The following is a 45,368-nucleotide window of genomic DNA, read 5'->3' as shown; positions in this document are numbered from 1 at the left end:
CTTCAGCCACGTCCCGCTGATCGACACCGCGCTGCGGCTGACCGCCTGCGGCGGGGCCTACCTGTCCGCCCAGCCGGACGCCGCGGCCGTCGACCCGGACCGGAACGCGGTCCGGCTGCCCGGCCAGCGCCGCCACACCGACACCACAGCGCCGGCGGCCCGGCCGTGACCGCGCTCCTTGGCCGGAGCCGGCCGGTGGCGGTGCTGTGCGGCTCCCCTGACGCCGTCCCGGCCCCGGCGGCCGCCGTCCTCGCGTCCGCGTTGGCCCGACCGCTGCCGGCCGGACGCCATCTCGCGGTGTGTCAGCCGACCAGTCAGGACCCCCCACCTGGCCCGGCAGGTCGACGTGGCGATGGGCGAGGTTCTCGACGGAGGGTGGGGCCGGCCGCGCGCCCCCCGTTCCAGTCCGCATCCCTGCCGCGCGGCGCCGAACCCGTCGGGGGACCGGGCGTCGTCAGAGCGCCTCGCCGCGACCGGTCCTCGGACCGGCCCGTCGGCCCGCCCCGCGGCGCGGTGTTCGACGCGATCGCCCGTCACCGCCCCTACGGCGCGAACCACACGACCGGCACCCGCACCACCCCGGTCGGCGCCGACGCCCCGCCCGGCCCGCCCGGTCCGGTGGCCCGGAGGCAACCGTGACCTTGACCGCCCACACCACCGTGGCCCCCGCCGCCTTCTCCCTCCCGCCGACACCCTTGCTCGATGCTTCGGGCCTGGCCGTGCTGCGATTCGCGCTGCTACCCGGCACACGCGCGGACCGCCTGCGCCGCACCGGCCTGGCCGCGTCGGACGTGGTCGGCGCGGTGGATCGGGCGTGCTGCCTCCTCGGCGCGTCCACCCTCGCCCAGGCCGGCGCGCTCACCGCCCTGCACCGTCTGCTGACCGCCGAGCAGATCGGCCTCGCGGCCCCGGTGCCGGCGACCCTGACCGCCCGCCGCCGCCAGGCACTCGCCCTCATGGTCGGGGGCCTGTCGACGGAGTGGATCGCCGACCGGCTCGGTATCCACGAGGCGTCCGCGATCGGCCTGTGCCGCGAGACGGCCCGCGCCCTGGGCGTCACCACCGCGGCCCACGCCGGCTACGCCGCCGTCACCACCGGGGCCGTCCCCCTCAGCGCGATCCGACCTCACCTCCCCGCCCTGACCACCCCCGTACACCACGACGCCCGGAGAGCCAGCGTGTCCAGCAGCCCCCTCGCCCCGTCCGCCCCGGCTTCCCGGCCCCCGGCGGCCACCGACACCACCAGAGCCGCCCGCGCGGAAGTGCTGCTGACCGACGGCCACGGCCGCGTCCTGATCACCGCGGGCTCGGGACCGGGCGATTCCCAGCTGCCGGGCGGCCCGCTCATGCCCCACGAGACGCCACCCGCCGCCGCCCGGCGCCACGCCGAGACCGCGACCGCGCTCACGCTCCTGACCCCGGGACGCCTCCTCGCCGTCGACTGGGCACCCGGCACCGGACCGACCTACACCTACGACCACCCGCCCCTGACCGCGGCCCAGACCGCGACGCTGACCGCCGACCACACCAGGCGCGGCACACCACGACTGCTCACCCCCGCCGACCTCATCACCCGGGCGCCCGCCGACGCGCAGCGCGTCCTCGCCGTCCTGCGCGCCCGCGTCGAGGGCCGCACCGCCGAACTGGAACACGGCCGGCCCCGCACCCCGGGTGCGCTCGACACCCACCGCGTCCTGCCCCGAACCGCCACCGCCCCCGAGCCGTGGACACCCGTCGGCCGCCGGCACGACGGCCCCGCCACCAGCGTGGCGGCCTGGCTGACCCTCACCTGCGGGCTCGTCGTCGTCCACCACGACCCGGCGACCGGCCGAACCCGCCTGCCCGGCGGGCCCCTCACCCCGGGCGACACCGACGCCCTCGAACACGCGCTCGCCCGCATCTGCGCCGCCACCGTCGGCGTCCGCCCGCGCGGCGCCGTCCTGATCGGCCACAGCGGAACCGAGGCACGCCTGGTCGCCACCGTGCCGCGGCTGGGACCCCTGATCGCGGGCCCCTGCGAACCCACCGTCGTCCGCCTTCTCACCACGCCCGAACAGGCCGTCGAGCTGTGCGAGAACAGCATCACCCCGGCCGAGCTGCGCGACGCCCTGGAGACCGCCCGCATCGCCACAGGCCTCCTGCGTCAGCCCGTCACGCCCGTCCCCACGAACGGCATGACCTGGTAGCCGCCAGTCCCTCCGAAGCACCGACCGCACAGAATCCCGCACACCCGGAGCATCACGTTGAACATCCCCCTTCCACCCCCGCCGGCCGCTCTCGCCGACCCGGTCGAGATCCACGGCAGGCTGATCCACCCCTCGGGCCCGACCCCGCCGCACCACGACCCGGCCACCAAGCCCACCCGTCTGCCGGGCGACCCTCCGCTTCCCGCGGACCTGGCATACCTGCCGCCCACGCCCGCCCGCGGCCGCGTCACCACCGTGCGAACCCGACCGGCGGGCGCCGACATGGTCGGACACCGCGATACCAGCGCCCGCCCGACCCACCCGAAGCCGCCGGCCGCCGAGCCGTCCACACCCGCCCTCATCCGACCGCTGGCACCCCTTGAACAGGTGCTCGGCCTTCGCCGCGGTGACGTGCGCCCGCGCGAGCTGGCCGCCGTGACCGTGGACGGCATCACGGCCCTCCGCGCACCGCAGGCACGGAAGCCGGTCGTCGAGGTCCCGGCCGGCGGGATGATCCGGTGACCGACACCGCCCCCGAACCGGCGTCGGCGCTGTGGCCCCATCAGCGAGAGGCCGTCGACGGCGTCCTCGCCGAGCTGCGGAGCGCGGACCGGGCCCTGCTGGACATGGCGTGCGGAACCGGCAAGACCCGCGTGGGCGCGGAGGTCGCCTACCAGCTGACGCAGCACGTTCCCGGCCCGGTCCTGATCACGGTCCCCACGCTGCGCCTGCTCGACCAGACTGTCGCGGCCTGGGCGCACGCGCTTGGGCGGCCGGCTCTCGGGCGGATCGTGGCGGTCTGTTCGAAGCCCGGCATCGTGGCCACGTACCGCAACCGGCTGCGCGGCTGGGAGGCCGCTGTCACCAGCGAACCCGATGTCCTGGCCGGCCTCCTTCGCGGTGAGCGGACCACGGTGCTGTGCACCTACCAGAGCCTGGACGTGCTGCTCTCCGCCTACCGTCGCCACTCCCCGCCGCCGATGGCACTCGCCCTGTTCGACGAGGCGCACCGCACCGCCGGATCCGCCGACAGGTCGTGGTCCGCCGTGCACGACGAGGTCCGCCTGCCAGCCCGGTACCGGCTGAGCATGACCGCGACACCCAAGGTGCTCCTCGGTGGCGACGACGTCATCAGCATGGACGACGAGAAACGCGTCGGACGGGCCGCCTACCGCCTCCCCTACGGCTCGGCCCGCAGGCGGGGCCTCGTGGCTCAGTTCCGGATGGTGGTCCCGCTGGTGGCCGACGCGGACATCGAGTCGGTGGTGGCCGCCACCGGCGCGCCCGTGTACTACGAGACCGGCGGCGCGCCCATATCGGCGCAGACCCTCGCCACCCAGATCGCCCTGCTGCGGGCCGCGCATGAGTACGGCTCCCGGCGCATGGTCACCTTCCACCGCACCGTCGCTGACGCGCGTGTCTTCTCCCGGACCCTGCCGTTGGCCCTGCGGCACCTCGAACCGCACGAGCGGCCCTCCAGCCTGTGGGCCGGACATGTCCACGGCGATCACAGTCCGGCAGTCCGGGACTCCATTCTCGGCCGGCTCTCGCAGCCGCACCACGGGCTCGTCGTCGTGTCCAACTCCAAACTCCTCAGCGAGGGGGTCAACATCCCGGACATCGACGCCGTCGCCATCCTGGCGCCGCGCAGTGTGATCGACACGGCACAGATCGTCGGCCGGGCGGTCCGGCAGCAGCCCGGCCGGTTCAAGACGGCGACCGTGTTCGTCCCCGCCAACCCGGACGCCCCCGACGGCTCCGGATTCGAGACCGTCTTCAGCGCCGCGCGCGCGATGGCGGCAACCGACGACACGCTCGCCGCCTACACTGCGGACGCCCGCCGCACACTCGGCGCCCAGGGCACCCTCACGCCCCGCCTCGAACAGCCCGACTGGCTTACCCTTACCGGCACTCGCGTCCCCGAGAGCTTCGCCCGGGCGATCAGCGTGCGGGTCGTCCGCGAAACCTCCGCCCCCTGGCACGAGTACCTGGGCGCCGCCGATCGCTTCCTCAGCGAGGGCGGCTCCCTGTCCGATGTTCCCCGACACTGGCGCACCCCCGAGGGACTGCCCTTCGGGTCATGGTGGCACGCCACCCAGGAGGCATTCACCGCGGACCGGCTGGCACCGGACCTGCGGCAGGCCCTGGAGGCCATGGGGATGACCGAGCGGCTCGCCAGCACGATCTGGGACACGTTCATCGCCGACCTCACCGCCCACCGGGAGCAGTTCGGCCACGTAGACGTACGCGGCGACCACGTCAACGACGCCGGACGACGACTCGGCGCGCAGGTCCGCAGAGCCCGCCTCAAGTTCGACCGGCTCAGTGATGAGCAGCGGGCCCGGCTGACCGCGCTCGGGTTCACCCAGAACATGCTCGACGCGGCCTGGAATACCTTCATCGCCGACCTCACCGCCTACCGGGAGCAGTTCGGCACTGTCGACGTCAAGCGGGACTACGTCACCGCCGAGGGGCGCCGTCTCGGAGTGCAGCTCGGTTCCCGCCGCGAGACGTTCGACCGGCTCAGTGATGAGCAGCGGGCCCAGCTGACCGCGCTCGGGTTCACCCAGAACACGCTCGACGCGACCTGGGACACCTTCATCGCCGACCTCACCGCCTACCGGAAGGAGTTCGGCCACCTCGATATCCCCATCGACCACGTCAACGCCGCCGGGCGCCGTCCCGGCCGCAAGGCCTTCCGATATCGCGGGGACGAGTGGGACACGCTCCCCGAAGGGCGGCAGGCACAGCTGACCGCGCTGGGGTTCGAACGTCGTCCACTGCTCGAGGCGCGGTGGTCGCGCCACGCACAGGCCTGGGCTACGTTCGCCCGGGATTTCGGAACCACAGTGGTCCCCAAGGACCATGTCACGCCCGACAACCTGAAGCTCGGGCACTGGCGCCAGCGACAGCTGAAGATCCTGCGCGCCGGGAAACTGCCTCCCCACCAGACGGAGACCCTCGTCCGTCTGGGCCTGATCGCCCCGGACACTGGCGCCCCTCCAGCCGACGGGGCCGTCCAAACCGGCGACCACCGCGCCGACCCGCTCTGACCACGCCAACCGGCACCCCGCCGACGCCATGACTGGGACCACGCTCCCTCACAACCGTCCCCCATCGGCGACCTCACCCTCCCGCCGTCGCTGGTCGGCACGCTTCACCGTCCACCAAGCACACCCTTGTCAGAGGAGATCCATCCCGTGAACGCACTGGATAGCCGTCACCCGCGTGGCGTGCTCGACCTCGCACCAGATCCAGCCCAGGCCCTACGCCGAGTGACCGGACGCGACGCGACCTTGAGCTCCCAGGCCCGGGAAGCACTTCGGCAGGCGGCCGCCGCCGTGGGGTTCGGCACCGATGGTGGTCGCCTCCTGTACGCCCACCGGAACTGGGTCGTGCGCCTGTCGCACGCCACCGCCGCGAGCTCGGTCATCGCCAAAATCCATGAGCCGGGCACCAGCTGGGAGGCGGTCCACCGCCAAGTGGACGTCGCCACCTGGCTACGACGCAACGACGTGATGACCGCCCGACCGGCGGGCGGCGGCCGGCCGCTCGCGACGACGACGGGACTCTTCGTCACCTTCGCCGAAGACCTCGGAGACGGCGGGCCCGTCTCCCCAGACCAGCTCGGCCGCCTGCTGGCCGCGCTCCACGCTCTGCCACTGCCCACCCACCTGGCCCTTCCCGCGCTCGACCCCGCGACAGATCCGCTGGCCCGAATCGGCCGCGTACCCGAGAACGTGCTGGCCAGCGCGGACCGGTGCTGGCTGCGTGAATACGTGACCGCGGCCGCGGAGCAGTTGCGGACGACGCCCTGCGGCAGCGATGTGCTCCTGCACGGTGACCTCAACACGTTCAACACCATCGCGTCACCGGCCGGCCCGGCGCTGATCGACTTCGAGAATGTCGCCAGGGGACCAGCGGCCTACGACCTCGCCTTCCAGGCGTGGAGGTGGCACGGCTTCGGGGAGGACCCGGACGACTACCAGCGCTTCTGCTCCTCCTACGGCGCCGACGTGACAACCCTTCGACAAGGCGCGCCCTACCGGGTCCTGGTCCAGTTCCGAGCCGCCATCGGTGTCCTCATCGCCCTGGAAGCCGCGGCTCACGACCGTGCGTGGGCCGTCGAGGCCGGCTACCGGATGGAGTGCCTGCGCGCCCACGCGATGCGGCCCCTGAGCTACCCCTGGAATTGGCAGACCCGACCCGCGCTGACCAGCGAGCCGGGTGGCCGTAGCACTTCGATCACGCCCGCGACCCCACCCGATGGGGCTGCGGGCGCCTGATCCGGTCACGGCCGTCGGCAGGCGCTTCGACCCCCACCACCGTAGGGCTGCCTTCCTCGTTCGGCCCGCCCGCCACGACCGGTTGCCGACAACCGCACCACCGGCCCCGCCGTCCGCGGACCAGTACAGCCGGCCCCCGTCAACTCTTCCCGGCAAGGAGACACCCGCACATGAGCACCTGGCCGCCGTCCGCCGAAGACCGCACCCCGGATCCCGATACCGTCATCGAGCATGTGGGCTGGAACATCCAGCACGGCCAGCGCCTGGCGGACGCGCTCGCCCTGCTGGAGGACCGGGCCGAACACACCGGCCGTGGCCCGGACCTACTGACCCTCCAGGAACTGGGCCCCGGCCAGGGCCAGGAGGTCGCCGGACGCCTCGCCCTGACATACGTTGCCTCGCCCCCGAACGAGCGCCCCGGATCCGAGACCGCGCTGTTCTACAACCCGGCGCTCTTCCGGGCCGACCCGGCCTGGACGCAGTACCCGAGCGGCATCCGGCACAACCCCGCCGTCGCACTGCTGCGGATGCTCCACCCCGACACCGGCCAGGCCAGCTTTCGGCCACTGTTCGTCGCGAGCTGCCACGCGAGCTACAGCGACCCGGCGCTGCGCGAGCACCAGGCCCGCTTCCTCAGCGAACTCGACAAGGACGGCTGGCTGGCGCTCGTCCAGGGGGACTGGAACTCCTGGCCGGTGTGGGGCTGCCCGACAAACCTCGACGAGGTCGCCGACCGGGCCTTCGCGCAAAACCGGTCCCTCCTGCAACCCGACGGCACCTTCCGCCCCGACGACCACGCGGACCGGCTGCTCACCTACGGCGGGATGACAGATGTCGGCCGCCACACGGCGACCGTCCTCGGACGCGACGGCGCGGACCGAGCCACCACCGGCCACGGCGCCGACAAGACCCGCCAACGCGTCCCCGACCATCACCTCCCACCCGGCGGAGCCGGCCCGATCGACCGCACCTACGCGACGACCGAGCTCCTCCCCGCCCTGCACGACGCCACGATCCTCGCCGGCAAGGAGGTGCAGCGGATCTCCGACCACCTGCCGCAGGTGACCCGCTGGCTGCTCCCGGGGCTGTGGGACGTGATGAACCGGCCGATCGTCCCGATCCGCCACTGACCGTCCACGGCGGGCACCCGGCATCGCCCACTACCCGCGCCGACTCAACTGGAGCCTCCATTCCGAGTCCTCACATCTCCCCGTGCAGCCGGGCCGTCGACGGAGCGTCCGGCGGCCACCTGGCGAATCCGCTCACCCGACCTGCCGTGCCAGCCCACCGTGCCGCTACAGGTCCGGCCAGGTACAGCGGCACGACGTGGTGACCCGCACATGGACGCGGGAGGCGTCCTCGTGGCTGTTCCCGCACGCGACCGTTCAGGGCATGGCGGACCACCTCGCCGGCGGCAGCTGCCACAACATGCGCCGCAACCTGCCCGCCGCCCTGGAGTTGGACGCTTTGGCGGACGGGTTCGGCGCCGCCGCCCGCGACGCCCACCTCTTCAAAGTGGCCGTGGTGCGCAGTGCGGTCGCCCTCGGGATCGGGCAGATTCTCGACCTCGGTTGCGGTACGCCCCGCGAGCCGGCACTCGCCGATGTCGCCCGACGGGCCGGTGCCCGGGCCCAGGTGGTTCACGTCGAGGGTGACCCGCTCACCGCCGGCTACGGCCGTGCGTTGCTCGAGACCGACACCAGCACCGTCACCGTCGAGGCTCCCTGCCTGAGCACCGTGGTGCTCGACCACCCCACAGTGCGCGAGCACATCGATCTGTCCCAGCCCCTGTGCCTGTTGCTGGTCGCCGCCGCGCACACCGCACCGCTGGCCAGCCTCGGTGAACTCGCTTTCGCCTTGGCCGATCGGCTGGCTCCGGGCAGCCTGTTCGCCGTATCCCAGTGGGCGGCCGACAGCGTCGACATTCGCTGGGCCGTCAACGACTGCCTGTACGAGCGTACCCACGGCACGTCCGGCACGGTGCGCAGCACCGGGGAGGTCTCCGCGGCGTTCGAGCCCCATCTGCTCCTGGGGCCGCCGCCGGGCCCGGTCATCCGCTGGCAGCCGGACCCCGGGCCGGGCGGCGGTGAGCTGGTCCCGCTGCACGACGGTCGTACCGGTGTCGTCGAGTTCGGCGCCGTGATCCGCATACCTGTCCAGGGCGCACCGGCGGACGTCGCGTCCGGTGGTGACCCCGGTACGCCGTCGTGCGGCGGGATCGGAGGGCGGCGACCGTGACCGGCAACCTGCCCGTCTTCGACCCGGCCGACCCGGGCCGCGCCGCCGCACTGGTCAACCACCGTCTGCGCCCGCTCGGGCTCGGCGAGTACTACCGGCGGGGAGGACGTGTGCTGCCCGAAGGGATCGGGTGGTGCAGGGCGCTGCCCGCCGTCGAGGAGGCATGGCCGGCCGGGGCACTGTGGTGCGTGCTGGTCGCCTGGCACCCGGACGCCAGCCCGGTCCGGATGGCCGTCCATGGTCTGATGTCCGCATCCGCGATGTCGTTGGCACGCGCCAGGAGTCGGCGGCCGCGCGCCCTTGCGGACGGGTCTGGACGTCGCCGGGGCCTATCTACGGGGATGTCCGAACGTGCGGGCGCAGGATCGTCGAGCCAGTCGTGGCGGACGGCTGCGGGCGCCTGGCGGGTTGCGAGGGCGAAGGGACGCGTTCCTCTGCCGCGGCACGGTCGGGCAGGCGTGTCATGACGTCCCGGCCAGCCGCACCGAACACCAGGCTCGGCGCGCTCATCGCGAGATCGACGGTGCCGCACAGGGAGCTGGCCCGGCGGGTCAACGCCCTGGCCCCGGCCACCGGACGGCAGACGGCATACACCCACACCCACGTCGCGAAGTGGATCGCGGGTGCGACTCCCCGGGGAGAGGAGATTCAGCTTCGGATCGTCAAGGTGCTCGGCGAGCAACTTGGCCACGCCGTCACTCGTGAGGATGCCGGATGGGGCGTCCCCAAGACTGTGGGGCCGGACGTCGGATTGGATTTCCCCCAAGACCGCCGAGCCGCGCTTGAGGGCGCCGTGACCTGCTGGAGCACCGTGGACCGCCGTGACCTCTTCCACCTGACGGGCGCTGCGGCGTTCTCGACACCGGTGATGCGCTGGCTGGCCAAGCCGGCCGACGAGTCGGCCGTCCATACCGGGGCGAATCGCGTCGGGCAGACCGACGTCGACCGGTTGTGGACGGCCGCGGCCGAGGCGCAGGTCCTGGACTCGCGCTACGGAGGCGGGAGCTGGCGCTCGAGTCAGGCCATGGCCTGTCTGCGTGACGCGGGCCCACTGCTCAAGGGAACGTACACGGCGGCCACGGGTCAGGGCCTGTACGGTGGGCTGGCCGAGCTCTCACGGGTGGTGGGCTGGGCGGCGATGGACGGCGGGGACCGGGCCGCTGCCGACCGGCTGCTGATCCAGGCGCTGCGTCTTGCACGGGCCGCCGGTGACGTGGAGCTGGGGTGCTATGTCCTCGCCACCATGTCGCTGGCGACGTTCCTGGCTGGCCGGTGTGCGCAGGCCGCGGAGATGGCATCCGCAGCGTACGAGCGTGGCCAGGGACGAGCGGCCCCGAGGGTGCTGGCGTTCTGCAAGCTCGCCGAGGCCAGGGCGCTGGCCAGGCAGGGCGACGGGGCGGGCGCGGGTGGGGCGCTGGCCCTGTGCGAGCGGCTGCTGTCGGGGATCCGGCCCGGCACGCACGACCCCGAATGGATCGCGTACATGACCGTCGAGCGTCTGGCGACCGACAGCGTGGAGATCTTTCGGGATCTCGGGCTGACACGGCCTGCCATGGTCTGGGCCCAGCAAGCCGGCGGGATGCCGGTGGGCCGCTACACGCGGGCGGTCGGCATCAGGGCCGCTGTCCTGGCCAGCGCCCACCTCATCGACGGCAACCTCGAGCCGGCGCTCACGGACGGCCATCGGTCGGTGGACATCCTCAAAGGGGTGCGCTCACCCCGGGCGCACACCTATCTGTACGACGTGACCGACCGGCTCGGCCGGTGGAAGGACGAGCCCGCAGTCCGTGACCTGGTCCACCGGGTGAGGACGGAACTGCCGTCCACAGGCTGATCCTCAGGTTGTTCACGCGACGGTCAGCTGGGCGGCGCGGTGCGCGAGGTCGGCCGCTCCGCGGATTCCGCGCCTGGCATACATCGCCAGGAGCGGGCGGATCCGGGCGATTTCGTGGTGGGCCCGGTGCGAGGCGAGGCAATCCATCAAGTCGACGCTACGGCCCAGCAGCTGGACGGCTTCTTCGTGCCGGTTCTGGGCGGCGACGGCCCGGCCGAGGTTGGCGAAGGTGAGGGCGCGGCCGCGCCGGTAGACGGTTTCGGTGCGTTCGGTCAGGGTAGCGCGGTAGTGCCGCTCTGCGGCGGCGTGGTCGCCCATCTCGGTCAGGGTCCGGCCGGTGTGGGAGGCGACGACAGCGGTGGTGGGGCCGGCGGCGGCCGCGTAGGCGGGCAGGTTGTCGGTGCTGGTGTGGGCGGCGTCCTGGGCTGCCGCGGTGTCGGGGTCGCCGCTCGCGCCGTGGGCGCGTGCGGCGGTGATGAGCAGGAGTGATTCGGTGCGCCTGTCGATCCGTCCGCGGGCCCGGGCGAGCGCGGCCTCGGCCAGGTCGATGGTGCCTATCGGGTGGCCGAGGTCGAGTGCCTGGTGGGTGAGGGCGCGCATGGCCCAGGCTGCGTGTCCTGCTGGGTCGGCGCGACGACATCGCTCAGGAACACCTCGCTGACGGCGAGGCCGTGTCCGCCGCCGAGGAGTTCGTCGGCCGACCGGAATGTGTCGGTGAACTGGGGATCCGGACAAGGTGACCAGCGCACACCGGTCCTCTGCCGCCACATGCCGGGTACCGGGTCCGCGGCGCGGCGAAAGTGCCCCCTGAAAGTGCCTTCCCGTAGCTCTGCAATTCGGTGTCTGCTTGGCCTCCGCAACGCGCTCGCCGACTCGCTCCCGAACGGACCCATGGGGCCCTGGCCCGCGCCGAACGAGACGCCGCGTTCCCGACCTGCCCTCAGTTCTGTTCGAGTGCCCATGTTTCGCTCCCTTCCTCAAGGAGGTGCACGATGACGCCTTCCGTCCCCCGTCACGCCGCCGTGGTCCTCTCAGGCGGCCTCGATTCCAGCACCGCTGCCTACCTCCAGGCTGCCAGCGGCAGCCGTCTCACCCTTCTGTCCGTCGACTACGGGCAGCAGCACCGCACCGAGCTCGACCACGCCGAAGCCATCGCTGACCGCCTGCAGGCGCCCCACCACGTGGTGGACCTCCGCTCGCTCGGTTCCCTGCTGACGGGCAGCGCGCTGACCGACCCGGACGTAAACGTCCCGGACGGGCACTACGCCGACGAGACGATGCGGGCCACGGTCGTCCCGCACCGCAACGCGCTGATGCTCGACCTCGCCGTGGCGGTCGCCCTCGGCCAGGGCGCCGACGCCGTGGTGTTCGGCGCCCACACCGGCGACCACCCGATCTACCCGGACTGCCGGCCCCGGTTCCTCGACGCGTTCCGGCAGATGGTCGCCGTCGCGAACGAGGGACACCTGCCGGCGGGATTCGAGGTCCTCGCGCCGTTCCTGAACCTCACCAAGGCCGACATCGTCCGGACCGGGGACCGCCTCGGAGTCCCGTTCGCTCTGACCTGGTCCTGCTACAGGGGCGGCAAGGTCCACTGCGGCACCTGCGGTACCTGCACGGAGCGGCGTGAGGCCTTCGAACAGGCGGGTGTCGCCGACCCGACCGAGTACGCCACCGCGCGGACGGGGGTGTGAGGGCCGTGGGAATGTTCACGATCGGCAAGCGCATGCGCTTCGAGGCCACCCGGACCGTCGACGGCGTCGAGGACGGCGACTCTCTGACAGCGGAGGTCCTGCTGTCGGCGGACCAGCTCACCGACACCGGATTCGTCACCGACTTCGGCGACCTCACCGCGTTGCAGGAGCACATCGACCGGACTCTCGACCACCACGACCTCAGCGGCGTCCTCACGGATGTGAGCGACGAGGACATCCGCCGGCATGTGCTCGACTGTGCCTCCACCTACCTGCCGCAGGCGGCGCGCGGACGGCTGGCAGGTGTGCGGCTTCTGAGCGGACGCATCGTCACACCGACCGAACCCGCCGCGGTCCACTTCCGGGCCACTCACTGGCTGGAGGGACTCGCCGCCGGACACAAGTGCGGGCGCCGCCACGGCCACGCGTACGTCGTCACCCTTCCCGGCACACTGGGCGGCCTGCTGCCGATCCCGGGAGACCTGATCGACCACATCCGGTCGACGCTGCACCGCCAGGTCCTCAACCGGGTCCTGGACGTCAACCCGACGTCCGAACTGCTCGCGGCGCACCTGGCCGGCTGGCTCGCCGACAAGAACATCACCGGGCCCGACGGATGCCCGTACGCGGTCCGGGTGTCCGAGACGGACAGCACCTGGGCCGAGTACCGCCAGGAGGCGTCGTGACGACGCTGCTCACCGATCCGCGCCCCAAGCTGCCGCTGCGGGTGCGCATCACGGAGAAGTTCCGGGACACCGTCCAGGGCGAGGGCCCGTCGACCGGCCGGCGCGCCGCCTTCATCCGCTGCTCCGGCTGCAATCTGGCGTGTGGTTGGTGCGACACCCCGGAGACCTGGGACAGCCGCCGGTTCAACCTGGCCGCGGAGTCGTCCTGGTGGGCAGTCGACGACCTCATCGCGTGGGCGTTGGAGGGGACCGAGCCGATCCTCGTGATCACCGGCGGCGAGCCGCTGCTGCAGCCGGGCGTCGTGCCGCTGGCCGAGCGGCTGATCGAGGCCGGCCGCACAGTCGAGTTCGAGACCAACGGCACCCTGGCCCCGCCGCAGCGTCTGGTCGAGGCCGGCGTGCACTGGAACGTCTCACCGAAGCTCAGCGGCGCCCGGGTGGCTAAGGAGCGGCGGATCGTTCCGGAGACGCTCCGCGCGTTCGCCGCCCTGGAGCGAGCCCGCTTCAAGTTCGCGGTGACCGCACTGGAGGAACTGGACGAGATCGAGGCCCTGGAGGCCGAGTTCGGCCTGGACCCGGTGTGGGTGATGCCGGAGGGCACGAACAGGGAGGCCGTCCGGGCCGGGCTGCAGGAGCTCGCACAGCCCGTGATCGACCGCGGCTGGAACCTCAGCGGGCGCCTGCACATCGAGATCTGGGGGAACCGACGTGGCAAGTAGCCCCGGGGCGCCGGCGCTCGTCGTCGTGGGCTGCTCCGCCCGCAAGAGCCGGTCCCTGCGGCCCGTGGCCGCACTCGACCTCTACCAGGGCTGGTGCGTGCCCCCGCTGCGCGCGCGCCTGGCCGAGCGCGGCGACCTGCGGCGGCGCACGCTGATCCTCTCGGCCCGCCACGGCCTGCTGAAGGCCGAGGACCCGGTCCTGCCCTACGACCAGCCCCTCACCCCCGAACGGGCCGCCGCTCTCCAGAGCGCGGTCCGCGCCCAGCTCGCGGAGCACCTCCAGGCGTTCCCGGCATCCGAGGCGCTGCTGCTCCTGGAACCCGCCTACCTGGCGCTCCTTGGCCACCCGCCAGTGCCGATGGTGCACACCGTCACCGACCCGGTGCGGCACTGGGCGGCCGTCGACAGCGTCCTCGACGCCTGGGGTTGGTGACGGTGGCCCAGGATCCCGGACGCGTTTTCACTGGACGCGTCACGTGGCACCTGACCGCAGAGGCCTTCGCCGCAGCTGCCGGCCTCGTCGCCGACCACGAACGCCCCTACCGGCCGGACGTGGTGGTGGGCCTGGCGAGGGGAGGGGTACCGCTCGCGCGCCGTGTTGCCGAGCTGCTCCAGGTGCCTGTCGCCGAGGTGAGCGTCCGGCACAACACCAGCGACGACCTCGCCCTGCCCGCGAGCGGCCGGGTCACCCTCGACGAGGGGGCACTGCTGAAGGCCGTCGCCGGGGCCGACCGGGTGCTCGTCACCGACGACATCTGCGGCTCGGGCGCCACCCTGCACGCCATGCACCACCTGCTGCTCTGGAACACCCAGGCCCAACTGCGCACCGCCGCGCTGTGCCGTAACGCCGGCACCACGTTCCCCGTCGACACGTGGGTGTACGGCGTGGACGACTGGGTGGTCTTCCCGTGGGAGGCGGCCCCGCCGCCCGGCCACACCCGGCTTCCCGTTCCCACCCGGCTCTTCACCACACCGGAGGCACCGTGACCAGCACCACCAGCGACCGGCCCGGTCCGGTCCGCACGATCGCGTTCGTCCTGTTCAGCTACGGGCCCAACGAGCCCGCCGGCTATGAGCGGACGGTCGGCGCGCTCGCCGCCGGGTGCCGCGAATTGGGCATCACCCCGCTGATCGTCACCAGCGGCCCGGCAGAGCCCGGCGACGCCGACCACCCCGACATGGTCCGCCTGGCCTCCCTCACGCTGCCCCGTCCGATCATGAAGCCCGGCATCCTCACCGCCCTCAAGGACCCCGAGCCGGTCCGAGCCGAGCTGCGCGACCTGCTCGCCCGCCATCGGGTCGACCTGGTCGTGTGGGTGGACGCCCTGTACGGACTCGGCTACCTCGATGCCGCACCGGCGGGCGTGGCGACCGTCCTGCAGGTCCACAAGGTCCGCGCCGACAGCTTCTTCGACCAGGCGATCGCCGCGGCAGGAGCGGTCCTGCCGATCAGCCCCTACATGGTGGAGGAGGCCCGCGCCCACGGCTACGACACCAGCGGGTGGACGATCGTCCCCAACCCGCTGATGGCCGCCGCCGTCCCTGTCCCGGCTCTGACCCGCGAGCGGCTTCGCCAGGACGGACCAGTGCGGATCGTCTCCCGCGCCGAGCCGTTCAAGGGCCTGGCCGAGCTGCTGTCCGCGATCCCGGACGGCTGGCAGCGGCCCGTCGAGCTCGTGCTGGCCCGGGCGGGGTTCGAGTACTGGCCCGGCATGCAGGACGAGGTCGTCACCGCGGTGCGCGCCGCGGCCGCCGAGCGGCCCGACGTCGTGACGGTCCTGGACCCGCTGCCGTGGGAGAAGGTCCAGCCGTTCTTCGCCGGTGCGGCTGCCACCATAATCGCCTCCTACGAGCCGGAGACGTTCTGCAACACGGCCGCCGAGGCGATGTCGACGGGCACGCCCGTCGTCGGCTTTGGGATCGGCAACCTGCCCCATCTCGTCGGCGACGGCGGCGTCATGGTCGCGCTGGAGCGCGGCTACGGGGCCCTGTGGCAGGAAGTCGGACGGCTCACCGACGACGAGGCCCGCTACCACGACGTCTCGGCCAGCGCTGCGCGCCGCACTGCGGAGCACGCCCCGGCAAGCATCGTCCGGGCCCTGATCGCCGCCACCCGCACCACCGCTGCAGGCTGAGCCGCCGCACCGCCCGTATCCGTAGTGCAGCCGCGCCCCACGGGGTGCCGCCCCGTTCCCCTTCCACGGAAAGAGAAGGAGTGCCACCACCATGGCCCTCGGATTGACCCGCGGCGACCGCGTCCTGGTCGTCGCACCCCAACCCGACGACGAGGCCCTCGGCGCGGGCGGCACACTCGCCCGCCTCACCGAGGCCGGCGTCGAGGTCCACGTCCTCACCGTCGCCTGCCACTCGACGCCCGGCACCGACGCCGGCACCCGCCGGGACGAGCTCGCCCAGGCCTGCGCCGTCCTGGGCGTGCACGCTCACCACATCATCTGGACGGACAACGACGCCGCCCGCAACCCCGGCGCCCACCAGACCGAGCTCGTCCACCTGATCGAGGCCGGCGCGCCCCTGTCGATCGCCGCCCTGCGCCCGCACGCCCTGCTGATCCCGGCCGACGGGTCGTTCCACCAGGACCACCGGGCCGTCCACCACGCCGGTCGCGCCGCCGCCCGGCCCGCCGGCCTGACGCGCCCGCGGCCACGGATCGTGCTCGGATACGCCGGCCCGGAGGACGCCGCCTGGGCACACGCCCGCCAGGCCCGCACCGTGGCGGTCGACACCAGTGCCGTGTGGACGACGAAGGAGAAGGCTCTCGGCTGCTACCGCAGCCAGATGCACACCGCCCCGCACCCGCGCAGCATCGAGGCCATCGCGGCACGCGACACCGCCGAGGGCAGCGCCTTCGGCTTCCCCATGGCCGAGTCGTTCGCCGCCTACCGGATGGCGTACTGATGGGCGCCCGGTACACGGTGCTCGCCGCCCACCAGCCCGCCTACCTACCCTGGTGCGGCTTCTTCTCCCGCCTCCTGGAAATGGAGGCGTACGTGGCCCTCGACCACGTCCAGTTCTCCGAGCGCGGCCGGCAGCACCGCAACCAGGTCCGCGGCCCCGCCTCCGGCCTCCCGGTGCGGCTCACCGTTCCGGTGCGCCACTCCTTCGGCCAGTCGCTGACCGAGGTCCGCACCGCTGACCAGGCGTGGCCGCGCCGGCACTGGCGCACCCTGACCCAGGCCTACGGCCGGGCCCCGTACTGGACGCTGTATGCGGATCGCCTGCGCGCGGTCTACGAGCGGCCCTGGACCCACCTGGTCGACCTCAACCTCTCCCTGACCCGGCTGCTCCTCCATGCCCTCGACCTGCCGGCCCGCGTAGTGCGCAGTAGCGAGCTCGCCCCGCGGAGCTCCGGCACCGGCATGCTGGTCGACCTGTGCCGGCTCCGTGGCGCCGACACGCTGTTGGTAGGTACCGGCGCGCTCGGCTACCTCGACGGTGCCCTGCTGCGCGAGCACCGGATCCAGGTGCAGGTCGCCACCTACACCCACCCCCCGTACGGGGCCGACCTACGGGGCTGGGCCCCGAACCTGTCCGTCCTGGACCTCCTCATGCACGAGGGCCCGCGCGCCCGCGGCGTTCTCGCCGCCGGCGCGCGCACCCGGGTATGGGAGCCGAGCGTGGAAGCGGTGACCCTGTGAGCATCGACCTCGTCCCCCAGCCTGCCGTGACGGGGCGGGCCTTCGACCACGCCCGCGTCCAGTCACTGGTGGGTGAACTCCTCGAAGCCTTCGGCGAGGACCCGAACCGGGAAGGGCTGCGGGACACGCCGCGCCGCGTCGCCGACGCCTGGCGCGAGCGCCTGTGCTACGACCCGGGCCGCACCGGTACGGTCTTCGACAGCGAGACGCTCACGGTCGGGGGCAGCGAACTGGTGATCGTCAACGGGATCGTCCTCAGCTCGACGTGTGAACACCACCTGCACCCGATGCGCCTGGTCGCCACCGTCGGCTACCGGCCCGCCGACTGCGTCGTGGGGCTGTCGAAGATCCCGCGCATCGCCGAACGGCACGCCCACCGGCTCCAGCTCCAGGAGCGCATCGCCCGCGGCATCGCCGACGACCTGATGGCGACCGCGCGGACCAAGGACGTCGGCGTCGTCATCCGCGGCGAGCACCTGTGCATGACCCAGCGCGGCGTGCGCGCCGACCAGGCCCGCAGCAACAGCGTGCTGCTCCACGGCTGCTTCGACGAGGACCCGCACGCGGCGCGGTGGCTGCGCGACGCCGCCCGTGAGGCGGCCGCATGACCACCGCCCCCGCCCGGAGGTGGGTGACGATCGAGGGCACCAACGCGGTCGGCAAGTCCCACCTCGCCGCCCTGACCGCGGCCGCCGTGGGGCCGGGCTGCACAGTCCTCGCCGAACTGCCCGACACCGCACCCGGCGCTCTGCCCGGCCAGGTCGTCGCCGCGCTGGCCGCGGGCGGCGATCCGTTCCTGCGCACCGGGCACCCGCTGACGGAGACATTCGCGCTGCTGGCGCTCGCCGTTCGGCGCCGCGAGCAGCCGCCCGAGGCGCAGGTGGTCATCGAGGACCGCGGGTGCGACAGCGTCGCCATCTACCAGGCCCTGACCGTGGCCGATGCCCTGGGCAACGATCCCTATCCGATCCTGTCCCGGCTCCTGGACGCCGCCGACCGGTGGCGTGTGCGCGCGGACGTCACGGTGCTGCTGCGCGACGACCCAGCGGCGTGCGAGGCGCGGTGGCGGCGGCGGGCCGGGCGCCCGCTCACCGCCGACGAGGCGGACCGCCTGATGCGGGCCGCGGCCCTGTACGACCGGCTCGCCGCCGACGACCCGGGCCGCTACCTGGTCGTCGACCGCGCCCGGACCACCGCCGACGGGGCACTCGACCTCCTCACCACCGCCTGCCGCCCGACCGCCTCGACTGTCCCCGGAGACGCCCCGTGACGCGCCCCGTCCTGAACCGGAACCTGATCACCCTGCTGTGGTCGCTGCGCAGCCTGTGCCCGCTGGCCTGCGACTACTGCTACTTCGGTCTGGTCGCCGACCACCAGATCGCCCCGCCGACCAAGGCCGGCCAGCTGTCGCACATCTCCCCGAACGACATGAGCCGCAAGGCGGTCCTCGCGTTCGCGCGCACCCTGGCGGGCTCGGGAGTGGGCCGGGTGTTCCTCGCCGGCGGCGAGCCGCTCGCCTGGCCGGGCGCCCTCGACGTCATCCATGTCGTCAAGGCGGCGGGCATCGAGGTCGTCGTGTGCACCAACGGCCTGCCGCTCGCCAAGGCCGAGATCCGCAACGCGTTGTTCGACCTGGGCGTGGACGCGATCTCGGTGTCCTTGGACTCCACCGACCCGGCCGTCAACGACGCCCGCCGCCCCGACCGGTTCGGCCGTGGGACCTGGCACGCCGCCGTCGACGGCATCCGCGCCGTCATCGCCCAGCGCGGTACGAGGCCGGGCCCGCGGGTCGGCATCTACAGCGTCCTGACCCGCCACACCATTGACGACATGCCCGCCATGGGCCGCCTGACCGCCGAACTGGGCTGCGACTACTACGTTCCCCAACCCGTCACCCTCACCGACGACCACAAGCTCCACGCCGAACTGTCGCTGCGCCCCGCCGACCAGCCGCGCCTGAAGGCGGCCTTCGACACGCTCTACCGCGACCACACCAGCCTGGTCCTGCCCGCCTCCACCTACCCGCAGCAGGTCCTTACCACCGTGCCGCGCACCACCTCCCCCGTCTCCTCCTGCTTCGGCGGGCACACGCTGCACTTCATCCAGCCCGACGGCGCCGTGTGGGACTGCGTCTCCCCCTACCGGATCGACGCCACCGCGCCGAGCGCCCACCGCACCATCCACGGCGCCGACGCCGCCGACCTGTTCCCCGCCCCTCAGGGCAGCGCACCCGGCTGCCCGCTGTTCTCCCACGAGTGCGTCAACATGTGGCCGCTCATGGACACCGACCGGATCACCCACCCTTCCGGGAGCCCGCGATGACCCTCACCAGCACCGAACCGGCGGCCCACCGCCAGGACGCGGCCGACCAGCTGGCCGCCGCGCTGCGCCGCATGCCCGACCCCACCGCCGCGGCCGGCCACACGCGCCGCCTCGAGGAACAGCTCGCCACGGTGTTCGGCGCCCGGCACGCCGTCGCGCTCTCCTCCGGCACCGCCGCCCTGCACACCGCGCTCGCCGGGTACGGCATCGGGCCCGGCGACGAGGTACTGGTCCCGGGCGCCACTGTCGTCATGACAGTGGCCGCAGTCCTCATGACCGGAGCGACCCCGGTCCTCGTCGACTCCACCCCGGTCCTCGACCTGGACTTCGACGACCTGGCGGCCAAGACCACGTCCCGCACCCGCGCCATCGTCCCCGTCCACCTGGCCGGACGGCCCTGCGACCTCACCCGCCTCACCGAGTTCGCCGCGAGGGCCGGGCTGCGCGTCATCGAGGACGCCTGCCAGGCCCAGGGCAGCCGGCTCGACGGCCGCCCGGTCGGCACGTTCGGCGACGTCGGCTGCTTCTCGATGAAGGACGGCAAGGTCCTGTGGTCCGGGGAGGGCGGCTACATCCTCACCGACGACGCCGAGTTCGCCGCCCGCGCCCGCTCCTTCACCACGCACGGCTTCCTGCCCGCCCCCGGCCGGCCCGCGGGCAGCCGGCTCGGCCACAACTACCGCCTGGCCGAACCCCTCGCGGTTATCGCCTCGGCCAACCTGGAACGCTTCGACGACCTGCTGGAGCAGCGCCACCGCCAGACCCGGCTCCTGACAGACCTGCTCACGGACGTGCGGGGCCTTCGGCCCGTCCAGGCGGGGCCGCGCGAGCAGTGGAACCACTATGGCCCGCTGCTACGGCTGACGCTCGCCCGCCCGAGGGACTTCTGCCGCCGCCTCGCCGAGCAGGGCATCGCCAACAGCGTCGGCACCTACGGCCTGACCACCGCCGACCGGCTTCCCTCCCTCGCCGAGCACAGCCTTCAGCCGTGCCCGACCGCCCTGCGCAGCCTCGATGAGACCCTGGCCGTCGTTGTGCACGGCGGACACAGCGACGAGCAGCTGCGCGCCATGGCCCGCACGATCACCCAGGAGGCACGCCGGTGGCCCAGCACCTGACCTTCACCGACCCCAAGGCCCTCGCGACGTCGTTCGCGACGGTCGACTTCGAGACCCTCACCCCCGCCGGGCGCAGGCCCGAGCCGACCGAGGTCGCCGTCCAGGTCCGCCGCCTGAACGCCGACGGCACCTGGGAGGAGACCGCGCGTTTCGAAGCGCTGATCCGCCCGCCCGCCGACGTGCCGGTCACCGACTTCGACACCCGCCAGACCGGCATCACCGCCGCCATGCTCACAGGCGCCCGCACCGCCGACTACGTCCTCGCCGACCTGGAGCAGGGCCTGCTCGGCCACGTGCCGTACATCCTCGTCGCCCACAACGCCCCCTACGAGGCCGGGCTCATCCACGACCGCGCCGCCGTGTGTCCCACCCTGGCGCGCACCACCCTTCTGGACACGGTGCGCCTGGCCCGCACCGCCTACCCTGAGCTGGCCCACCACCGCCTGGACGACCTGCTGCGTCACCACCGCCTGCCCAGCCCCGCCGGCCGGCATCGCGCGATGCCCGACGTCGAGGCGACCAGCGAGATCTTCGCCCGTCTCCTCGCCGACGGCGCCAGGGACGGCCACTGGAGCACCCTCGCCGACATGCGCCGCCTCGCCGGCGTCACCCCCAAGGCCGTCCTCGACGACGAGGAAGCTGCCCGGCCCCAGCAGGACTCACTGTTCTGAAGGAGCGCATCCCCGTGCCCACCACCGAAGCCCGGCCCGCGGGTGTCCTGGTGTCCACCGAAGGACTCAGCGGCGCCGGCAAGAGCCACCTCACCCACCTCGCCGCGCAGCGGCTCGACACCGACCTGCTGTGCGTGGAGGAGTTCTCCCGGCGCCGTCACCGCCGCGACGACCTCGGCAGCCGTATCATCACCGCCCTGGCCGAGGCCGCCGCGGGCGACCAGTTCCTGCGCGCAGGTGCGCCCGCCAGCGAGTCCCTGCTCCTGCTCGCCGTACAGATGCACACCTGGGAGACGACCCGCGCCGCCCTCGCCGCGGGAGCCACCGTCATCGAGGGCCGCAGCGTCCACTCCGTCGCGGTCTACCAGGGCGCCGCCCTGCACCCCGACGACGACCGGGCCGCCCTCGCCCGCGCCCGCCTGATCCTCACGGAGGCCGCCGCCTGGCGGCCCCTGCCCGAGCTCGTCATCCTCCTCACCGACGACCCCGCCCGCGCCCTGGCACGCGCCGAACGGCGCGACCGGCGCCGCTACACCCCCGAGGAGCACACCGTCCACCGCCGCTGCGCCGCCCTGTTCGAGGCGCTGGCCGCCGACGACCCGCACCGCTTCCGCGTCCTGGACCGCCGCGCCGAGCCCGACCCCCACGCCGGGGCCGCGCTCATGGCCGACTGGATCCGCCACGCCCGCCCGCAGCACGGCCGCCCGCACCTCGAAGGAGTCCCGGCATGACCCACGATCCGATCCGAACCGCGCTCAGCTTCGACGATGTCCTCCTCGTACCGAAGCGGACCTCCCTCACCAGCCGGTCCCTGGCCGACACCTCCACCGAACTGCTGCCCGACATCACCCTGCGCATCCCCGTCGTCTCCGCGAACACCCCGTGGTGCACCGGCGCGCAGATGGCCGCCGCGATGGCCCGCGCCGGCGGGCTGGGCATCCTGCACCGCGCCTGCACCCTCCAGGACGCGGCGGCCGCCGTCCGCGACGTCAAGGCCCACACCGCGGGACCCGACGACAGCGGGGCCAGCGTCGACGGCCGGGGCCGGCTGCGGGTGGGGTCGGCGATCGGCGTGCGCGGCGACTGGACCGAGCGGGCCCAGGCCCTCGTCGAGCAGGGGGTGGACGTCCTGGTCGTCGACGTCGCCCACGGGCACGCCGACTACGTCCTGGACGCCATCGCCAAGCTGAAAGCCACCCACCCCGCCGTCCCGGTGATCGGCGGCAACGTCGCCACGCCCGCAGGAGTGCGCGACCTGATCGCCGCCGGCGCCGACGCCGTCAAGGTCGGCATCGGCCCGGGCGGCATCTGCACCACCCGCGCCGTCGCCGGAGCCGGCATCCCCCAGCTCACCGCCGTCCTCGACTGCGCCCGGGCCGCCGCCGAACACGGCGTGCCGGTCATCGCCGACGGCGGCATCAAGACCTCGGGGGACCTCGTCAAGGCACTCGCCGCCGGCGCGACCACCGCCATGCTCGGCAGCGCCCTCGCCGGAGCCGACGAGAGCGCCGCCGCCCTCGTCCACCACGGCGGCCGGCCCCGCAAGGTCAGCACCGGCTACACCACCCTCGGAATGCGGCTCACCCTCCAGCGTGCCGCCGGCCGCGACGTCACCCGCGAGGAGCTCGATGCCTACCTCCCCGAAGGCGTCGAGGCGACCTACGAGCCAACCGGGCCACTGCACCGAACCCTCCGCCCGCTGCTGGCCGGGCTGCGCTCCGGCATGTCCTACAGCGGCGCGGCGACCCTCGCCGCACTGCGCGAGCACGCCGAGTTCGTGCGCATCACACCCGCCGGCGCCGCCGAGAGCCGCCCGCACGCCCTCGGCCGCACCGCGCAGATGCCGCTCGACTACACGCATCTCGCCACCGGCTGACCCCCGGTCGGCTACGCCTTGAGAAGCGCGACGAACCTGAACAGCTCCTTGGCGTAGACGCGCAGGTCGTCGGCCACCTCCGGGTCCTGGGCGACCTCGGCCTCGCTGAGCCAGCGCACCTCGTGCACCGGCTCCTGAACGGGCCCGTCACCCTCGGCCAGCGCCAGGAACAGGTGGTCGACGTGCACGTGCCGCTCACCGGTGTGGTTGTCCGGCGATACCGGGAACTCCACCACCCACCACGGCACCGGAACCCCGGCGTGCGGCGCGCCCGCCGGCAGCGCCGCACCCGGCCCCGGCAGCAGACGGGCGACCCACCCGGTCTCCTCCAGGATCTCCCGCACCGCCGCCTCACCAGGATGCTCGAAGTCCTCGACATGCCCGCCCGCGAGCATCAGGCACTCCAACCGCGGATGCCACACCAGGGCCAGCACCCACCCCTGCGGCGTTCCCCGGAAGACGAAACTGCTCGCCGTCGGCTCCTTGACCATCGTCTCCACCCTCTGCACCGATCCCGTCGCCATCGACCTCCGGCGCCCCGCTGCCACGGCCGCCGCCCAGCCCCCGAGCCTCCCACAACCACGTCCCCACACAGACCACTTCGCGCCGCATGTCCCCCCAACGCGTCTCGAACAACCACCGCCCGCAAGTCGGCTCACCCGGGAGGACCGCATGCACACCCGCTGGAACGACACCGTCGTCCAGGACTACGAACTCAGCCGCCCCGACGCCACCCCCCTCGAACTCGACCTCTACACCACCTCCCTCACCACCTGGCCCACCGTGCTCATCGGCGACCCCGCGACCTTCGGGACGCTGCGCCGCACCGGGATCGTCGACATCCCAGTCCCAGAGCACGAGCGCCTCGCAGCCGCCCTCGCCGCCCACCTCGCGGCCCCCGCTCGCGTACGGGCCCTCATCGCCGCGGCCCTCGCCCGCGAACAGCGGTCCGGCCAGGCCCTCGCCACCGCCGAACAGGCCCTGGACCACGCCGACGCAGCGGCCGCCTCCGCCTCCCTCGCCGATGCCACCGGCGCCTTCCTCAAGGTGATGTCCACCCACATCGTCAACTGGCTCCTGCCGGAGCAGCGCTGGGAGGACACCTTCACCCGCCTGCTGGACAACCGGCATGCCGCCCGCGAATGCCTGCTCGCCCTGGCCACCCCCGACGACACGGGCCACCTCCTCGACGCCCACCAGGGCGCGCTGCACGCCGCCGCCGCCGTTCGCGCCGGCCGGCCGCTCCAGCACGCCGCCGCCGAGATCGCGGCCCGTGCCGGCACCCTGTACGGCGTCGGCTCCCCGGCAGTCGCCGCCATGCCCCTCGAGGACCCCGCCAACGCCGCCCACCTGATCCAGGGCCTCCTCGAGGAGAACGACCACGAACGCCAGCTCGCGGCGATCGCCGCAGGGCGCAGCCGGGCCCTGCTGCTGCGCGACGCGTGGCAGGCCGCCGCGCTCCTCGCCGCCGCCGGCGACGACCGCGACGTCAGCTCCGTGCGCGCGACCGTTCTCGTCCTCGGCTGGGCCGCCGGGAGCGAGGAGCGGCGCAAGGTCCTGCGCCATCGCTACCTTGCCGCCGGCCGCCGCTGGTGCCACCTCACCGACCGGGACCCCACCAGCGTCACCACCACGGACCTCCTCACCGCCGGAGCCGCCCGATGACCCACACACCTGCCCTCCTGAGGCTCCAGCAGGCCTTCGACCTGCGGCACGCCGGTGGGAAGGCCGCCGCCCTCGCCCGCCTCCACCACGCGGGCATCCCCGTGCCCGACAGCCTCGTCATCCCCGCCGACACCACCGACGACCAGCTGCACGCCACGGCAGACGCCATCGAGCGCTGGGCCCGGCACCGCGCACCCCACGGACTGATCGCCCGTTCCTCCGCCACCACCGAGGACGGACAGCGCCACTCCTTCGCCGGCCTCTACCTCTCCTGCTTCACCCCCACCGACCACGCCCCGCTCCTGGACGCCGTCCACGCCGTCCGGGCCTCCGCCACCAGCACTACCGCGGCCGCCTACGCCACACGGCAAGGCATCGACGGCGACGTACGCATGGCCGTCCTGGTCCAACCCGCGCTGTGCCCCGCCGTCTCCGGTGTCCTCGCGGCCGAGGTCGCCGCTGGCCGGTGCACCACGTGGCGGATCGAAGCGGTCCACGGGCTCGCCGAGCAGCTGGTCGGCGGCGAGGCAACGGGCGAAGTCCACAGCGGCGGCAGCGCCCTGCCGGTGACCGCCTCAGACCAGCAGTTCGTCCTGCTTCCCGGCACCCCCGCACAGCTGCGCACACCGCCCGGGGAGTGGCTCGTCCTCGACACCCTCAACGGTCCCGTCCGGGCGAAGGTGCAGACCTCGGGGCAGGGCCTTCTGCGCCTGCACCTGCCCCGTTCACTGGCCGCCACCCGGATCCTGACCGGCCTGCACCGCGACGCGCTGCTCGGGTTCGCCGTCCGGGCGGCGAACGCCCTCGGCGTCGGGCAGGTCGACGTCGAGTGGACCATCGGCCCCAATGGCTCCATCACGATCGTTCAGGCGCGTCCGCTCACGGCAGCGCTCACCCCGGCGGCAGCACCGACACCGTCCACGGACGCCTGGCGTGGACATCCTGCCGTCGCCGGCACGGCCTCGGGACCCGCCGTCCACCTTGTTGAGGGCGACCCGCGACCGGGCGCGGTGGTGATCTGCGAGGCCCTCGGCCCCGAGGCGGCCGGCGCGCTTCTGAACGGCCCGGCCGCCATCGTCGCCACCCGCGGCGGGCCCCTGTCCCACACCGCCATTATCGCTCGCGAGTTGGGAATCCCTTGCGTCACCAACCTACGCGAAGCTCGGACCGTCGCCGCAGACACCGTGCTGCTGGTCGACGGCAGCGCGGGCACCGTGCGGCCGGCAACCGGCGTGCCGGCGCAGCGCACCGCACCCCCGCCCCCACCGGTAGGCGCAGCTGCCGTCACGACACGCCTGCCTGCCGCCAGTGTCGCAAACGCCCCGACCGTCACGCTCGTCATCCACGATCCACACGACGGACCCCTTTCCGGCCTTCTCGACCGGATCGCCGCGAGCACGGCGCCTGGCGCGGTCGGTGTCCTGCTGATCGATGAGGACGCCCGTATCGGCACCGTGCGCCGGTTCGAGACCGTCGACCTGCCAGGCGCCGGTCGGTTGCTCTGGCCCGCCGAGAACGGCTCTGCCCCGGCGCACCTGGTCGTTCTCGGCCCCGACGGGAACGTGATCCACCAGCGCGCTGCTGCGGCGGCCGGCGGTGCCCGGTGAGCGAGCCCGACCACCTGCAGAACGCCCTCGGGGTCGTCCTGGACTGGGACCGCACCATGGTCGACAACGGCGCGGCCCAGCACCAGTCCCTCGTTCACGCGCTCGAGCCCCATGGCTTCACGATCACCGCCAACTGGTACGCCGGCCACGTCGGCCTCCCGGTCCGCGAGGCCCTGCGCCTGCTCGCCGACGGCAGGCCGCTGCCCGTCGAGGACGTCGTCCGGGAGAGCCGGGCCTACCTCCTGCGCGAGGGTGCGCCCGCACCGATCCCGGTCACCCTCGACCTCGTGGATCGGGCCCGGGCCCGCGGGCTGCCGCTGGCGATCGCCTCCAGCGCGGACGCCGAACTCGTCCACGCCGGCATCCGACACCTCGGCCTCACCGGTGTGTTCGCGGCCGTGGTGACCGCCGAGTCCGTCACCCGGGCGAAACCCGCCCCGGACCCCTACCTCGAAGCCGCCCGCCAGCTCGGCCTGCCACCGACCAGCTGCCTCGCCGTCGACGACGCACCCGAAGGAATCCACTCCGCGCTCGCCGCCGGCATGCGCGTCCTCGCCGTCCGCGACGGAGCCCTCCACCCGGTCCCGGCGCCCGCACCCCACTGCCCCGCCCACCCACCCGCACCGACGGAGCCCATCACCCCATGACGTCGCACAGCGAACCGCACCCGACCCCGGCCCGGTCCACAGCGCGCCCGGAGCCGGAGTACGCCCGACCTGGGGAGATCTTCGCCGGGGCTGCCGGCCACTACGCCGCGTCCAGGCCCCCATACCCGGACGCCCTCATCGACCGCCTCGAGGCGTTCGTGCACCGCTTCCCCGGCGGTCGCGTTCTGGATCTCGGCACCGGACCCGGCGTGATCGCTCTCGCCCTTGCCGCGCGCGGCATCCCCGTCACGGCCGTCGACCCGTCGACCGACATGCTCGACGAGGGACGACGCCAAGCCGACCAGCTCCGTATCAGGGGCATCGAATGGACCGAAGGGAGCTCCTACGCCCTGCCGCCGGTCAAGGACGTCTGCCTGACCATCATCGGTGACGCCTTCCACTGGATGGTCCCCCGGGCAGCCACTTTGGCCTCGCTCGACCGGTTGATCGTGCGGGACGGCGCGGTCGCGCTCCTGTCCCGCCGCTGGCACGGGGAGCCGAAGCTCCCCTGGGAACCGGTCCTGCGCCGCGTGCGCGAACGCCACCTCGGCACCGACCTGGCCGCCGGGCCCTCGGGCGAACCGAGCCGCCGCGAAGCCGGCACCCACGAGCAGATCCTCGCGGCCTCCCCGTTCCCGCACACGCACAAGGAGTCGACCGACTACGAACTGCGCCTCAGCGTCGACCAGCTCGTCGCCTGGCAGTTCTCCCACGCACAGACCTCCGTCGCCGCCCTGGGCGACCGCCGCGAAGCCTACGAAGCCGACCTCCGCCGCGAACTCCTGGCGCTCGAGCCCGCAGGAGTACTGCAGACGCCCAGCCGCGCCCACCTCCTGATCGCCGCACGGACGCCCTGGTCCTCCCTTCCCGGCGGCCGAGCACGATGACGATCCCAGCCACAGCCAGGCGCGCCTGGTCCAACCTGCCCCACCCGGTACTGTCAGCGGTCCTGGAGCACACCGGGAACATCCACTGCGCCACCCCCGTGTCCGAAGGCATGAACTCCACCGTCGCGTGCGTAGTCCAGGCGAAGGCCGGCACGTTCTTCGTCAAGGCAGCCCCGTCCGACCACCCGTACGCCCGGCTCGACACCGAGGCCGCCATCAACCCCTTCGTCGTCCCGCTCTCACCGACGCTGCGCTGGCGCGCCGACACCCACAGGTGGAACGTCCTGGCGTTCGACTACGTACCGGGCCGACCCGCTGACCTCAGCCCGAACTCCCCGGACCTGCCCCTGGTCGCGCAAGCCGTCACCCGACTCGGCACCCTGCGAGTACCTTCCCGCCTACTGCAACCTGTCAGCAAGCTGTTCCCTGGCGCGGACGCCGGCGAGCTGGCACAACTGGACGGCGACGCTCCGATCCACGCCGACCTGAACCCGCACAACTTCCTCATCCTCGGCACTGCCCAGGTCGTCGACTGGGCATCACCCAGCCGTGCATCAGCCTGGCTCGAGGTCGCACTCCTGCTGCTGCGCCTCATCGATGCCGGACACACCCCGGATGCCGCGAACGTCTGGGCACAGCAGTTCGACTGTTGGCGCACCGCCCCCGAGGGCGCAGTGGCAACCCACGCGGGCATCAGCGCCAAGGAGTGGCGCGCGGCAGCAGAGGGAACGCCCAGGACGTGGATCCGCTCTCTCGCCGTCGCAGCAGACCGGTGGATGACCTTCGTGTGCTGAGGCAGGAGCACGTCGGCGGGCCCGGGAGAGGGTCGCCCGCCTCGCCCGCGCCACCGCCGAGGCGGGCGCGCCGCCGGGTCTGTCCAAGACCCACGCCCTGACGTCCTCCGGCACCGCTGCCCTCGTACCGGGCAGCTACCACCTCGCGCTCCAGGTCAACGGCCGACGCCCCCGGCGCTGCTGCGCATCGCCGACGAGCGACCCACCTGACGGCCCTGTCCCGCTCAGAGTTCTCCGCCATGGGGCCGGCTCCGCCAGGCCCGTACATCCCATGCCGACCACTGCCCGAGTAGGAGCATCGTTTGCCACCCGTTGATTCAAGCACCGCCGTCCCTCTCGCCCGGGCGTGTAAGGGATTTCGTGTAAGTCCCCTGTGGTCATTGGATGCTGAGCCGGTCCTCGAAGAGTGAGAACTGGTTCAGCGCCTCCTTCCAGTGTGCGGCGACGTGGTTGACGTCGCGTGCCTTGGGGTTGATCAGCTCCCGAACCGCGAGGTAGAGGACCTTCAGCGCGGCCTGTTCCGATGGGAAGTGGCCGCGGTTGCGGGTGGCCTTTCGCAGCCGGGAGTTGATCGACTCGACCATGTTGGTGGAGTAGACGACCTTCCTTATCGCGGGCGGGAAGGCCAGGTAGGGCGTGAACTCGCTCCACGCGGCCCGCCAGGTCCGCACCACCGCTGGGTAGCGCACGCCCAGATCGGAGACGGCGAAGTCCTCCAGAGCCAGCTCGGCGGCCTGCTCGGTCGGCGCGGCGTAGATCGCCTTCAGCGCCGGCACCAGCTTGGAGTGGTCCCGCACGGACGCCAGGCGCGGGGACGCGCGGATCAGGTGGATCACGCACGTCTGCACCGTCGCCTTCGGCCAGGTCGCCGTGACCGCGTCGGGCAGGCCCTTGAGCCCGTCGCAGCGGACGATACACACGTCCTCCACGCCGCGGTTGCGCAGTTCGCTCAGCACGGCCATCCACGTCGTGGCGCCCTCGCCCTCGGCGCCGACCCACAGTCCCAGCACGTCCTTGCGGCCGTCCATGTCCACCCCGACGGCGGGGTAGACCGGCTTCGAACTCACCGATCCGGAGCGGATCCTCACCCACAGTGCGTCGATGTAGACGATCGGCCAGACCGTGTCCAGAGGCCGGTTCCGCCACGCGGCCAGCTCGTCGGTGACGGCGTCGGTGACCTTGCTGACCAGGTCGGCGCCGACCTCGACACCGTAGATCTGCGCATGGTGGGAGCGGATGTCGCGCACCGACATGCCGCGCGCGTACAGCGACGGGATCCGCTCGTTGAACCCCGCCAGGCGCCGCGCGTTCTTCGGGATCAGCCTCGGTTCGAAATCGCCGTTGCGGTCCCTGGGCACCGCCACCGTCACCGCCCCGACATCGGTCAGCACAGTCTCGGCGAGGTCCCATTGCGACTGTTGCCCGAGCCCCGGCCCGCCGGATCGTGCTTCTCATAGCCCAGGTGCTCGGTCATCTCCGCATCCAGAGCCCGCTCCAGCACAGCCCGGGTGACCTGCGTCAGCAGCCCGCCCTCACCCAGCAGCGCCGCTCCCGAAGCGTCCGCGCGGTCCATCAATCGCCCGACGACCTCGTCCACCAACCGCTCATCGACCGGCTCGGCGACCGGCCCTTCCTTCTCGCCCATGTCCTGTCCGTTCCGGCCGGCCAGAGCCCTCAGCCGGGCCCCGGCCAGCCTCCCAGATCACGGACTTACACGAACTATCTGACACGCTCGCCGCTAGCCCGCAGGCTGATGAACACTGGCCGGCCCGCCTCGGGTCCCGGCTGCGCCAGGAGGTGGAGGCGCGGTCGCTGGCCCCGCCTCATCAAGCATCATCAGTTGGAACACCCGGTCGGCTGATGGGTCGACCGCCGGACCGGGCGGCGATTTCCGCACGAATGCTGGTCACCGCGGTTACGCGCTGGTTGAGCAGGAGTCTGGTCGCCCGGTCGGCCGCGGCTGTGGCGGCGGCCGCGGCCGCCCGCCGGGCCGCGTCGACCGACTCGAATCGGTGCCGGGAGCGCATCACGGCTGCGTGGGCGTCGCGGGACTCCGCAGCCACTGCGGGGGAGAGCCTGAACCGGCGGAGTGCGTCGCGCTGGTACCAGTCGCGTATGCAGGTCACGGCGAGCAGCTCGCTGGCACCCGCGATCTCCTCGTCCTGCGTTCCCTGCCGGGCCCGCGTTCTGGCCCTGCGGATCTCCGAGCGGACGTCCTCCCAGACGGTGCGAACGCTGGGATAGTCGCGCAGGTCAGTACGGGCGGCCAGCGCCAGGTTGATGCACTCACTGATGCCGGCCTTGATGGCCCGCCCCCGGGAGCAGCAAGCACACAGCCCGGCCGCGCCAGGAGCGCCGCAGTCCGCACACGGAACGGCCAGCCGGGCTGCCTCGGCACGGGCGTTCCGGCTCGCCTGTCCGGCCAGCGCCGTGGCTGACGGTCCCGCAGTGGGGTGCCCGACCGGCACGGCGGCCGCGTTGTTGGCGTGCCGTGATCGGCTGATCGCGCCCTCGACGAGATACCCGCAGGGGACACACTCACGGCCAGTCACCACGTCGATCCCGCTTTCGCACTCGACCCGCCCACAGTCGCTGGCACGGCGAAGCCCTATCCGGACCAGCCAACCGTACGGGCTGGCGATCGAGGTGGCGGAGGCGATCCTGAACCGCAGACGCCGCACTACCCGCGCGATGTCACCTGCGACATCCCGCACGGCCGCGCCCGCGGCCCGCGCAGCCTCCCGCTGTTCCCAGGCGCTCATCAGCGGCAGCAGAACCGCGGCCTCCTGAAGTACACGGTGCGCCGCGATCGACATGCTCAGCCGCGGCAGCGCCGCCCCGGCCCGAGGCCCGGGCAACACCGGCGTGCCGGACGGAGTGCTTCCCGGACGCTCCCGGGCAGGAGCGCAATTCCTCGCGTGTGCACGCGCTCCACCGGCAACGGTGGGAACCCCCAGCTCGGCTTCGCCGGAAACACCAACAGCGACATCAACCTGACCATCGGTGCCGAGGTGATCGGCGTGAGAGGCGTGAAGGGCTTTAGCAGCGGAGTTCTCTGGAACCTCCGCACCATCCGTGGGTCCCGGGACCGCTACCTGCGGGGTTGTCCCAGCGTACTGCCGGCGTGGCCGCGTTGCAGGAGCGGCGGTGTCGCAATGGGCTGCGGCGGAGCGCCGCCGGGCGGCTTTCATCGTCGCCCAGTCCTGGGCCACCATCGGCACCACGATCGCGCCACGCTGGCGCAGTCGGCTGCCGGTCTCCCGTCGGACGAGCTGGATCGCTCCCGCAGTCTGAAGGCGTTGAAGGATACCCGCCGCGCCTGCCGGAGTACAGCCGTTGCCCAGGAGCCGAGCGAGCGTCGCCGCTGCCCGACCGCGCTTGCACACCCGCCCAGAGCACAGTCGGACGCGTCCGTCCGGTCGTGCCTCAAGTACGAGAAGGAGCAGCGCGAGCCGGTCGGTGGCGGCGCCGCGGCCCGTGCGGGAGGCCAGCAGCCCAGGCGGGGTTACTCGGCCGTCCCGGTGGCGCCACCCCGGGCCGAACAGCCGCTCCACGAGGCGAAGCAAGGTGGCGAGCGCGGGGCGGTCGAGGGCGAGTGGGTGCCCGCGGTCGCCGGCCCGAGTGGCCTCGATTTGCTCCGGGACCCCGACGAGCAGGCCCCGCACGGTGCCGGCCTCGCGGAACCGGCGGCGGGTGACGAGCGTGGAGGCCGTTCGTTGCCGGTTGAGGGACTGGTGGATGGCGGAGGCGGAAACCCCGAGCCAGCGGCCGAGCTCCGGGGCGGCGGACGTGGTTGCGCAGGTCCGCGCGAGTTCGGCCTTGGCGATGGTCACAATGCGCAGCAGTTGATCGGTGTCGTTGAGACGCGCCGCCGCAGTCGAGCGAAGGGCGGTGTGGATGGCCGCCCGTAGCCGCAGCCGCATCGGCTCGTCTAGTCGCAGCGGTTCCAGCCCCACGACGGAAGCGGAAGATGTGGGGTCCTCTCGCGAGCCACGGCGTGTTGACGCGGTGTCACGGCCAGTAGACCTGGTAGGAGGCGCGCACGCGTCTGCGTGACAAACGGGAACGGAGTCAGGCATCATCAAGGTGTCTCTGCTGGAGGTGGAGGCAGCACGAACCCCTGGGGCCGGCTATCGCTCCCAGGGCTGGCATCGCCTGTTGGACCCGCCCACGGCTGGGCGGTCTACCGGGTGGCGGGTCCTTCTCGAGGGCGGCCGCCCGGGTCGTCGCCGGATGTGACGTGAGCGCGAACTCGGTCATCCGCCGGCGGTGATGGGAAGGGCCTGCCGCCGGACCTGGTGCTGGTAACACCGGTGTGCAGGCGGCAGCCCAGCGGCCCTGCTCCATCGCGGAGCGGGCCGCACGATCCGTCAGCTCATGGTCGACCTCTTATCTCGCCTCGAGTGCTGGTGGGCCAGTCCCGCCGACGTGTGCGGCAGGGTGGGAGTTCAATGCCCCATGGACGCGCCGCTGTCGACAGCGAGGACCTGGCCGGCGATGTACGCGGCCTCGGGTGAGGTGAGGAACAGCGCGGCCAGCGCGATCTCGTCAGCGTGCGCCAGCCGGCCCAGCGGTACCTGAGCTGCCAGGCCCTCGACCATCTCAGCATCGAGCGCGTTGAGGATCGCCGTGTCCGTCAGGCCAGGGGAGAGGGTGGTCGCCGTGGTGCCGAGGGACGCGAGTTCTCGTGCCAGGGATCGGGCCAAGCCGATCAGACCCGACTTGGAGGCGGTGTAGTTGGACTGTCCCGCCTGCCCGTGGAGGGCGGAGGCGGAGGAAGGGAACAGGATCCGGCCCGCGCGGCGGCGGATCATCCTGCGCGCCGCCATTTTGGCCATTCGGTAGGCACCGGTGGCATTGGCGTCCAGCACCGACGTGAAGTAGTCCTCGGACATCCTCGGCAGCGGCTTGTCGCGAGCTGCTCCGGCGATCGACACCAGCACGTCGACCGGGCCGTGCTGCTCCTCGATCGCGGCGAACGCCGCGCTGAGTTCGTCAGGTTGCGTGATGTCGCGGGGCACCGACAGGAAGCCGGCCAGTGCCGGAGTGGAGCGATAGGCGATCGCGGCGCGGTCGCCGGCGCCTTGAGGTCCCTCGGCGTTGGCGATACCGGTGCCTCGGCCGGCGCTGGTGGTCAGGACTTTGTGGCTCACGGCCTTGTTCCCCCGAGGACTTCTGCTCAGCTGGCTTGCTGCAGGATCGGCATGATCTGGCGCTGTGTCCGGGTGTGCTCCAGGCGCCGGGACAGGGCCGCGGCGGTGTCCATCGTGGCGTCGGCCAGCCGCTCGGCCCGCCGCTGCAGGTAGGCGTCAGGGGCGAGGAGGCTGACGGAACCGACGAGCACGGAGCCGCGCCACAGGGGCATGGACAGCATCGCCCAACCGGCGACGGGGGACGGAGTGCGCGCGTACCCCTGGATCTTGATGCGTCGAAGGATGGCATTGCCCGCGCTCAGGTCGTCGAGGCTGGCGAGCATGACCAGGCCGGCCGCATCCTGGTGCAGGGGCGCCCGACGAAGGACCGGTCCCGCGTCCGAGGTCGCCAGCGCGGCCGCGAAGTCGTGGCGGTTTCCATCGGCGATGTCGACGCAGATCCTGCTGGGCGTGCCCAGCAGGAGGTGGCTGTGCAGAGCGACGACCTGGTTTGTGCGGCGCTGAAGGTGTGAGAGTTCCTCGGAGATCGCCGGGGAACTGGCGGGCAGGGCGGTCAGCGCGTCCTGGTTGTGTCCCGTGGCGCTGGGGTGGGCGATGGAGTAGGTGCCGTAGGTCGGCTGGACGAAGGTGTGTGTGCGCACGCCGGACTGCAGGATGCGGTGGGCGGTGGAGCGGGTGAGGCCGCTGTGGGCGATCACCTCGGCGAGCGTGTGCGCGCCCGGGCCGAGTTCGATCAGCGCCCGCAGCACCAGGTAGGCGCGTTCCGCGGAGCTGTTGTGTTCGTGGTCATGGGCTTGAAGCTCGTGCGGTGGCTTCGGCATCATCAGGCCCCCCAGGTCTGTGAGCGTGCGCGGGTTGGTGGACGAATGGCGAATCCAGATGCCAAGTCGCCCCGTGGCCTTAAAGATGTAGTCGAACTGGTCGCCGTTGGCCAGGAAGGACCCCTTCCGGAAGTTGCACGTCAGGAAGGCCTACCTGCCCGCCGATTGGGCCTGGCCGTACGGAATGCTTGAGAGTTGAGGGCGCGCCGGGAGGCCGCTGCCGGGAGAGGAGGAACCTCGTCGGCCGCGGTCGCCGGTGCCTGGACGAGGGGGATGCAAGTGACGACCGAACGTCAGGGGAACGGCGGTGCGCCGGACCAGAAGGAGCAGTTCCAAGCGCTGCTGGTCAGGTGCAGGAACGCTGTTGAGGCAGGCCCGCCGGCGGCCGCCATCACGACGCGCGGACGGCGCCGTGGTCTGTCGCAGGAGCGCACAGCCTCAATGTTGGGGGTGTCCGTTCGGTCGTACGGGGACTTCGAGCGTGGCCTGACCCGTGCGGAGCCCGAGTTCCTGGATCGCGTGGCCTCCGTGCTGCACATGAGCGCCCACGAGCGGCACGCGATGTTCCTCCTGTCCACCGGACAGGAACCTCCGCAGCCGTTCACCAGCCAGCTCACGTCAGTCCCTGCCTACCAGCTGGCACTCGACTCCAGTGTCCTGCCCGGCTACCTGTCCAACCGCTGCTGGGACATCGAACTTACCAACCAGGCGTTCCGGGACATCTGGGCCGACAAGGAGCTACCGACCAATGTCCTGCGCTACATCCTGATGACCAAGCAGGCACGTGAGAGAGTGCTCCTTGACTGGGACGAGGGGTGGGCACTGCCCTTCCTCCGCCAGCAAAGGGCCGCGCTCGCCGCTTCGCCCTGGGAGCCAGGCCTGGTGGAGCTCCAGCGCGAACTCGAGGACGTCGCCAGCACCGACAGGGCGCTGCGTAAGCTGATGAGGCGTTCGATGGATGACGAGTACATCCACCCGAACGGGGATACACGGCTCATCAACCACCCCAAGTGGGGTCCGACCCAGATCACACTCCTGATGACCCGGCCCCTCGACGCGGCCTCGGCCCACCGATTCGTCTGGCTGGTCCCACCCAAGCCGATCGACCAGATGCCCTGACCCGCACGGTCCGGGACAAGCGCTTCCCCTGCGCCAATCCGCTCCGGCGCGCAACCACCGACCCCCCACCGTGCGTCATCACCTCATCGGCAACAATGCTTGAGCACAGCGCACTTGCGGTGCTCGGCGGCGCCGCGAGCGGCGACGGACCCTATGACAAACGAGGAGATTGCGCCCCGTGCCCTCACAACCGGCAGTACTGGTCGTCGGCCCGAGCAGGGACCACGCAGCTGACCTGCAAAGCGTCGCCGAGACCCGTCCGATCGCCTTCCACGACCCCGACTCGAACTGGGGCGGACCCGACGCGACCGCACCGACGGCGGGTCTCGACGGCATCGGAGGTGAACCGCCGGCGGGCCTGCTGGCGCTCACAGCAGAGGCCCTGCCGCAGGCCGCCGACCTGGCTGAAACGCTCGGTCTCCGAGGCCCGTCCAAGGCATCGGCCGACGCCTCCACCGACCGCTCCGTCGCGCGGATCCTGCTCGCGGAAGCAGGAGTGCCCACTCCGCGAGGCACCCGGGTCGACTCCCACCAGGACGCGGCCGCCGCAGCGCTGTGGACCGGCTACCCCGTTGTACTGCGCCCGCTCGCGAACCTCGGCCACTACGGTGCGATCCGTGCCGACACGCCCGAAGACCTCCAGGCCGCGTGGACGTTCGCGCACACCGCGTCCCTGGCGGCACAGACCACCCCCGGGGCTGTTCTTCTGGAACGCGCTCACGGCGGCGAGCACGTCACCCTTCAGACCATCACCAGCGCTGGACTGACCCGGGTGGTCGCCGCGGCCCGGACGGCATTCACGAACTACCCCCTGCTCCAGCCCACCTCCCACCTCGTCACCGCGGAGGAGATTGACCCGGACCTCGCACAGCTCGCGGCCCGCGCGATCCAGGCCATCGGCGTCGACCACGGCGTAGGGCACGTGCACATCGTGATGGCCGTACTCGGCCCGGTCATCACTGACGCAGCCGCCCACCTGCAGGGTGACAGCGTCCCCGAACTGGTACGACTGGCGACCGGCGTGGACCTGCTCCTGGCCGCGATCCAGACCGCCACCGGCCAAGAGCCCGCCACCACGCCCACCCGGCGTGCGAGCGCGGCCGTCGCCCTGATCCGAGCGGGGGCCGACGGCACTGTCACCGGTCAGGCCGTCGATCCCGGACTCCTCGACGCACCCTGGCTGGCCAGACTGACCTGGGAGACCCCCCTGCGCGGTTTGGTCCAGGCTCACCCAGCCTCGCTGCTAGCCCGGTGCGTCGTCACCGGTCCCGACCCGGACACCTGTCTGAACAACCTCGAACAGGCCCGCCGGTCCGTCCAGGCGACCGTACAGTCCGACCACGCGTGGTCTCACAGGAGAGGGGTGCATGCCTGGTACGAGCCCGCACCCCTGTGATCCAAATCGCACCTGGTCGGCGACCCGTACCCGGCAGCTCTTTCACAGCGGGCCCCGCGCGCACCACCACCGTCGTCGTCTGCCTCTCGGACTCCCGCGCCATGTTCGCCGGCGGCCTGGTCGTCTCACACGGCAGACCGTTCGTCATGAGGGGATCCCAGCCCGGGACCGTCGCCACCCCCGATCGACTGGCCACGATGCCCCCGGGCCGTCGTCAGCGGGCACGGACCGATCACCGACGCGTCCGCCATCGAGGCCAACCTGCGCTGAGTCACCGAGCTCGCAGCCGCCGGCCAACCCGCCGGCGCGCCCCCGCTAGAACTCGCTCGGGCCTTGGACCTCGGCGCCTTCGCACACCTGCGTGAGACCGAGTGGCGGGTCGCGAACCTCTACCGCGCCTACCGCGAACTCGATCCAGAGCCCGCCACTCGGCGAACTGCTGCCGGTGGGGCCCATCGTGGCGTAGATGACCCAGTACATCCACCGCGCGCCCTGCTCTACCTCGCCTGCGCACCGCCGCGGCCCGCATCGCCGGAGGCAATCTCCTCAGCGCCGCCCGCTCCGTGCATGGCGCAGCCGCGCCACGGCCAGTCGCTGCGCCTCGACCAGGCTTCGTTGCCGAGGCGCAGCGGCAATCGGAGCCGGGGACTCCTGCGGGGCGGGCGCCCGGACGATCGTCTGCCGTTCCAGCCTCGTCCCAGCCAACTGGTACACCTCGCTCGCAGCCCTGGCGCCCACCGCCACCACCTGCAACAGCATTCGCGCGTCCGGGCCGGGCAGCGCATCACGCAGACGGTAGACGATCCGCCACTGAGGCGCCTGCCCTCCCGCGACCCTGAACTCGTTCTGCGATAAGTCGAAGTAGAGCTTCCGGCAGTCGGACAGATCCGGATGCCTTGCCATCGCGTCCAGCGGAGCGCCGCGGATCTCGCCGCGGGTGAGCTGGCTGATCCTGATGAGCGCGATCCGCTGCAGCTGGGACGTTGGCAGCGCCAGGATGTCGGCGCCCACATGCGGGTGATGATCCCCGCGGTACAGGTCAGGCCCTTCCATCGGCATCCGGTCCCCTTCCGACACCTCCGGCGCGTCCCGGAGCGGAATGCACCGTGGTGGCGTCGTCCTCGGCATCCGCGACCAGCTGTTCCAGGGCCGCATTGCTCAACCCTTCGCCCGCTTGGGGCGCGGAGGCCAGACGGTCCACGACCATCGCGGCATCGACTGTGCCGGCGGCCGCCAGCAGCGCCTGGAAGGCGCTGAAGGAGAGCAGAACTGCCTGTGGCAGATCCTCCTCCCCGATCACGATTGCGGAAGACGGATCCTGCGTGAGCTGCTTGACCAGGCTCCGCAGGGTGCCGGCCGCTCTGCTCGGCGAGATCATCTCGGGAGGAGTCACGTTGATGTCCACGGCCCTAAGGTAGCGAGCCGTGCCCGGGACAGAATCCCTTTCGGTCGGTCCCGGCACGTGAGCACAAGTCCTCAGATCCCGCGGAGCGGAACCGAGCAGGGCCACCCTGGGGCGCATCCCGCTCCGCGGGAACTTCACCAGTGTCCGGGCGCGCGCCGGCCCTGCCATGCACTTGTCTGGACACCCGAATCACAGGTCGTCCGCGGGGGAGGCAATCCATGGCGCAGGCACCAACTGCTCTGCTTCTCACGCTCTTTGTGATCGGCGCGCTCATGGTCGCCGCCGCTCTCGGTGAATCCCGAGCCGTCGCCAAGCAGCCGCGCAGGACGCCTGGGCGGCGCCTGCCCGCGGGCCCGATCGTCGTGCCGCAGGTGAGGTGACATGGAGGGACACGCTCGCGCGCTGACAGCAGACCCAAGGCCGGAACCCGCTTCGCCCGGCGACAACGAGCCTGTCGAGCTGGCCCCCGAGCACCTGCGCCTGTTGGAGCAGCTGGCCGCCAGCCGCACCGCGCGCCAGGCCGGCCCACTGTCGGGCGCGGAGCGGCCGTCCAGCGCGCCCGTCCAAGCAGCCTCCGACGATCTCGTCCGGGAGAACGAGCGCCTACGCGCCTACGTCGCGGTGCTGGAGTCGGCCGTGACCCTGCTTCTCGAGTCAGCGCCGGTCACCGGCGACATGGAACCGCCCACGCCCGGTTGAGCGGAACCCGCCGCCGGGAGCGTGTCAGAGCGGGGCGGCTGTCCCGGCCCGCGGGAAACACGAGCCAGCCCCGCCTGTGCTTCCCACGGAGCGGGATCTGATCACCCACCACATGCATGGCAGGACCATCCTCCTGCACGGTGAACCGGACACCCCGACGCCGCATCGAACGGCCGCCCACAGGGTCCCCGGCCAGCCCGGCACCCCACTGACCTGAAAGCCTCACAACTCCGTCCCTCAACAGGTGACAACCTCACCTCCGCTGACCGCCCCACCAACGGAGCACCAAGGAGAAGCGATGGCGATCAACCGATACGGCACCGAGGCCCGGGCCTACTGGCGCAGGTGGCTGCCCAAACGGTACGCCGCCCTGCCCGATCCGGTCGCGTTCTTCACCGCGCTGGGCGAGCAGGTCGAAGCCCAGGTCGGCGACCTCTGGGATCAGCATGTCATCGCCGATACCGCACCGGCCGACGAGACGCACGAGAACCGTGTCGCCCGCCTCGCGCAGCTCAAGGCCCGCGCCGAGCACGAGGTCCTCGACGAGACCGTACGCCTGGAACCCGAGCCCGAAGCCGGCCTCGACGACGAGGACGACGGCCTGGAGAGCGACGAAGCCCACGAGGCCCGACTGGCCCACCTTGAGCAGCACACGGAATGGGTCAGCACCACCACCGACGCGCTCCTCGACGGCCACCTCCACCTGAGCGACCTCGACGACCAGCAGCTTCGCCATGTCCTCGACTACATGACGCCGTCCTTCCTGCGCTTGTTCGGCACGTCGGTGGAGGACCTGCGCGCCCGCGGACGCGACCTGTAGCTCCCAACGGCCCGACCTCACCATGACGCGAAGCACGGAGGATCTCATGTACCAGACCCCTGGCCAGCTCGCCGACCTGGATAACGAGGCCGCGAGCCGTGGGATCCACCTCCGTGCCCAAACCAGTTGGGCCGACAGCCTGTGGCAGTACCGGCTCTACCTCGTCCACCCTGACTCGCCCAAGGCCGGCTTCGACGAGGTCGGGCGGCACGTGCTTGTCCGGGTCAATGAGGATGACACCGTCCACGAGATCGCTGGCCCCCGTCAGCTGGTTCACACCGAGTGGGCCGAGGATCTCTTCGACCGGCTGACGCACGCCCAGCGGTTCTCCGGACTTCCGCCCGTCGCGATGACGGACGATGGCGGAACCGAGCCCGCACTCCTGGCCGCCGAGCACCGACTCACTGCCGAAGCCCTGGCGGCCCCGCCGCCTGCCTACCCCGAGTGGGCGGGCGCCGCAGCCATCTCCTCGCCGGCGCAGACTGGCGACACCCCCGACAACGACATCCCCGTCAGCCTGGACGATCTCCGTCCCGGCGACCACATCGAGCACCTGGCCGACCGGCTCGAGTACCTGCCCAACAGCGACGAAACGATCGAAGCCCACATCGTCGCCGCCCACGGCACAGACCTCGAGGTGCAGGACATCGACGGCGACGACGAGCCGTACGAGATAGCCCTGGAACAGGTGGTATCGGCAACCCGCCCCGCACCGGTCAACACACCGCGCTTCCAGCCGCGAGGCCAAGACGATCTCGCACCGTCCGGACCGCTCGCGCGCATACGCGCGAACATCGCCGCCATCCACGTGCTCCATCGGATACAGCATCGCGGCCGACCCGCCACCAAGGCCGAACAAGCAGTGCTGGCCCGCTGGAGCTCCTGGGGTGCCGTCCCGGCCATCTTCGACCCCCGCCAGAGGGACTACGCAGGCATGCGAGCCGAGCTGCGTGGCCTCCTCACCGAGGAGGAATGGCACGCGGCCGAGGCCAGCACCCGCAACGCCCACTTCACCGACGCGGCCCTGGTCCAGCCGATCTGGAACACCCTCCAAGCCCTCGGCTTCCAGGACGGCAAGGTTCTCGAACCGGGCTGCGGCAGCGGCAACTTCCTCGCCTTCGCCCCCGACGGCGCCGCCATGACCGGCGTCGAACTCGACCCCGTCACCGCGGCCATCGCCGCCGCCCTCTACCCCGACGCCGAGGTCCGCGCCGAGTCCTTCGTCGACACTCGGGTCCCGAACGGCTACTTCGACGCCGCGGTGGGCAACGTCCCGTTCGACGAGATCGCCCTTCACGACCCCAACCACAACCCGTTGCGCCTGGCCACCCACAACCACTTCATCGTCAAGGCCCTCGACCTCGTCCGGCCCGGAGGGCTGGTCGCGGTGCTCACCAGCCGCTACACCCTGGACAGTACCGGCAAGAGCGCGCGCCTGGAGATCGCCAGCCGCGCCGACCTGGTGGGCGCGGTCCGCCTGCCCGCCGGCGCCCACCGCAGGGCTGCCGGCACCGAGGTCGTCACAGACCTGCTGATCCTTCGCCGCCGCGACGGCACACCGCCCGAGGTGCCCCCGGACTGGATCGGCCTCGCCCAGGTCCCCGTCGACGCCGACAATGCCGTCCTCGTCAACAGCTACTTCGCCAAGCACCCGAAGATGGTCCTGGGCCGCCACGGCCTGACCAGCGGCAGGTTCTCCGCGCAGGAGGTGACCGTCCGGCCCCGCCCGGACGAGGACCTCGCCGACGCGCTGACCGAGGCCCTGGCGACCATCACGACCCGGGCCCGCGAGAGCGGCCTGACGATGAGCGGGAATCGCGATGCCCGCCAGCGCGCCGCGGTCGAAGCGCAGGCCCAGCGGATCCAGCGTGCTCACGAGATGTTCGGCGACGACATCCAGCGGTTCCAGGGCACCCTGATCGACCAGGGTGACGGAACGTTCCTGCAGCTCGTCGGCCACGAGATCACCGAACGCGGAGTATTCAAGAACTCAGCCGAGGAACTGCGTTCCCTGCTGCGGCTACGCGACACCTACGTCGAACTCCTCAGCGCCGAATCCACGGGCGACACCGAGCAGGCCACGACCCTGCGCGCCCAGCTCAACTACCGCTACGACTCCCACACCGCGCTGTACGGACCGATCAACAAGCGCGAAGCCCGCCGTGACCGCCGCACCGCCCACGGCTCGTTCCGCACCGACCCGTACGCCGCCGGCGTGTACGCCCTGGAGATCTACGACCGGGACACCGGGACCGCCACCAAGGACGCAATCTTCGCCCGTGCGGTCACCAAGCCCGACATCGAGCGGACCACGGCCGACACTCCCCAGGACGCCCTGGCCATCAGCCTCAACACCTCTGGAGAAGTCCGCCTCGGCGAGATCGCCCGACTTCTATCCCTGGACACCCTCGAACAGGCCCGTGATGCCCTCGGCGACCTTGTCTACAACGAGCCCGGCACCCAGCGCCTGATTCACGCCCCTACGTACCTCAGCGGAAACGTCCGCGAGAAGCTCGACGCAGCGCAGAGCGTCCTGCACATGGTCTCCAACGACCTACGCGACCACCACCCCCTGCAGGCCAACGTCACCGCCCTGCGCGCGGTGCTGCCACCGGACAAGCAGCCGGGCGACATCAACGACATCCGCATCGGCGCCACCTGGATCGACGCGAGGTTCTACCAAGACTTCCTTCAGCAGCTACTGCAGACCAAGTACCTCACCGTCACCCGTGACTCCGGCGCCGACTGGGACGTCGACGCACCGAAGGGCGTGCGCGAGTCCAGGGCCGCCACCACGGTCTACGGCACCGAGACACGCGACGCCGTCGACCTGTTCAAACGGATGCTGCGCCGCTCCTCCCTCGTCGTCCACCCGCCCAAGCCTAGGGAGGACACCAGCCCGGAGGAGATCAGGAACGGCAAGATCTGGGCAGCAAGTCAGACGGAGCAGGTCGTGGCGAAGGCCGACGAACTCGACCGGCTGTTCGGCGACTGGCTGTGGCAGGACCCCGACCGCGTTCGTGAAGTCCTCGCCACCTACAACCGGCTCTTCAACTCCCAGGTCCCTTACCAGGGCGACGGCAGCCACCTGACCTTCCCCGGAATTTCCGACGAAATGCCACCGCGCCCCCACCAGCGCGCGGGCGTCGCCCGGGCCCTCGTTGAGCCCGGCAGCGCGTTCCTCGACTACGAGGTCGGCTTCGGTAAGACCCTCACCATCGCCATGACCATCATGGAGATGCGCCGCCTCGGCACGGTCCGCAAGCCGGCGATCGTGGTCAAGAACGCCACTGTCAACGGGTTCCGCAACGACTTCCTCAAGGCCTACCCCAAGGCTCGGGTCCTCGCGATCGACAGTGCCGACTTCGACAAGGACACCGCCGCCACCTACATCGCGCAGATCGCCAACGGCGACTGGGACGCGGTCATCCTGCCACAGAGCCTCTTCAAGCGGATCCCCCTTTCCGGCCTCGGCCAGCAGCAGTACATCGCCAACGAGACAGCCGAGTACCGCGCCCGGATCCACAAGGTGATCACCGGCAGCGACGCGGCCCTGAACCCCGCGCTCAACCCCGGCGCGGACCCGCTCACCGCCGACACCCTCGACACGGTGGCCGCCCACGTCATCGAAGGCGCCCGTCCCGACGCGGGTGTCCGCGACACCGTCAAGAGACTCCAAGGCGACCTGAAGCGCCACACCCAGCGCGCCCAGCGAGTCCTCACCAAGACCTCCACCACCGGTATCAGCTTCGAGCAGACCGGCATCGACTTCATCGCCGTCGACGAGGTCCAGGACTACGCCAACGGAGACGTCGGCGCCAACAACAGCGAGCTGGCCCTCACGGTCTCCGCCCAGGCCCGCGACCTCCGGGCCAAGATCCGTGCCCTGGCCAACGCGTACGGCCCGAAGGTCGGGCTCGGCTCGACCGGCACGCCGTTCCCCAACGCCATGTCCCAGGCGTTCGTCATGATCGAGCTCTTCCGCCCGGACCTGCTGGCGCACGCCGAACAGCTGGCCTTCTCGTCCTTTCAGGCGCAGCACCTGCGCGAGACCATGGCCCCCGAGATCTCCCCCGAGGGCACGCCGCGCATCAAGGAACGCATCGGCGCCTTCATGAACGCGTGGCAGTTTCACCTCCTGTGGAAGCTGGTCGCGGACGTCAAGACCAAATACGACGTCGACCTCCCGCGGCCCGACAGTACCGACGAGACCATCGTCGTGCCGGCCACCGACGCCGACCGCGACTTCATGCGCGACATCGCCATCCGCGCGGAGGAGGTCCGCGCCGGCGACGTCGAGCCGTCCCAGGACAACCTCCTCAAGATCTCCAATGACGGTCGGATGGCCGCCATGGACCTGCGCATGGTCGGGCGCGAACCGGACGGCCCCGGCAAGCTGGACGCCGCAGCCGACCGGATCGCCGCGATCCACCACGAGTACAAGGCTCGCCGCTACACCAACCGGCAGGGCGATCCCAGCCCCCTGCCCGGCGCACTGCAGCTCGTCTTCGCAGACCGCGGCACCGCGTCGGACGACAACCGTAAACTCGGCAAGTTCATCGCCTACGACTACCTGCGCGACGAACTGATCCGCCGCGGCGTCCCCGCCGACCGCATCCGCTACGTCCAGGAAGCCAAGACGGCGGACGAGAAGGAACAGCTCTTCGCGGACGCCCGCAACGGCAAGATCTCCGTGCTGATCGGCAGCACCGAGACGATGGGCGTCGGCGTCAACGTGCAAGACCGCGCCATCGCGCTCCACCACATCGACTGCCCATGGCGGCCCGCCGACGTCACCCAACGCGAGGGGCGGATCGTTCGCCAGTTCAACCAGCACTTCGAGCTCGGCATCCCCGTCGGCATCTACCGTTGGGTCAAGGAGGGCTCGTTTGACTCGTTTATGTGGCAGACCGTCGAACGCAAGGCCCGCTTCATCGACCAGATCCGCACCGGCCGCGAGCTCGAGGAACAGGACCTAGAACGCTGATGAAGATGTTGGGTTCTGGCCCCACCGCGTGAGCGGTGGGGCCAGACTCGTTTCTGTGGCGATGGGGGAATGGGCCGGGGAT

39 protein-coding genes and 1 pseudogene are annotated in these 45,368 nt (G+C 71.9%); 32 read left to right on the top strand and 8 right to left on the bottom strand.

Features of this window, described 5'->3' with window-relative positions; translation table 11 throughout:
• Positions 1 to 635 precede the first annotated feature (635 nt).
• The 7 genes from ACFXHB_RS32610 to ACFXHB_RS32580 all read left to right on the top strand — a co-directional run bounded on the left by ACFXHB_RS32610 (position 636) and on the right by ACFXHB_RS32580 (position 10,544).
• The gene (locus tag ACFXHB_RS32610) at positions 636 to 2,186 is read left to right on the top strand and encodes an NUDIX domain-containing protein (protein WP_380578408.1); all 1,551 of its coding nucleotides are present in this window, start codon (positions 636 to 638) and stop codon (positions 2,184 to 2,186) included.
• 57 nt (positions 2,187 to 2,243) lie between these two features.
• Positions 2,244 to 2,708, top strand: a complete 465-nt coding sequence (locus ACFXHB_RS32605; protein ID WP_380578406.1) for a hypothetical protein — start codon at positions 2,244 to 2,246, stop codon at positions 2,706 to 2,708.
• Positions 2,705 to 5,239 (top strand): Helicase associated domain protein, encoded by a 2,535-nt coding sequence (locus tag ACFXHB_RS32600; RefSeq protein WP_380578404.1) that lies wholly within the window; start codon positions 2,705 to 2,707, stop codon positions 5,237 to 5,239. Before ACFXHB_RS32605 ends, ACFXHB_RS32600 begins: the two co-directional genes overlap by 4 nt.
• A gap of 147 nt (positions 5,240 to 5,386) precedes the next feature.
• The gene (locus ACFXHB_RS32595) at positions 5,387 to 6,472 is read left to right on the top strand and encodes an aminoglycoside phosphotransferase family protein (protein WP_380578402.1); all 1,086 of its coding nucleotides are present in this window, start codon (positions 5,387 to 5,389) and stop codon (positions 6,470 to 6,472) included.
• A 170-nt stretch (positions 6,473 to 6,642) separates the two neighbouring features.
• Positions 6,643 to 7,602, top strand: coding sequence for a hypothetical protein (locus tag ACFXHB_RS32590; protein WP_380578400.1), 960 nt, complete (start codon positions 6,643 to 6,645; stop codon positions 7,600 to 7,602).
• Positions 7,603 to 7,864: 262 nt separating this feature from the next.
• Positions 7,865 to 8,710 (top strand): SAM-dependent methyltransferase, encoded by an 846-nt coding sequence (locus ACFXHB_RS32585; protein ID WP_380578398.1) that lies wholly within the window; start codon positions 7,865 to 7,867, stop codon positions 8,708 to 8,710.
• A gap of 463 nt (positions 8,711 to 9,173) precedes the next feature.
• Entirely contained in the window at positions 9,174 to 10,544 is a 1,371-nt protein-coding gene (locus tag ACFXHB_RS32580) for a hypothetical protein (protein ID WP_380578396.1), read from the top strand.
• Positions 10,545 to 10,556: 12 nt separating this feature from the next.
• Here the strand turns inward: ACFXHB_RS32580 and ACFXHB_RS32575 are convergent, their stop codons facing one another.
• On the bottom strand, positions 10,557 to 11,144 hold the full coding sequence (locus ACFXHB_RS32575; protein ID WP_380578394.1) for a tetratricopeptide repeat protein: 588 nt from the start codon (positions 11,142 to 11,144) through the stop codon (positions 10,557 to 10,559).
• Positions 11,145 to 11,536: 392 nt separating this feature from the next.
• Here ACFXHB_RS32575 and queC point away from each other — a divergent pair, with 392 nt between their 5' ends.
• The 15 genes from queC (at position 11,537) to ACFXHB_RS32500 (ending at position 23,286) form a co-directional block, all read left to right on the top strand.
• Positions 11,537 to 12,238 (top strand): 7-cyano-7-deazaguanine synthase QueC, encoded by a 702-nt coding sequence (queC, locus tag ACFXHB_RS32570; protein WP_380578392.1) that lies wholly within the window; start codon positions 11,537 to 11,539, stop codon positions 12,236 to 12,238.
• Between the two features lie 11 nt (positions 12,239 to 12,249).
• Entirely contained in the window at positions 12,250 to 12,924 is a 675-nt protein-coding gene (locus ACFXHB_RS32565) for a 6-carboxytetrahydropterin synthase (protein WP_380578410.1), read from the top strand.
• The gene (locus ACFXHB_RS32560; RefSeq protein WP_380578390.1) at positions 12,921 to 13,643 is read left to right on the top strand and encodes a 7-carboxy-7-deazaguanine synthase QueE; all 723 of its coding nucleotides are present in this window, start codon (positions 12,921 to 12,923) and stop codon (positions 13,641 to 13,643) included. Before ACFXHB_RS32565 ends, ACFXHB_RS32560 begins: the two co-directional genes overlap by 4 nt.
• Positions 13,633 to 14,076: a DUF6884 domain-containing protein gene (locus ACFXHB_RS32555; RefSeq protein WP_380578388.1), complete on the top strand. Its 444-nt coding sequence runs from the start codon at positions 13,633 to 13,635 to the stop codon at positions 14,074 to 14,076. Before ACFXHB_RS32560 ends, ACFXHB_RS32555 begins: the two co-directional genes overlap by 11 nt.
• 2 nt (positions 14,077 to 14,078) lie before the next feature.
• Positions 14,079 to 14,630, top strand: a complete 552-nt coding sequence (locus tag ACFXHB_RS32550; protein ID WP_380578386.1) for a phosphoribosyltransferase — start codon at positions 14,079 to 14,081, stop codon at positions 14,628 to 14,630.
• Positions 14,627 to 15,778, top strand: coding sequence for a glycosyltransferase family 4 protein (locus tag ACFXHB_RS32545; protein WP_380578384.1), 1,152 nt, complete (start codon positions 14,627 to 14,629; stop codon positions 15,776 to 15,778). The genes ACFXHB_RS32550 and ACFXHB_RS32545 overlap by 4 nt, the downstream gene beginning before the upstream one ends.
• A gap of 91 nt (positions 15,779 to 15,869) precedes the next feature.
• On the top strand, positions 15,870 to 16,559 hold the full coding sequence (locus ACFXHB_RS32540) for a PIG-L deacetylase family protein (protein ID WP_380578382.1): 690 nt from the start codon (positions 15,870 to 15,872) through the stop codon (positions 16,557 to 16,559).
• On the top strand, positions 16,559 to 17,299 hold the full coding sequence (locus ACFXHB_RS32535) for a WbqC family protein (RefSeq protein WP_380578380.1): 741 nt from the start codon (positions 16,559 to 16,561) through the stop codon (positions 17,297 to 17,299). The genes ACFXHB_RS32540 and ACFXHB_RS32535 overlap by 1 nt, the downstream gene beginning before the upstream one ends.
• Positions 17,296 to 17,907, top strand: coding sequence for a GTP cyclohydrolase I (folE, locus tag ACFXHB_RS32530; protein WP_380578378.1), 612 nt, complete (start codon positions 17,296 to 17,298; stop codon positions 17,905 to 17,907). Before ACFXHB_RS32535 ends, folE begins: the two co-directional genes overlap by 4 nt.
• On the top strand, positions 17,904 to 18,569 hold the full coding sequence (locus tag ACFXHB_RS32525; RefSeq protein ID WP_380578376.1) for a thymidylate kinase: 666 nt from the start codon (positions 17,904 to 17,906) through the stop codon (positions 18,567 to 18,569). Before folE ends, ACFXHB_RS32525 begins: the two co-directional genes overlap by 4 nt.
• Positions 18,566 to 19,621 carry a radical SAM protein gene (locus ACFXHB_RS32520; RefSeq protein WP_380578373.1) on the top strand — a complete coding sequence of 352 codons (1,056 nt, stop codon included), beginning with the start codon at positions 18,566 to 18,568 and terminating at the stop codon, positions 19,619 to 19,621. The genes ACFXHB_RS32525 and ACFXHB_RS32520 overlap by 4 nt, the downstream gene beginning before the upstream one ends.
• Positions 19,618 to 20,739: a DegT/DnrJ/EryC1/StrS family aminotransferase gene (locus ACFXHB_RS32515; protein WP_380578371.1), complete on the top strand. Its 1,122-nt coding sequence runs from the start codon at positions 19,618 to 19,620 to the stop codon at positions 20,737 to 20,739. Before ACFXHB_RS32520 ends, ACFXHB_RS32515 begins: the two co-directional genes overlap by 4 nt.
• Positions 20,724 to 21,410 (top strand): PolC-type DNA polymerase III, encoded by a 687-nt coding sequence (locus tag ACFXHB_RS32510; protein ID WP_380578369.1) that lies wholly within the window; start codon positions 20,724 to 20,726, stop codon positions 21,408 to 21,410. Before ACFXHB_RS32515 ends, ACFXHB_RS32510 begins: the two co-directional genes overlap by 16 nt.
• Positions 21,411 to 21,424: 14 nt before the next feature.
• Complete coding sequence (locus ACFXHB_RS32505) at positions 21,425 to 22,141, top strand: dTMP kinase (RefSeq protein WP_380578367.1); 717 nt, start codon at positions 21,425 to 21,427, stop codon at positions 22,139 to 22,141.
• Entirely contained in the window at positions 22,138 to 23,286 is a 1,149-nt protein-coding gene (locus ACFXHB_RS32500; protein WP_380578366.1) for an IMP dehydrogenase, read from the top strand. The genes ACFXHB_RS32505 and ACFXHB_RS32500 overlap by 4 nt, the downstream gene beginning before the upstream one ends.
• An 11-nt stretch (positions 23,287 to 23,297) precedes the next feature.
• Here the strand turns inward: ACFXHB_RS32500 and ACFXHB_RS32495 are convergent, their stop codons facing one another.
• The gene (locus tag ACFXHB_RS32495) at positions 23,298 to 23,810 is read right to left on the bottom strand and encodes an NUDIX domain-containing protein (protein WP_380578364.1); all 513 of its coding nucleotides are present in this window, start codon (positions 23,808 to 23,810) and stop codon (positions 23,298 to 23,300) included.
• 148 nt (positions 23,811 to 23,958) lie between these two features.
• Between ACFXHB_RS32495 and ACFXHB_RS32490 the strand changes: the two genes are divergently transcribed.
• The 5 genes from ACFXHB_RS32490 to ACFXHB_RS32470 are packed head-to-tail and all read left to right on the top strand — an operon-like array spanning position 23,959 to position 28,886.
• Complete coding sequence (locus ACFXHB_RS32490) at positions 23,959 to 24,951, top strand: hypothetical protein (protein WP_380578361.1); 993 nt, start codon at positions 23,959 to 23,961, stop codon at positions 24,949 to 24,951.
• Entirely contained in the window at positions 24,948 to 26,558 is a 1,611-nt protein-coding gene (locus ACFXHB_RS32485; RefSeq protein WP_380578359.1) for a PEP/pyruvate-binding domain-containing protein, read from the top strand. Before ACFXHB_RS32490 ends, ACFXHB_RS32485 begins: the two co-directional genes overlap by 4 nt.
• Complete coding sequence (locus tag ACFXHB_RS32480; RefSeq protein ID WP_380578356.1) at positions 26,555 to 27,205, top strand: HAD family hydrolase; 651 nt, start codon at positions 26,555 to 26,557, stop codon at positions 27,203 to 27,205. The genes ACFXHB_RS32485 and ACFXHB_RS32480 overlap by 4 nt, the downstream gene beginning before the upstream one ends.
• Positions 27,202 to 28,092 carry a class I SAM-dependent methyltransferase gene (locus ACFXHB_RS32475; RefSeq protein ID WP_380578354.1) on the top strand — a complete coding sequence of 297 codons (891 nt, stop codon included), beginning with the start codon at positions 27,202 to 27,204 and terminating at the stop codon, positions 28,090 to 28,092. Before ACFXHB_RS32480 ends, ACFXHB_RS32475 begins: the two co-directional genes overlap by 4 nt.
• The gene (locus ACFXHB_RS32470) at positions 28,089 to 28,886 is read left to right on the top strand and encodes a hypothetical protein (protein WP_380578351.1); all 798 of its coding nucleotides are present in this window, start codon (positions 28,089 to 28,091) and stop codon (positions 28,884 to 28,886) included. The genes ACFXHB_RS32475 and ACFXHB_RS32470 overlap by 4 nt, the downstream gene beginning before the upstream one ends.
• Before the next feature lie 377 nt (positions 28,887 to 29,263).
• Here the strand turns inward: ACFXHB_RS32470 and ACFXHB_RS32465 are convergent.
• The 4 genes and pseudogenes from ACFXHB_RS32465 to ACFXHB_RS32450 form a co-directional block, all read right to left on the bottom strand.
• Positions 29,264 to 30,531 (bottom strand): annotated as a pseudogene (locus ACFXHB_RS32465) (IS256 family transposase).
• Between the two features lie 181 nt (positions 30,532 to 30,712).
• Positions 30,713 to 32,842 (bottom strand): hypothetical protein, encoded by a 2,130-nt coding sequence (locus ACFXHB_RS32460; protein WP_380578349.1) that lies wholly within the window; start codon positions 32,840 to 32,842, stop codon positions 30,713 to 30,715.
• Positions 32,843 to 33,334: 492 nt separating this feature from the next.
• Positions 33,335 to 34,039, bottom strand: a complete 705-nt coding sequence (locus ACFXHB_RS32455; protein WP_380578347.1) for an SDR family oxidoreductase — start codon at positions 34,037 to 34,039, stop codon at positions 33,335 to 33,337.
• A gap of 26 nt (positions 34,040 to 34,065) precedes the next feature.
• On the bottom strand, positions 34,066 to 34,863 hold the full coding sequence (locus ACFXHB_RS32450) for a helix-turn-helix domain-containing protein (RefSeq protein ID WP_380578345.1): 798 nt from the start codon (positions 34,861 to 34,863) through the stop codon (positions 34,066 to 34,068).
• Positions 34,864 to 35,133: 270 nt separating this feature from the next.
• Between ACFXHB_RS32450 and ACFXHB_RS32445 the strand changes: the two genes are divergently transcribed.
• Positions 35,134 to 35,979 (top strand): helix-turn-helix domain-containing protein, encoded by an 846-nt coding sequence (locus tag ACFXHB_RS32445; RefSeq protein WP_380578343.1) that lies wholly within the window; start codon positions 35,134 to 35,136, stop codon positions 35,977 to 35,979.
• A 178-nt stretch (positions 35,980 to 36,157) separates the two neighbouring features.
• Positions 36,158 to 37,375: an acetyl-CoA carboxylase biotin carboxylase subunit family protein gene (locus tag ACFXHB_RS32440; RefSeq protein ID WP_380578342.1), complete on the top strand. Its 1,218-nt coding sequence runs from the start codon at positions 36,158 to 36,160 to the stop codon at positions 37,373 to 37,375.
• A 546-nt stretch (positions 37,376 to 37,921) separates the two neighbouring features.
• Here the strand turns inward: ACFXHB_RS32440 and ACFXHB_RS32435 are convergent.
• Complete coding sequence (locus tag ACFXHB_RS32435; protein ID WP_380578340.1) at positions 37,922 to 38,434, bottom strand: hypothetical protein; 513 nt, start codon at positions 38,432 to 38,434, stop codon at positions 37,922 to 37,924.
• Positions 38,415 to 38,780: a hypothetical protein gene (locus ACFXHB_RS32430; protein ID WP_380578338.1), complete on the bottom strand. Its 366-nt coding sequence runs from the start codon at positions 38,778 to 38,780 to the stop codon at positions 38,415 to 38,417. The genes ACFXHB_RS32435 and ACFXHB_RS32430 overlap by 20 nt, the downstream gene beginning before the upstream one ends.
• Positions 38,781 to 39,161: 381 nt before the next feature.
• Here ACFXHB_RS32430 and ACFXHB_RS32425 point away from each other — a divergent pair, with 381 nt between their 5' ends.
• The 3 genes from ACFXHB_RS32425 (at position 39,162) to ACFXHB_RS32415 (ending at position 45,286) form a co-directional block, all read left to right on the top strand.
• Entirely contained in the window at positions 39,162 to 39,479 is a 318-nt protein-coding gene (locus tag ACFXHB_RS32425) for a hypothetical protein (protein WP_380578336.1), read from the top strand.
• A 298-nt stretch (positions 39,480 to 39,777) separates the two neighbouring features.
• On the top strand, positions 39,778 to 40,299 hold the full coding sequence (locus ACFXHB_RS32420) for a hypothetical protein (RefSeq protein WP_380578334.1): 522 nt from the start codon (positions 39,778 to 39,780) through the stop codon (positions 40,297 to 40,299).
• 46 nt (positions 40,300 to 40,345) lie between these two features.
• Positions 40,346 to 45,286, top strand: coding sequence for a helicase-related protein (locus tag ACFXHB_RS32415; RefSeq protein ID WP_380578332.1), 4,941 nt, complete (start codon positions 40,346 to 40,348; stop codon positions 45,284 to 45,286).
• Positions 45,287 to 45,368: the final 82 nt, after the last annotated feature.

Origin of the sequence: Kitasatospora sp. NPDC059327 (assembly GCF_042752535.1) — a bacterium.
Lineage (GTDB): Bacteria > Actinomycetota > Actinomycetes > Streptomycetales > Streptomycetaceae > Kitasatospora.
This window is presented reverse-complemented; position numbering and strand designations above follow the sequence as displayed.

Bases quoted from the DNA above. Each gene is read 5' to 3' on its own strand.
- ACFXHB_RS32590 (WP_380578400.1), top strand. From the start codon at position 6,643: ATGAGCACCTGGCCGCCGTCCGCCGAAGACCGCACCCCGGATCCCGAT.
- ACFXHB_RS32585 (WP_380578398.1), top strand. From the start codon at position 7,865: ATGGCGGACCACCTCGCCGGCGGCAGCTGCCACAACATGCGCCGCAAC.
- ACFXHB_RS32580 (WP_380578396.1), top strand. From the start codon at position 9,174: ATGACGTCCCGGCCAGCCGCACCGAACACCAGGCTCGGCGCGCTCATC.
- ACFXHB_RS32575 (WP_380578394.1), bottom strand. From the start codon at position 11,144: ATGCGCGCCCTCACCCACCAGGCACTCGACCTCGGCCACCCGATAGGC.
- queC (WP_380578392.1), top strand. From the start codon at position 11,537: ATGACGCCTTCCGTCCCCCGTCACGCCGCCGTGGTCCTCTCAGGCGGC.
- ACFXHB_RS32565 (WP_380578410.1), top strand. From the start codon at position 12,250: ATGTTCACGATCGGCAAGCGCATGCGCTTCGAGGCCACCCGGACCGTC.
- ACFXHB_RS32540 (WP_380578382.1), top strand. From the start codon at position 15,870: ATGGCCCTCGGATTGACCCGCGGCGACCGCGTCCTGGTCGTCGCACCC.
- ACFXHB_RS32535 (WP_380578380.1), top strand. From the start codon at position 16,559: ATGGGCGCCCGGTACACGGTGCTCGCCGCCCACCAGCCCGCCTACCTA.
- ACFXHB_RS32525 (WP_380578376.1), top strand. From the start codon at position 17,904: ATGACCACCGCCCCCGCCCGGAGGTGGGTGACGATCGAGGGCACCAAC.
- ACFXHB_RS32515 (WP_380578371.1), top strand. From the start codon at position 19,618: ATGACCCTCACCAGCACCGAACCGGCGGCCCACCGCCAGGACGCGGCC.
- ACFXHB_RS32500 (WP_380578366.1), top strand. From the start codon at position 22,138: ATGACCCACGATCCGATCCGAACCGCGCTCAGCTTCGACGATGTCCTC.
- ACFXHB_RS32495 (WP_380578364.1), bottom strand. From the start codon at position 23,810: ATGGCGACGGGATCGGTGCAGAGGGTGGAGACGATGGTCAAGGAGCCG.
- ACFXHB_RS32490 (WP_380578361.1), top strand. From the start codon at position 23,959: ATGCACACCCGCTGGAACGACACCGTCGTCCAGGACTACGAACTCAGC.
- ACFXHB_RS32485 (WP_380578359.1), top strand. From the start codon at position 24,948: ATGACCCACACACCTGCCCTCCTGAGGCTCCAGCAGGCCTTCGACCTG.
- ACFXHB_RS32475 (WP_380578354.1), top strand. From the start codon at position 27,202: ATGACGTCGCACAGCGAACCGCACCCGACCCCGGCCCGGTCCACAGCG.
- ACFXHB_RS32470 (WP_380578351.1), top strand. From the start codon at position 28,089: ATGACGATCCCAGCCACAGCCAGGCGCGCCTGGTCCAACCTGCCCCAC.
- ACFXHB_RS32450 (WP_380578345.1), bottom strand. From the start codon at position 34,863: ATGATGCCGAAGCCACCGCACGAGCTTCAAGCCCATGACCACGAACAC.
- ACFXHB_RS32445 (WP_380578343.1), top strand. From the start codon at position 35,134: ATGCAAGTGACGACCGAACGTCAGGGGAACGGCGGTGCGCCGGACCAG.
- ACFXHB_RS32435 (WP_380578340.1), bottom strand. From the start codon at position 38,434: ATGCCGATGGAAGGGCCTGACCTGTACCGCGGGGATCATCACCCGCAT.
- ACFXHB_RS32425 (WP_380578336.1), top strand. From the start codon at position 39,162: ATGGAGGGACACGCTCGCGCGCTGACAGCAGACCCAAGGCCGGAACCC.
- ACFXHB_RS32420 (WP_380578334.1), top strand. From the start codon at position 39,778: ATGGCGATCAACCGATACGGCACCGAGGCCCGGGCCTACTGGCGCAGG.
- ACFXHB_RS32415 (WP_380578332.1), top strand. From the start codon at position 40,346: ATGTACCAGACCCCTGGCCAGCTCGCCGACCTGGATAACGAGGCCGCG.